52 protein-coding genes, 1 pseudogene and 1 riboswitch (2 of these 54 cut by a window edge) are annotated in these 57671 nt (G+C 50.7%); of the genes and pseudogenes, 46 read left to right on the plus strand and 7 right to left on the minus strand.

Annotation, left to right across the window (positions count from 1 at the left end):
* From JZI27_RS10235 to JZI27_RS10265, 7 genes are all read left to right on the plus strand, one after another.
* Positions 1-76, plus strand: partial view of a sigma-54-dependent transcriptional regulator gene (locus tag JZI27_RS10235; protein WP_280207457.1) — the 3' portion only. 2585 nt of this gene lie to the left of the window's left edge; only the last 76 of its 2661 coding nucleotides appear in the window; its start codon lies beyond the left edge, outside the window; its stop codon occupies positions 74-76.
* A 216-nt stretch (positions 77-292) separates the two neighbouring features.
* Positions 293-595 (plus strand): PTS sugar transporter subunit IIB, encoded by a 303-nt coding sequence (locus JZI27_RS10240; RefSeq protein WP_251242727.1) that lies wholly within the window; start codon positions 293-295, stop codon positions 593-595.
* Between the two features lie 12 nt (positions 596-607).
* Positions 608-1957, plus strand: a complete 1350-nt coding sequence (celB, locus tag JZI27_RS10245; RefSeq protein WP_280207458.1) for a PTS cellobiose transporter subunit IIC — start codon at positions 608-610, stop codon at positions 1955-1957.
* 23 nt (positions 1958-1980) lie between these two features.
* Positions 1981-2721, plus strand: a complete 741-nt coding sequence (chbG, locus tag JZI27_RS10250; RefSeq protein WP_280207459.1) for a chitin disaccharide deacetylase — start codon at positions 1981-1983, stop codon at positions 2719-2721.
* A 12-nt stretch (positions 2722-2733) separates the two neighbouring features.
* Complete coding sequence (locus JZI27_RS10255) at positions 2734-3060, plus strand: PTS lactose/cellobiose transporter subunit IIA (protein ID WP_251242724.1); 327 nt, start codon at positions 2734-2736, stop codon at positions 3058-3060.
* Complete coding sequence (locus JZI27_RS10260; RefSeq protein ID WP_280207460.1) at positions 3057-4379, plus strand: 6-phospho-beta-glucosidase; 1323 nt, start codon at positions 3057-3059, stop codon at positions 4377-4379. Before JZI27_RS10255 ends, JZI27_RS10260 begins: the two co-directional genes overlap by 4 nt.
* Before the next feature lie 41 nt (positions 4380-4420).
* Positions 4421-4684, plus strand: a complete 264-nt coding sequence (locus JZI27_RS10265; RefSeq protein WP_122908047.1) for an HPr family phosphocarrier protein — start codon at positions 4421-4423, stop codon at positions 4682-4684.
* A gap of 82 nt (positions 4685-4766) precedes the next feature.
* Here JZI27_RS10265 and JZI27_RS10270 read toward each other — a convergent pair whose 3' ends face one another.
* Both JZI27_RS10270 and JZI27_RS10275 read right to left on the minus strand, forming a co-directional pair.
* Positions 4767-7013, minus strand: coding sequence for a histidine kinase dimerization/phospho-acceptor domain-containing protein (locus JZI27_RS10270; protein ID WP_280207461.1), 2247 nt, complete (start codon positions 7011-7013; stop codon positions 4767-4769).
* Positions 6991-7683, minus strand: a complete 693-nt coding sequence (locus JZI27_RS10275; RefSeq protein ID WP_122908045.1) for a response regulator transcription factor — start codon at positions 7681-7683, stop codon at positions 6991-6993. Before JZI27_RS10275 ends, JZI27_RS10270 begins: the two co-directional genes overlap by 23 nt.
* Before the next feature lie 164 nt (positions 7684-7847).
* Here JZI27_RS10275 and JZI27_RS10280 point away from each other — a divergent pair, with 164 nt between their 5' ends.
* A complete protein-coding gene (locus JZI27_RS10280) occupies positions 7848-8471 on the plus strand; it encodes a class I SAM-dependent methyltransferase (RefSeq protein WP_251242808.1) in 624 nt (207 codons plus the stop codon).
* A gap of 42 nt (positions 8472-8513) precedes the next feature.
* Positions 8514-9881, plus strand: coding sequence for a DEAD/DEAH box helicase (locus JZI27_RS10285; protein ID WP_481752808.1), 1368 nt, complete (start codon positions 8514-8516; stop codon positions 9879-9881).
* A gap of 77 nt (positions 9882-9958) precedes the next feature.
* Here the strand turns inward: JZI27_RS10285 and JZI27_RS10290 are convergent, their stop codons facing one another.
* Entirely contained in the window at positions 9959-10300 is a 342-nt protein-coding gene (locus tag JZI27_RS10290; RefSeq protein WP_280207463.1) for a DUF779 domain-containing protein, read from the minus strand.
* A gap of 3 nt (positions 10301-10303) precedes the next feature.
* Positions 10304-11825 (minus strand): annotated as a pseudogene (gene adh / locus JZI27_RS10295) (aldehyde dehydrogenase).
* 259 nt (positions 11826-12084) lie between these two features.
* Here adh and JZI27_RS10300 point away from each other — a divergent pair.
* The 17 genes from JZI27_RS10300 to JZI27_RS10380 all read left to right on the plus strand — a co-directional run bounded on the left by JZI27_RS10300 (position 12085) and on the right by JZI27_RS10380 (position 34601).
* A complete protein-coding gene (locus JZI27_RS10300) occupies positions 12085-13815 on the plus strand; it encodes a sigma-54-dependent Fis family transcriptional regulator (protein ID WP_280207464.1) in 1731 nt (576 codons plus the stop codon).
* The gene (locus JZI27_RS10305; RefSeq protein ID WP_280207465.1) at positions 13812-15689 is read left to right on the plus strand and encodes a sigma-54 interaction domain-containing protein; all 1878 of its coding nucleotides are present in this window, start codon (positions 13812-13814) and stop codon (positions 15687-15689) included. The genes JZI27_RS10300 and JZI27_RS10305 overlap by 4 nt, the downstream gene beginning before the upstream one ends.
* Positions 15690-15961: 272 nt before the next feature.
* The gene (locus JZI27_RS10310; RefSeq protein ID WP_122908039.1) at positions 15962-17038 is read left to right on the plus strand and encodes a tartrate dehydrogenase; all 1077 of its coding nucleotides are present in this window, start codon (positions 15962-15964) and stop codon (positions 17036-17038) included.
* 108 nt (positions 17039-17146) lie between these two features.
* Positions 17147-18571 carry an aldehyde dehydrogenase family protein gene (locus JZI27_RS10315; RefSeq protein ID WP_122908038.1) on the plus strand — a complete coding sequence of 475 codons (1425 nt, stop codon included), beginning with the start codon at positions 17147-17149 and terminating at the stop codon, positions 18569-18571.
* The gene (locus JZI27_RS10320) at positions 18568-19338 is read left to right on the plus strand and encodes an SDR family oxidoreductase (RefSeq protein WP_122908037.1); all 771 of its coding nucleotides are present in this window, start codon (positions 18568-18570) and stop codon (positions 19336-19338) included. The genes JZI27_RS10315 and JZI27_RS10320 overlap by 4 nt, the downstream gene beginning before the upstream one ends.
* Before the next feature lie 68 nt (positions 19339-19406).
* Positions 19407-20465, plus strand: coding sequence for a TRAP transporter substrate-binding protein (locus JZI27_RS10325; RefSeq protein ID WP_122908036.1), 1059 nt, complete (start codon positions 19407-19409; stop codon positions 20463-20465).
* A 62-nt stretch (positions 20466-20527) separates the two neighbouring features.
* Complete coding sequence (locus tag JZI27_RS10330) at positions 20528-20995, plus strand: TRAP transporter small permease (protein WP_280207466.1); 468 nt, start codon at positions 20528-20530, stop codon at positions 20993-20995.
* Between the two features lie 7 nt (positions 20996-21002).
* Positions 21003-22277, plus strand: a complete 1275-nt coding sequence (locus tag JZI27_RS10335; protein WP_280207467.1) for a TRAP transporter large permease — start codon at positions 21003-21005, stop codon at positions 22275-22277.
* A gap of 18 nt (positions 22278-22295) precedes the next feature.
* A complete protein-coding gene (locus tag JZI27_RS10340) occupies positions 22296-23657 on the plus strand; it encodes an FAD-binding oxidoreductase (protein WP_122908034.1) in 1362 nt (453 codons plus the stop codon).
* Positions 23658-23810: 153 nt separating this feature from the next.
* A complete protein-coding gene (locus tag JZI27_RS10345; RefSeq protein ID WP_280207468.1) occupies positions 23811-25439 on the plus strand; it encodes a formate--tetrahydrofolate ligase in 1629 nt (542 codons plus the stop codon).
* Between the two features lie 221 nt (positions 25440-25660).
* Entirely contained in the window at positions 25661-27190 is a 1530-nt protein-coding gene (gene cshA, locus JZI27_RS10350) for a degradosome RNA helicase CshA (protein WP_251242713.1), read from the plus strand.
* Positions 27191-27404: 214 nt separating this feature from the next.
* Positions 27405-28826: a PTS mannitol transporter subunit IIBC gene (locus tag JZI27_RS10355; protein WP_280207469.1), complete on the plus strand. Its 1422-nt coding sequence runs from the start codon at positions 27405-27407 to the stop codon at positions 28824-28826.
* A 58-nt stretch (positions 28827-28884) separates the two neighbouring features.
* Entirely contained in the window at positions 28885-30990 is a 2106-nt protein-coding gene (locus JZI27_RS10360) for a BglG family transcription antiterminator (protein ID WP_280207470.1), read from the plus strand.
* Positions 30987-31421, plus strand: coding sequence for a PTS mannitol transporter subunit IIA (locus JZI27_RS10365; protein WP_280207471.1), 435 nt, complete (start codon positions 30987-30989; stop codon positions 31419-31421). Before JZI27_RS10360 ends, JZI27_RS10365 begins: the two co-directional genes overlap by 4 nt.
* A 3-nt stretch (positions 31422-31424) precedes the next feature.
* A complete protein-coding gene (locus JZI27_RS10370; protein WP_280207472.1) occupies positions 31425-32567 on the plus strand; it encodes a mannitol-1-phosphate 5-dehydrogenase in 1143 nt (380 codons plus the stop codon).
* Positions 32568-32603: 36 nt separating this feature from the next.
* On the plus strand, positions 32604-34331 hold the full coding sequence (gene ptsP / locus JZI27_RS10375) for a phosphoenolpyruvate--protein phosphotransferase (RefSeq protein ID WP_280207473.1): 1728 nt from the start codon (positions 32604-32606) through the stop codon (positions 34329-34331).
* A gap of 12 nt (positions 34332-34343) precedes the next feature.
* A complete protein-coding gene (locus tag JZI27_RS10380; RefSeq protein WP_122908026.1) occupies positions 34344-34601 on the plus strand; it encodes an HPr family phosphocarrier protein in 258 nt (85 codons plus the stop codon).
* A 72-nt stretch (positions 34602-34673) separates the two neighbouring features.
* On the opposite strand, the gene JZI27_RS10385 is transcribed toward JZI27_RS10380, so the two are convergent.
* Positions 34674-35642 carry a YeiH family protein gene (locus JZI27_RS10385; protein ID WP_280207493.1) on the minus strand — a complete coding sequence of 323 codons (969 nt, stop codon included), beginning with the start codon at positions 35640-35642 and terminating at the stop codon, positions 34674-34676.
* A gap of 236 nt (positions 35643-35878) precedes the next feature.
* Here JZI27_RS10385 and JZI27_RS10390 point away from each other — a divergent pair, with 236 nt between their 5' ends.
* The 17 genes from JZI27_RS10390 to cls all read left to right on the plus strand — a co-directional run bounded on the left by JZI27_RS10390 (position 35879) and on the right by cls (position 51294).
* A complete protein-coding gene (locus tag JZI27_RS10390; RefSeq protein WP_280207474.1) occupies positions 35879-36775 on the plus strand; it encodes a LysR family transcriptional regulator in 897 nt (298 codons plus the stop codon).
* A gap of 226 nt (positions 36776-37001) precedes the next feature.
* A complete protein-coding gene (gene eutL / locus JZI27_RS10395) occupies positions 37002-37652 on the plus strand; it encodes an ethanolamine utilization microcompartment protein EutL (protein ID WP_280207475.1) in 651 nt (216 codons plus the stop codon).
* A 27-nt stretch (positions 37653-37679) separates the two neighbouring features.
* A complete protein-coding gene (locus tag JZI27_RS10400) occupies positions 37680-38081 on the plus strand; it encodes a BMC domain-containing protein (protein WP_280207476.1) in 402 nt (133 codons plus the stop codon).
* A complete protein-coding gene (locus tag JZI27_RS10405) occupies positions 38078-39565 on the plus strand; it encodes an acetaldehyde dehydrogenase (acetylating) (RefSeq protein WP_280207477.1) in 1488 nt (495 codons plus the stop codon). The genes JZI27_RS10400 and JZI27_RS10405 overlap by 4 nt, the downstream gene beginning before the upstream one ends.
* 54 nt (positions 39566-39619) lie before the next feature.
* The gene (eutM, locus tag JZI27_RS10410) at positions 39620-39907 is read left to right on the plus strand and encodes an ethanolamine utilization microcompartment protein EutM (protein ID WP_005827515.1); all 288 of its coding nucleotides are present in this window, start codon (positions 39620-39622) and stop codon (positions 39905-39907) included.
* Between the two features lie 6 nt (positions 39908-39913).
* Complete coding sequence (gene pduL / locus JZI27_RS10415; protein WP_251242703.1) at positions 39914-40693, plus strand: phosphate propanoyltransferase; 780 nt, start codon at positions 39914-39916, stop codon at positions 40691-40693.
* A gap of 14 nt (positions 40694-40707) precedes the next feature.
* Positions 40708-41526, plus strand: a complete 819-nt coding sequence (locus JZI27_RS10420) for a hypothetical protein (RefSeq protein WP_280207494.1) — start codon at positions 40708-40710, stop codon at positions 41524-41526.
* 4 nt (positions 41527-41530) lie between these two features.
* Positions 41531-41818, plus strand: coding sequence for a EutN/CcmL family microcompartment protein (locus JZI27_RS10425; RefSeq protein ID WP_122908019.1), 288 nt, complete (start codon positions 41531-41533; stop codon positions 41816-41818).
* Between the two features lie 3 nt (positions 41819-41821).
* The gene (gene eutS, locus JZI27_RS10430) at positions 41822-42163 is read left to right on the plus strand and encodes an ethanolamine utilization microcompartment protein EutS (protein ID WP_122908018.1); all 342 of its coding nucleotides are present in this window, start codon (positions 41822-41824) and stop codon (positions 42161-42163) included.
* Positions 42160-42603 (plus strand): EutP/PduV family microcompartment system protein, encoded by a 444-nt coding sequence (locus tag JZI27_RS10435; protein WP_280207478.1) that lies wholly within the window; start codon positions 42160-42162, stop codon positions 42601-42603. The genes eutS and JZI27_RS10435 overlap by 4 nt, the downstream gene beginning before the upstream one ends.
* 75 nt (positions 42604-42678) lie before the next feature.
* Positions 42679-44142, plus strand: coding sequence for a sensor histidine kinase (locus JZI27_RS10440; protein ID WP_280207479.1), 1464 nt, complete (start codon positions 42679-42681; stop codon positions 44140-44142).
* Positions 44105-44701: an ANTAR domain-containing response regulator gene (locus JZI27_RS10445; protein WP_459562682.1), complete on the plus strand. Its 597-nt coding sequence runs from the start codon at positions 44105-44107 to the stop codon at positions 44699-44701. Before JZI27_RS10440 ends, JZI27_RS10445 begins: the two co-directional genes overlap by 38 nt.
* A gap of 134 nt (positions 44702-44835) precedes the next feature.
* Positions 44836-46296, plus strand: coding sequence for an ethanolamine ammonia-lyase reactivating factor EutA (locus JZI27_RS10450; protein ID WP_251242699.1), 1461 nt, complete (start codon positions 44836-44838; stop codon positions 46294-46296).
* An 18-nt stretch (positions 46297-46314) separates the two neighbouring features.
* A complete protein-coding gene (locus JZI27_RS10455) occupies positions 46315-47676 on the plus strand; it encodes an ethanolamine ammonia-lyase subunit EutB (protein ID WP_122908013.1) in 1362 nt (453 codons plus the stop codon).
* 19 nt (positions 47677-47695) lie between these two features.
* On the plus strand, positions 47696-48589 hold the full coding sequence (gene eutC, locus JZI27_RS10460) for an ethanolamine ammonia-lyase subunit EutC (RefSeq protein WP_280207480.1): 894 nt from the start codon (positions 47696-47698) through the stop codon (positions 48587-48589).
* Between the two features lie 136 nt (positions 48590-48725).
* Positions 48726-49673, plus strand: a complete 948-nt coding sequence (locus JZI27_RS10465; RefSeq protein WP_280207481.1) for an aminopeptidase — start codon at positions 48726-48728, stop codon at positions 49671-49673.
* Positions 49674-49845: 172 nt separating this feature from the next.
* On the plus strand, positions 49846-51294 hold the full coding sequence (cls, locus tag JZI27_RS10470) for a cardiolipin synthase (RefSeq protein ID WP_122908010.1): 1449 nt from the start codon (positions 49846-49848) through the stop codon (positions 51292-51294).
* Between the two features lie 32 nt (positions 51295-51326).
* Here the strand turns inward: cls and JZI27_RS10475 are convergent, their stop codons facing one another.
* Positions 51327-52967: a M20/M25/M40 family metallo-hydrolase gene (locus tag JZI27_RS10475; RefSeq protein WP_280207482.1), complete on the minus strand. Its 1641-nt coding sequence runs from the start codon at positions 52965-52967 to the stop codon at positions 51327-51329.
* Between the two features lie 83 nt (positions 52968-53050).
* Positions 53051-53668: a DUF3298 and DUF4163 domain-containing protein gene (locus tag JZI27_RS10480; protein WP_122908008.1), complete on the minus strand. Its 618-nt coding sequence runs from the start codon at positions 53666-53668 to the stop codon at positions 53051-53053.
* 215 nt (positions 53669-53883) lie between these two features.
* Here JZI27_RS10480 and JZI27_RS10485 point away from each other — a divergent pair, with 215 nt between their 5' ends.
* The 3 genes from JZI27_RS10485 to JZI27_RS10495 form a co-directional block, all read left to right on the plus strand.
* Complete coding sequence (locus JZI27_RS10485) at positions 53884-55362, plus strand: methyl-accepting chemotaxis protein (protein WP_280207483.1); 1479 nt, start codon at positions 53884-53886, stop codon at positions 55360-55362.
* An 86-nt stretch (positions 55363-55448) separates the two neighbouring features.
* Positions 55449-55563, plus strand: a riboswitch (SAM riboswitch).
* Between the two features lie 201 nt (positions 55564-55764).
* A complete protein-coding gene (locus JZI27_RS10490; RefSeq protein ID WP_280207484.1) occupies positions 55765-56808 on the plus strand; it encodes a BMP family protein in 1044 nt (347 codons plus the stop codon).
* Positions 56809-56901: 93 nt separating this feature from the next.
* Positions 56902-57671, plus strand: the 5' portion of a protein-coding gene (locus JZI27_RS10495) for an ABC transporter ATP-binding protein (protein ID WP_251242692.1). Its footprint extends 760 nt past the window's final position; 770 of the gene's 1530 nt are visible here — the first part of the coding sequence; its start codon is at positions 56902-56904; the stop codon falls past the right edge of the window.

Consider the following 57671-nt stretch of genomic DNA (forward strand, 5'->3'; position numbering starts at 1 on the left):
TCAGCCGATTATTGATAAATATGAAATAGTCATTCAGGAAGATGATGTTTGTTTTATCATGAACTTTTTTATATAAAACACTAACCAAAATAGTGTTTTATTTTTTTGTAAAACTTAGAAATGATAAAACACTAAAGCGTTTTCAACAAAACACCACTGAAATGGGAAAAGTTAAAAATTATGAATAATGGAATAATATAGCTGATTTTTATGTAAGCGCATACATGTGAAGGTGTTTTGGCATGGCGCTTGCTTTATTTCCCAAGTAATCCATGCGAAAGGAGGAGATGGAGTGAACATTTTGCTTTGTTGTGCAGCTGGAATGTCTACCAGCCTGCTCGTGCAGAGAATGGAGCAGGCAGCAAAGGAGAAAGGGTTGACGGCGAAAATCTGGGCTGTGTCTGTTGGAGAAATCAAGCAGCACATTGAGCAAGCCGACGTACTCCTGCTGGGACCTCAAGTTCGTTATAAATTGGCGGAAATGAAAAAAGAGGCGGATGCGCGAGGAATCCCTGTCGATGTCATTCAAGCAATCGATTACGGAACGCTAAACGGCAAGAATGTACTGGAGTTCGCAATGGGTCTGAAAAAGTAGAGGAGGGTAAGTATGGCGGGATTTATTTCTTTTTTGGAAAAACGCGTCATGCCGGTTGCCGGTCGGATAGCAGAGCAAAAGCATCTGCAAGCCATCCGTGACGGGATTATTTTAACCTTGCCACTGTTGATCATTGGCTCTCTTTTCCTCATTATCGGTTTTCTTCCTTTCCCTGGCTACAGCGACTTCATGAGTGCGACGTTCGGAGAGAATTGGCTGACCAAATTGCTGTACCCCGTTAACGCTACTTTTGACATCATGGCTCTTATTGTATCTTTTGGCGTGGCTTACCGTTTGGCAGAGAAATATAAAGTGGACCCATTGTCGGCAGGAGCGATTTCGGTAGCGGCTTTCCTGCTCGCTACACCGTACAAGACCATGTTTACTCCTGAAGGAGCTTCCGCGGCTGTGGAGGTAGGCGGAGTGATCCCAGTTGCTTTGATGGGCAGCCAAGGACTTTTCGTTGCCATGCTTCTGGCGATCATCTCTACAGAAATCTATCGCAAAATCATTCAAAAAAATATCGTCATTACGATGCCGGACGGGGTTCCTCCAGCTGTATCCCGTTCGTTTGTTGCCTTGATTCCTGCATTCGTCGTATTGCTGGTAGTCTGGCTGCTTCGCATCCTGTTGGAAAATACCTCGTTTGAAAGTATTCACAACATTGTCTCTGATCTTTTGGCAGTGCCACTGAATGCTCTCGGCGGAAGCTTGATCGGAGCGATCATTGCCGTCCTGTTCGTTCATATGCTTTGGGCTGTTGGGCTGCACGGTGCCGCAATCGTCGGGGGTGTCATGAGCCCGATCTGGCTGTCCTTGATGGACCAGAACAGGGCAGCGTTTCAGGCGGACCCGAACGGAACCTTGCCAAACGTCATCACGCAGCAGTTTTTTGATCTGTGGATCTATGCCGGGGGCTCCGGTGCAACGCTGGCCTTGGTCGTACTGATGCTCCTGAGGGCAAAGAGCCAACAGATGAAAAATATAGGAAGACTGTCGATCGCTCCAGGTTTGTTCAACATTAATGAGCCTGTGACATTCGGGATGCCGATCGTCATGAACCCACTTCTGATCATTCCCTTTATTATTGCTCCGGTCGTCCTGGTGATCATCAGCTATTTCGCAATGGCCACCGGATTGGTTGCAAAGCCGAGCGGCGTGGCAGTTCCTTGGACCACACCGTTGATTATCAGCGGATACTTGGCTACCGGCGGTAAAATTTCCGGAATGGTGCTGCAGCTGTTTAACTTCATCGTTTCACTTGTGATCTACTATCCGTTCTTCCGCATGTGGGATAAGAAAAAGTTGGCTGAAGAACAGGGTTCTGCAACGTCAAATACCAACCATTCGCTCAATATGTAATCTGCAGCAGAAAGGGATTTGCGATGAAACTCATTGTAAATGCAGACGATTTTGGGTATTCGAAGGGTGTCAGTTTGGGGATTGTTGAAGCTCATCGCAACGGGGTGGTTTCCTCGGCAACGATGATGGTGAATATGCCTGGCTTTGGGCATGCTGTACAGCTCGCCGAGGAGAATCCAAAGTTAGGCGTGGGTATCCATCTCGTACTGACCTGTGGAAGTGCTGTCCATCCGCAAGTGGCTTCCCTGACGGATGACGCAGGTGCATTCCGTCGCGGACAGCAGCATCTGCATGATGCCATACCAGAGGAAGTGGAACGGGAATTTGTCGCTCAGATTGAGCGGTTCTTGCAGAGTGGTTTGCCTTTGACGCATCTGGACAGTCATCATCATGTCCATGCGCATGAAGCGATTCTGCCGATCGTGCTCCGGCTGGCAGAGCGCTATCAAGTTCCGATCCGCAATCCATGGACGCTTGCCGGGAACAGAAGTAACAAGAGAATCGTCACGACGGAAGGCTTCTCGCATCGCTTTTATAGAGATAACCTCACGCCAGCGACGTTCATGGAGATCATGGAAGAGCTCAAGGGATATGCAACGGCGGAAATCATGAGCCATCCCGCCTATCTTGACGAAGACGTGCTTGTGGGCAGCAGCTATAATCTGGCACGCACACGCGAGCTGCAGATTTTAACCTCAACACAGGTGAAGGATTACGTGAAGCAAAATGGGATACAGCTTGTTACTTTCAAAGATATTGGATAGGTGGAGATAGACATGGACCATACGGAGGCAATATTTCAATTGATCCTGCATGGAGGAAATGCCCGCAGTTTGGCGATGGAAGCCATTGCGCTGGCCAAGAATAAAGACATGGCCGCGGCAAAACAAGCTTTGAACCGTGCAACAGAGGAATTGACGAAAGCGCACCACAACCAGACCACATTGATCCAAAAGGAGATATCCGGAGAAAAAATGGAGCTCAGCATGCTGCTGATCCATGCTCAGGATCACCTGATGAACGCAATGACCATCAAGGATTTGGCCACAGAATTTGTAGAGATGTACGGCCGGGTTCACGAATGTAAGGGGGCAGGAGTGTGAGGGGAATCAAGATCGTAACCATTGGGGGAGGATCCAGTTATACGCCAGAATTGGTAGAGGGCTTCATTAGGCGATACGAGGAGCTACCTGTTCGTGAGTTGTGGCTGGTCGATGTGCCAGCGGGGGAAAAGAAGCTGCAGACGGTAGGGGCACTGGCAAAGCGAATGGTGGAAAAGGCAGGGGTACCGATTGATATCCATCTGACACTGGATAGAAGAAAGGCGTTGAAGGACGCTGACTTTGTCACCACACAGATTCGTGTCGGACAATTGGATGCACGGATCCTGGACGAAAAAATTCCACTCAAATACGGTGTGATCGGTCAAGAGACGAATGGTCCCGGAGGTCTGTTCAAAGGGCTTCGCACGATCCCTGTCATCATGGATATTTGCAAGGACATGGAGGAGCTGTGCCCAGATGCCTGGCTGATCAATTTCACTAACCCGGCAGGCATGGTGACGGAGGCAGTACTGCGCTATACCAACCGGCGCAAGGTCATTGGATTGTGCAATGTTCCGATTGGCATGAGAATGGGCGTTGCAACGATTTTGGGAGTCGATCAATCGCGAGTCAGCATTACGTTCGCGGGACTCAACCATATGGTGTACGGAACAGGTGTCTACCTGGACGGGGAAAATGTAACGGCACAGGTCATCGACAAGCTATGCGGCGAGCAGTCGGGGATTACGATGCAAAACATCCTCGATCTGGGCTGGGATAAGGATTTTATCAAGGCGTTGGGCATTTTGCCTTGCCCCTACCATCGCTACTACTACCAGACGAAAACGATGCTGGAGCATGAGCTGGAAGAAGCGCAAAAAGGCGGGACACGAGCAGAGGTTGTCAAGCAGGTGGAGGCGGAATTGTTCGCACTCTACGAGGATCCGGATCTGGCTATCAAACCGCCGCAATTGGAGAAGCGCGGAGGAGCTTACTACAGCGAAGCCGCCTGCGATCTGATCCACTCCATATACAACGACAAGCGGGACATCCAGCCAGTCAACGTCCGCAACAATGGCGCGATTGCCAGTATTCCGGACGATTCTGCCGTAGAGGTGAACTGCGTAATCACCAAGGAAGGACCGATCCCGATGGCGGTAGGGGATTTGCCTGTCGCGGTTCGCGGACTAGTACAGCAAATCAAATCGTTTGAACGGGTAGCCGCGGAAGCTGCGGTCACAGGTGACTATCATCTGGCGCTCCTTGCGATGACGATCAATCCACTCGTACCATCGGATGCGATAGCCAAACAGTTACTGGATGATATGCTGGAGGCTCACAAGGAGCATCTGCCACAGTTTTTCAAACCTGTCACTTAAGCTTTGACCGTTAATCAACGCGTGGAAAAGGGAGAGATGGGATGATCCGTTTTACAGAGATCGTAAACGTGAGTGGTGGACTACATGCTCGCCCGGCGTCTGTATTGGTAAACAAGCTGAATCAGTACGGTTCCACTGTGAAAATTCTCTACCAGAACAAGCAGGCCAATGGCAAAAGCATCTTAAACGTCATGGCATTGGGTGCCAAGACTGGGGATGAGGTCACTTTTGAAATCGAGGGCTCGGATGAACAGGAAGCTGCTGACGGCATCCGGGAGCTGTTTCAACGAGATTTTGCCGTATAGGCTGGTCGTGAATCGCAATCAGGTAAAAGGAAAAGCCAATCGTCGGGAAGGACTGCCCGGTCGATTGGCTTTCTTTCATTCATCATGCTGGCTTGAATTTGTGGAAGACAACGATCACCTTGAAATAGTCACCGTCAATGTCGATAGAAAGGTTGCCACCCTGTAGCTCGACAATGCTTTTGGCAATCGCTAGACCAAGGCCGGAGCCTTCTGTGTTGCGGGATTCATCAGCTCGTTTGAATCGCTCAAACAGTTCATCGGCATCAAAGTTGATCTCGTAAGCGGATACGTTCTTGATGGTCAGCTGCACTTTATCCGGAAGCTCGATCAAATCGACGTGCACTCTGGTGTTGGGTAAGGAATATTTGAGTGCATTGCTGATCAGGTTTTCAAAGACGCGCCAGGTTTTCTTGCCATCCAGCGGAGCATAAATCTTGTTCTGCTCGATGTTGACGCGGAAGGTAAGCGAGGATTGCTCGATTTTGTCATCGCATTCGGCTAGCGTTTGCCTCAGCAGGGCTGCGACGTTAACCTGTTCAATATTCAGCTCCACGGAGCCGCTTGCCATCTTGGCTGCTTCAAACAAATCGTCAATCAAGACCTTCAATCTGTCTGTTTTTCGCTCCAGCACATTCAGATAATTGCTGCGATCTTCCGTCGATAAGTCTTCACGCTTTAACAAATCGACGTAATTGATGATAGAGGTGAGTGGCGTTTTCAAGTCGTGGGACACATTGGTAATCAACTCGGACTTCAGTCGCTCGCTTTTCATCTGATCATCCAGGGATTGTTTGACACCCTGCTTGAGATTGTTCAGCGCGTGGGCTGTATTCGCCAGTTTGCCCTTGGTCTTCCCTGCATCGATCACCACGTCGAAATTGCCTGCGGACATCTGTTCAACACCGCGCGTAATTCGATTTAACAGAGCTGTACGTCGGAGGATGTAGGGCAGCACGAACATGACGTAGAATACCGAGTACAGAAACGCAAGGAAAAGGAAGATGGGTTCGCTTTTCATAAGCGCAAGCAATCCGACACCGGCACTCACACACATTCCGATGGTCAATCCCAGCAAGATGACCAGTTTGAAAAACATTCCCCGATCTGCAAAGCTATCTCGCAGCAGGGAGAAAACCTTCATATACAGACTGTTTTGCCATTGTTGGGAAAGAGACTCCGGATTTTTATAGATGCTCCAGGCTTCTACCACATATAGCAGGAAATAGGCGGTCAATGGTGTCAGCAGAGCCAGTGTAGAAAAATGATCGAAGCCGATAGGCAACCAGAAAAAATTGGTTTCAAACGTGAAGACCAGATAAATGACTCCTGCAGGCAATAAGGATAGCAACCGGACATCTAATGGGATGCGTCGTAAGAGTGATTGGCTTTTCGCGACGAGAGGATGTTCGAGCGCCTGATTTTGTTTCAAATAACGGAACAGCACAACAGCTCCGATGAGGCATATCATCAGTAGGCCGATTTCCTTCAGCAGTCTTTCGCGAATGGACTGATAGTAAGTAGCGTCATCGATGATTCGATGATAATAGCCATCAATGACAGCTTCACTGGATGCTTCTGAGCGGGCGAAAGCGGGCGAATAGCTTTCAGCTACTCGAGGGATATAGATGATCCCCTCCCACTGATTTTCCTGAAAAAAACGCGACAGTCCCCAGCTTCTTTCTCCTTTGCGCTGCGGAAGCTGTACGGAGATGAGTGCGTTTTGTCTGATTTCGGCTTCTGTGGGCTCGTAATCCAGATTGGTGTAAACCTTGTTGTTCTTCTTATCTTGTATAGCGTATTTAAAAGTGCCATCTCTTAAGAGTAAGTTGAATTTCAGATCTTCGACTTTTTTGTCTTTGGCGGAAGCAATTTCTTTTACCTTTGCGTCATATTCTGCCTGGATCTGTTTCACCGCGTTGGTTCGCTTGTTTTCTCTTTCGGTTGTAAGCAGGGCTGCCTGACTGTCGTTGCCTGCTGCGCGTGCTTCTTCAATTCTTGTGTTGTATTGTGCGCTGAGGTTTTCCTCTAGCTGGTTTAGCTTCTGATCGCGTTCCATCGAGAGATCATCAAGCAGGTCCCCATCGACTTTCTGCTGAGATGTTTTGTCAGCATAGGCAGCGTAATCAACATGTACTTCCTTTAAGAGTTTTGCAAAGATCGCCAGTTCATCGGTGATTTGATAGCTGTTTTGGTTGAGGAAGTAGTCTTTATCCAAATATCGCCGGTCGTCGTAAATATCGGCTACGACAAGCGCAATGATCGTCGTCACCAGGACGAAGGCGAGCAGCGCGTGGGCTATGTAACGCTTACTTTTCGATTTTATATCCAATTCCCCACACCACTTTCAAATATTTTGGTTCTCTCGGGTTGATTTCGATCTTTTCGCGAATCCGTCGAACGTGGACGGCGACCGTATTTTCTGCGTTCATATACGGCTCCTTCCAGACTCGTTCATAGATTTCCTCGATGGAAAATACCCGGCCTGTATGACTCATCAATAGCTCCAGGATCTTGTACTCAGTAGCAGTCAAGCGCACTTCATTGCCATCGACGGAGACGGTTTTGGTGTGTTTGTTCAAGGTCAGTCCCCGGACGTTGACCTCATCCTGATTCTCCTTGTAATGGCCCAGGTTCGTGTAACGACGCAGCTGGGATTTTACCCGCGCTACCAGTTCCAAAGGATGAAAAGGCTTGGTGACATAATCATCGGCTCCGATATTCAATCCGAGGATCTTGTCTGTGTCCTCTGATTTGGCAGAGAGCATGATGATTGGAATATTTTTCTCCTGCCTGATCTTGAATGTCGCAGTAATGCCATCCATTTTCGGCATCATGATGTCGAGAATGATCAAATGGATGTCTTCTTGCTCGAGGATGGAGAGAGCTTCCACACCATCACCTGCCTTGAAGACGGTGAGTGACTCGTTTTTCAGGTAGATCTCAATCGCATCCCGGATATCTGGCTCGTCATCCACGACGAGGACTTGATAGCTTTTCATGGTACCTCCCACCCAATCGATTATGGTTTTATCTTACCGATCAGCTTTTACAAAATAGTGGTGAAAATGATTACAAATTTCTTAAGAATCCTGCCTGTCCATCTCCATAACGATTTTCATCTGTTCGTGGAATAAGGTAAGATGTGATGAGGATACGAATGAAAATGGTGATTCAGATGCTCGAATGGACAGGGGAACGGATTATTCCCAAGCAGCTCAAACCGACAAACGGCATGCTGCTGGAACATATCGCCCGCTATTATTTTGCCACACCCTACATCAAAGGGAGAGTGCTAGATATTGCATGCGGCACAGGCTATGGCAGCCATATGGTAGCTAAGGAGCGAAAGCGCGAACTGACCGAACTAATCGCCGTCGATAACGACGATGATACGATCTATTATGCTAATCGCGAATACAATCATCAGAAAATCATCTATCAAAAAGAGGATGCGCTAGACCCAGATCTGCCGGAAAAGCTGGGCATGTTCGATACAATCCTGAGCTTTGAGACGATCGAACACGTAGCGGATGATCAACGCTTTATGGACAACCTGTACCAGATGCTGAAGCCGGGCGGCATGCTAATCTTGTCCAGCCCCTTTGGAAGAGGGCGTGGAGTGCCGACAAGCGAACCCTTTCACGTGCATCAATTGACACCTGCTGAATTTGAGGAGCTGTTTGTTCGTTTCCGGGAGACGGAGATCTACTACCAGCGTGGTGTTACTTTTGAAAAGCCACGAGATGGCGTACGCTATTTTATCGGTGTGGCTGTATGCACAAAATAACGAAAAAAACGAGAAAAAACTTCCAATAGAGGAGGAGACGTTCTGGCTACTTTTTTGTCACTAGGAATTGGCTTACCCTTACATGATACATTAAAAGCAAATGGGATTACGGATTCAACGCCAGTACAGGAAAAAGCCATTCCGCTGCTTTTGGCGGGAAAGGATGTGGTGGCGCAGGCTCAGACAGGGACTGGAAAGACGCTTGCCTTCCTGCTGCCGATTCTGGAAAAGGCAGATCCGCTGGCAATGCATGTGCAGGCTCTGATCTTGACTCCGACGCGCGAGCTGGCTTTGCAGATCACGACGGAGGCCAAAAAGCTGTTGGCCAAGCTGGACGACATTCACGTGCTGGCGGTCTATGGAGGGCAGGATGTAGAACGGCAAATGAGAAAGCTGGAAGGCAAGAAACAGATCGTGATCGCGACGCCAGGCCGCTTGCTCGATCATATGCGACGAGGGACGATCGAGCTGTCGACGGTGTCGATGCTGGTGCTGGACGAAGCGGATCAGATGCTGCACATGGGTTTCCTGCCAGAGGTGGAGGAGATCATCAAAGCAACCTCTGTGGATCGGCAAACGATGCTATTCTCTGCTACGATGCCGGACCAGGTGCGTTCACTGGCGAAGCGTTTCATGCAGAAGCCGGAAGATGTTCGTGTACAGAGCAAGCAGGTTACGCTGAAGGATATCCGTCAAATCGCAGTAGAGACGACAGACCGGGCCAAGCAGTCCACCCTGCGTGATCTGATCGATCAGCAGCGGCCATTTATGGCAGTCATTTTTTGCAGGACGAAGCGCAGAGCCAATACGTTGAACACCGCCTTGCAGGGGTATGGCTATCTTTCAGACGAGCTCCACGGAGATTTGTCGCAGGCCAAGCGTGAGGACGTGATGAAGCGTTTTCGGGAAGCGAGGATTCAGCTGCTGGTCGCGACTGATGTAGCGGCGCGGGGGCTCGATGTGGAGGGTGTCACTCACGTATTTAACTACGATATTCCGCAAGATGTGGAGAGCTATATTCATCGGATCGGCCGTACGGGCCGGGCAGGAGAACAAGGAGTTGCGATTACGCTGGTCGCGCCTAAAGACCGTATGCACCTGGAAGCGATCGAGGCAGGCATACGCCTATCTCTTGAAAGAAAACGCATGGAAACGGCAGCACCGGCGAAGCCCAAGCAAGAGCAGAAAAGCCGTGACACACGGGAGTATAGGGGAGCCAAAGCAGAGCAGGCTGGAAGAAGCAAAGGCAAGCCGGTGGAACGCGGCAGACGTAGTGATGGGGGTAATGTTAGCAGCTCTGGTCGTAATACCAGCAATTCCGGACGAAATGCCAACAGTTCACGCAATGCCAACAAGCAAGACAGTCGAAATACGAATCAACGCCAAGCGAGGAAACGTACCCGATCTTAAACGGAGTAGAAAAAGACCGCTCGGACCTGTAAACAGGCTGAGACGGTCTTTTCGCTTTTCTTTGCGTTCTAACAGGATCAGGAGTCAGGAAACAAGCGTGAACGGGTAAGAAAACGAAAACCCTCGGGGCCTTCGAGCGAAAACATGCCGCCTCGCCCTTTCACCACGTCGATGATCAATTGGGTGTGCTTCCAGTATTCGTACTGGGCCTTGCCCATGTAAAACGGGCACCCTCCAATTTCGCCTAACAGAACGTCCTGCTCGCCGACGAGAAATTCACCGAGCGGGTAACACATGGGGGAGCTGCCATCACAGCAGCCACCGGATTGGTGGAACATCAGCTTGCCGTGCTTTGCCTGGAGCCGCTCAATCAGTTGCAAGGCTGCATCCGTTGCGAGCACTTTTTCCGCTGCATTCATGATTTAAAAGAATCCAAGTGCCTGGTCGCTGTAGCTGACCAAGAGGGTTTTTGGTTTGTTGATAATGAGAGAGCATCATTTTATGGTTTTCGCGGCCGATCCCTGAGCTCTTGTAGCCGCCGAACGCTGCGTGAGCAGGGTAAGCGTGATAGCAGTTGGTCCATACGCGTCCTGCCTGGATTTCACGACCCATGCGATAGGCTGTATTCATATCGCGGGTCCATACACCCGATCCGAGACCATAGAGAGTGTCGTTCGCGATGGAAAGAGCTTCTTCGGTATCCTTAAAGGTTGTTACTGCCACGACTGGACCAAAGATTTCTTCCTGGAAAATGCGCATTTTGTTGTGCCCTTTGAATACAGTAGGCTGGATGTAGTACCCTCCTTCCAGATCTCCGCCCAATTGCGCGGATGCTCCTCCGATCAGGCAGTCTGCTCCTTCTTGCTTGCCGATGTCGAGGTAGGAAAGGATTTTTTCTATCTGCTCCAGCGATGCCTGCGCTCCAATCATGGTATCCGTATCCAGTGGATTGCCCTGCTTGATGGCCGAAACCCGTTGCAGAGCGCGCTCCATGAATGGTTCGTAGATGCTTTCGTGAATCAGGGCGCGGGATGGGCATGTGCACACTTCGCCTTGGTTGAGAGCGAACAACACAAAGCCTTCCAGTGCTTTGTCCAGAAAAGCATCGTCTTTGGCGAATACATCGGGGAAGAAGATGTTCGGGGACTTGCCGCCCAGCTCCAGCGTGACAGGGATGATGTTTTGAGAAGCGTATTGCATGATGAGGCGACCGGTCGTTGTTTCACCCGTGAAGGCAATTTTGGCGATACGGTTGCTGGAGGCTAGCGGTTTGCCTGCTTCCAGGCCGAAGCCATTGACGACGTTCACTACGCCTGGAGGAAGCAGATCGCCGATCAGCTCCATCAACACGAGAATGGATGCAGGAGTTTGTTCAGCTGGCTTCAGGACGACGCAATTGCCTGCAGCCAGAGCAGGTGCCAGCTTCCAAGTAGCCATCAACAGCGGGAAGTTCCACGGAATGATCTGCCCGACTACGCCAAGCGGCTCATGGAAATGGTACGCGACCGTTCCGTTGTCGATTTCACTGAGGTTTCCTTCTTGTGCGCGAATGCTGCCGGCAAAATAGCGGAAGTGATCGATCGCCAGTGGCAAATCAGCAGCGAGCGTCTCACGGACCGGCTTTCCGTTATCCCATGTTTCGGCAACAGCCAGAGTCTCCAGATTTGCTTCGATCCGATCCGCAATTTTCAGCAGGATATTGGAGCGCTCCGTTACCGAAGTCCTCCCCCAAGCAATCTTGGCTTCATGTGCGGCGTCCAGAGCCAGTTCGATATCGTCGGCTGTGGACCGAGCCACCTCGCAAAATACCTTGCCAGTCACTGGGGTCACATTTTCAAAGTACTCTCCTTTGACAGGTGGAACCCATTTGCCCCCGATGTAATTGTCGTAGCGATTTTTGAAGGTTACTTTGGATCCGGCTTGGCCGGGTTGTGCATAGATCATGCGAACGCCTCCTCACATCTATCTCATGTACGGTACGATCTCTTCATTCAGCAAATCCCATGCCACCTGAAACGAGCAAGGTATGACAACGTTTTCAAAAACACGCACAAAAAATATGTATCATAATGGAACAGTTTGCGTTCTATAGTAGAACAATGCCAGACGAGAGAATCATGGTATACTGGAGGAGAATGATAGTGCAACGAAGGCTCCGCACATAGCTTGACGCAGCCAAGTTTTCTAGTGGGAGGGAAGGGAATTGTCGACGATTGTTTTGCAGTCATGGAAGCGCTGCCAAGAATCGAACCTCAAAGCCACAGAGAATGCACATGATCAAATCATATCCATGAATCGAATCAAAGAAATCATTCAAGAAAATCACCTCCTGATTCGCAGAAGTCTTCCGTTGTTTGAAAGATTGGAACCCTTCTTATTGCACACGGAACACATCGCCCTGCTCGCTGACCGACACGGAAACATTATCCATACAGTGGGTGATCCGACGTTTGCCAATCAGGCGCAAAAAGTACAGCTGCAGATCGGGGCGAATTGGAAAGAGGGGCACAAGGGAACCAATGCGATCGGAACGGCTTTGATCGAAAAGCAGCCCGTTCATGTGCAGGGAGAACAGCATTACTTTTTGGAAAATCAGTTTTTGACATGCTCAGCGTCACCGATTTTTTCTACTGCAGGTGAACTTCTGGGTGTCGTAAATATCAGTACGAGAAAAGAATACAATCATCCACTCGCTCTGACGCTTGTCTGCATGGTTGCCGAAGCGCTGCAAAATCACTTTCTGTCGGCAGAAGCCGATCGCATCGTGACGTTGCCGCAGGCTGACTCTCGGACCCAACGATCGTTGCCGCTGATCGGACTGGATCGCGATGACCGCATCGTAGGAATGAATGAATCGGCGAAAAGGCAGCTGGGTTCTGAAGTAATGGGCCGGGTCATAGAGCAGATGGATGCAGGTATGGAAAACACGATACAGGATAAGCGAAAGCGGATATGGCCTTCCGCTTCACCCGCCCTGCTGAAGCCTTTTCCTCGTCTTGCCGGAACATGCCCGCGATTCTTGCAAGCAAAAATGCTCGGGCAAAAAGCAGCTCGCGTCGATTTTCCGGTGCTGCTTTTGGGGGAGAGTGGAACGGGCAAAGAGCTGTTTGCTCAGATGATCCATGGAACAGGTCCGCGAGCGCAAGAGCCATTTATTGCGGTAAATTGCAGCTCGATTCCGGAAAATTTGATTGAGAGCGAATTATTTGGTTATGAAGGCGGTTCTTTTACCGGAGCGCAACGTGAAGGAAGGATCGGCAAGTTTGAGGCGGCGAAGAGAGGGACGATTTTTCTCGATGAGATCGGGGACATGTCGCTTCGCTCTCAGGCTGCACTATTGCGCGTCTTGCAGGAAAAGGTCGTGACACCAGTCGGAAGCAATCAGTCCAGACCGATCTACGCGAGGGTGATTGCCGCTACACATCGGAATTTGCCTGAGGAAATCAGGGCAGGACGTTTTCGTGCAGACCTGTACTACCGGCTCAAGGGCGTCATGATTCAATTGCCGCCTCTGCGCAGTCGAACCGATATTCCCGAGCTTGCCCGGCACCTCTTGCAGCAGCTTTCTCCTGAGGGTGTCGCTCCGTCCATTTCCAGGGAAGCACAGGCGTTGCTTGTGTCTCATTCCTGGCCAGGCAATGTACGGGAGCTACAAGGTGTGCTGATCCAGGCGGCTTTTTTGGCGGACGGCGAGGATATCGAGGCTGACCACATCCAATTGGAGGGGCTGGACGAAGTCAGGGACGTTTTGGAATCAGAGGATGCGCTGCCCTCGCTAAAGGAAACGGAGAAGGAGGCCATCAGACGAGCTATTCGCACAACGGGAGGCAATGTAAGTCAGGCAGCCAAGCTGCTTCAGATCGGGCGCAATACACTTTATCGAAAAATGGCTGAGTACCGCATTTCTTTGCCTGCTACCTGGGAGGAGCTATGATCGCTTTATATAGACTAGATAAAACGGTGGAGAGTAAAATTGCTGCTCTGCTGGATACGGAAGAACATCCTGTCGTGTACTTTTACTCGATCCGATCGATTCTGGACCATATGATGACGCCATTCGTGGTCATTACCTCTGAGCCGTATGCGGAAGAGATGGCGTCCCTCTCGCTTCCTGTGGTTACTTTGTCCATCGATCTGAATGACATCAAGGATAAAGTCGACAGCTTGCGGGAAGCGGGAAAGACCGTGGAGCAAATCGTCGTGTGCGCTTCGGAAAATGAAAAGAGCTGGCTGGAGAAGGAATTCGAGCTACAACCGGATACGGTAGGCTGCCCATGCCTTTTTCATGCCACAGAGAATGTCAATCTGCGAGGAGCAGAAGAGCCATTTACCTATCTCGCCCCCGTGTGGGATACCAGTATACGCCGATCCAAGCCGCCACACGGGGAATGGCATCTGGTGGAGCCGTCGCTTTCCACGATCAGACGAGCTGTGCAACAGGCTGTTTCTCTGGTTCCATTCACTCGTGATCGGCTGAGAGAAAAATTGCTCATGGGAGCAGTAGTCGATTCCTTGCACGATGCTGTCATTGCGGTAGATCGCCAGAGCCGCATTACACTGGTCAATGAGCAAGCGAAAATGCTGCTGGGACTTTCCGGGGATGTGCTGGGAAGGCCGATCACGGATTACATTCCTCATTCGGATATGCTGCGCGTCCTCAAAACGGGTCGGCAGGAGCTGGGGGACGTGGCGACGGTAATGGATCGCTCGATTGTCATCAACCGCATTCCGGTTATCGTGAAGGATCAGGTCGTGGGTGCGGTCTCCAATTTCAAGGAGATCAGCGATATTCAGAAGATGGAGATGTCTCTGCGTAAAAAATTGCATGAGAGCGGATTGGAAGCAAGATATCGGCTGGAAAATATTATTGGCACCTCTGCGCAGATCCGGGAAACCAAGCAGCACGCAGCTCTTTTTGCCAAAAGCAATGCGACGGTATTAATTACAGGCGAGTCGGGGACGGGGAAGGAATTGTTTGCCCAAGGCATTCATCTGGAAAGCGGACGGGCATTGGGGCCGTTTCTCGCCGTTAACTGTGCAGCATTGCCGAAGAGCCTTTTGGAAAGCGAGCTTTTTGGGTACGAAGAAGGCGCATTTACCGGAGCGAAAAAGGGCGGCAAGCCGGGGTTGTTTGAATTGGCTCACGGCGGAACGCTATTTCTGGATGAAATCGGGGAGATGCCCTTACGGATTCAGGTGCATTTACTCAGGGTGCTGCAGGAACGGCGGGTTCGACGTGTAGGTGGAGAGCGTGTCATTCCGGTAGATGTTCGTATCATCGTAGCTACCAATCGCAATCTGGAAAGGGAAATCGAGAAGGGGCAATTTCGCTCCGACCTCTACTACCGGATCAATATGCTCAAGCTGGAGGTACCTTCGCTGCGCGAGCGTCTGGACGATATACCGGCGCTCATCGACAGCATGATCCAGGAAATGAATGAACAGCATGAGCAAAAAATAGTCACGCTGGATACGGAGATCTACCTGTTGTTCCAGCAACATCATTGGCCGGGAAATGTACGGGAGCTGCGTAATGTGGTCGAACGCATGGTGCTGCTATCAAGGGATGGAATGGTACATGTGGAAGATGTGGCATGGTTATTTCAAGGCAAGAAAAGAATTTCGAGAACCGATGATGAATATTACGGGAGTTTGATTCCGCGGTTTACGGAAGAGATGAACCAGGAGGCTTCGAAGATCAGGGATGCTTTGGAAAAGGCCAAACACAATCGGACAGTGGCAGCCAAAGCATTGGGGATGGATCGCACTACGCTGTGGCGAAAGATGAAACAGTATCAGATCGAATGAATGCTACCGATTTCTCTATAGGAATATGCGTTCCAGAATTCATGAACGCGGCACTTTGCGTTTATAAGATCGTACTATTCGACAAAGTGTTGCAACGATTTGTTGCAACACTTTGTTTCATTTGTTTAGTTTGGCCCTTTTATCCGTTTTTTCATTTAGTTGAATGGAAAGCGTTTTTAGCTTTCGACACGATTCTTTCTTTTTGGCACGGAACATGCAAGATATTTAGGGTGAATTGTCTAAATATTTCGGTGATTATTGGGGGGAGTCGATTGCTACATTATTCAATCGCAGTGATACCAGGAGACGGAATCGGTCCCGAGGTTATGAATGAAGGGCTGAAGGTGCTCAAAGCAATAGAGGAAAGTCACGGAGGTATCCGCTTTGCTTGCGATGAGAAGCCGTGGAACTGCGAGTACTATCTGAAGAACGGCAGAATGATGCCGGAAAATGGTTTGGACGTGCTGAAAGATTACGATCTGATCTTGCTGGGTGCTATCGGTGCTCCGGGCGTACCCGATCATATATCAGTTTGGGAATTGATTCTTCCGATTCGCAGAGCCTTTCAACAGTATGTCAACTTAAGACCAGTCAAACTTCTTCGTGGCCTGGAAAGTCCATTGCGCTACAAGGGTCACGACGATCTTGATTTCGTAGTCGTTCGGGAAAATACAGAGGGTGAGTACTCCAACATGGGCGGTCGGATGCATCAAGGCACTCCGTTCGAGATGGCTGTACAGAACAACGTCTTTACCCGATATGGTACCGAGCGAATCATCAAGTACGCTTACAATCTGGCAGAGAAAAGACCGAAAAAGCGACTGACTGCGGCAACCAAATCCAATGGAATTAACCACTCCATGCCTTTCTGGGATGAAATCGTCAAGGAAGTGGGACGTGAACACGCAGGGATCGAAACAAATCTGTACCATATCGATGCCTTGGCTGCCTATTTTATTACACGCCCAGAAGAGTTTGATGTTGTCGTGGCGAGCAACCTGTTCGGCGACATTTTGACAGACCTGGGAGCAGCCGTTGTGGGTGGACTTGGTCTGGCGCCTTCTGCCAATATCAATCCTGAAAGAGAATTCCCGTCCATGTTCGAGCCGATTCATGGCTCCGCACCAGACATCGCAGGCAAGGGAATTGCCAATCCGATCGCACAAATCTGGAGTCTGAGCATGATGATGGACCACCTGGGCCTTCCGGAGATCGGAAAAGTCATTCTGGATTCCATCGAGCAAGTTCTGATCGACGGCAAGGTACAAACTCCTGACCTTGGAGGAAAAGCAACAACGAAAGAACTGGGAGACGAAATCGTCAGCCAGATCTACAAAGCAACTCGCTAGGAGCATACCATCTACTAGGGATCATGAGTGGGCGACCGCAAACGTCTTGGCGGTCCCCATGATGATACAGGCAGAATCGGCCATGTAAGAACAAGGAGGAGTAGGAGTATGGACGCTAAAATCTATGATTTGTACATCGATGGAGAATGGGTCAAGACAGAAAATTACATTCCCGTTTTTCACAAGTTTACCGGCGAGACCATCGCTCACATCGCAAAGGCGGAACAACATCACGTATCCACAGCAGTAGAAGCGGCGCATAAGCAGTTTAAGCAGGATACGTTGACACCCTTCCAGCGCTACAAAATCTTGTTGAAGGCTTCTGAACTGATGGAAGCGCGTCGAGATGAAATGGAGCTTTCCCTGATTCGCGAAGTCGGCAAAACGCGCAAGGATGCCATGAACGAGCTGGATCGCACGATCAACACCCTGCTCTTGTCCGCTGAGGAAGCGAAGAGAATCCATGGAGAAATGGTGCCGCTGCAATCGACAGAAGGATCTGAAAATAGACTGGGTTTTACCATTCGTGTACCGAAGGGAGTCATTGGCGCTATTACGCCTTTCAACTACCCGCTATTGCTTAGCACCCACAAGATCGCCCCGGCTATCGCTGCAGGAAATACAATCGTGGTGAAGCCTGCCACCGTAACGCCGATCGCGACGTATTTGCTGGTAGCGATTCTGGAAGAGGCAGGATTGCCAAAGGGACATATCAATATCGTCACTGGCGCAGGAAGCCAAGTAGGCGAATGGCTGCTGGACGAACCAAAAATTGCGATGTACACCTTTACTGGTTCGGGTGAAGTGGGCCGTCATATCAAGGAACGCAGCGGCATGCGCCCTGTCGCCCTGGAGCTTGGCAACAACTCTCCAAACATCGTGCATCTGGATGCAGATCTGACACTGGCTGCCCGTCAAACAGCAGCACGCAGCTTCCATAACGCAGGTCAGGCGTGTATCGCGGTTCAACGCATCTACGTCCACGAGTCTGTGGTTCAGGAGTTTACCGATCTGTATGTTTCCGAAGTGAAGCAGTTGAAGGTAGGCAATCCGGAAGATCCGGATACCGATGTAGGACCAATGATCAGCGAAAAAGAAGCAGCGCGTACAGAAGAATGGGTACAAGAGGCGATCAGCCAGGGCGCCAAGTCCCTGATGCCTGTGAAGCGCGAAGGAGCCCTGTTCTACCCAGCAGTCCTGGTAGATACCAAGCCCGAAATGAAGGTGGTGTGCCGGGAGGTATTTGCTCCAGTTGTTACCATCATTCCATACAGCGATCTGGATGAAGCGTTTGAACAAGCCAATGATTCGGAGTATGGTTTGCAAGCAGGAATTTTCACTCGTGATTTAAATATTGCGATGAAGGCAGCACGCGTGTTAGAGTACGGGGGCGTAGTGATTAACGACGTTTCCACCTATCGAAACGATGTCATGCCGTATGGTGGAGTTAAAAATAGTGGTCTTGGCAAGGAAGGACCTCGTTATGCCGTCGAAGAGATGACAGAAGAACGCATGGTGGTGATCAATCTATGAGCAGACATCTATTAGAGGGAAAAACAGCGATTGTTACGGGTGCCGCATCTGGAATGGGGAAAGCAATTGCCAAACTATTTGCACAAGAAGGCGCGAATGTCGTCCTTGCCGATTTGAACAAGGAGGCTGCGAAGGGAGTAGCGCAAGAGCTGCCTGAGGGTAAAGCTCATGCTGTGCAAACCGATGTAGCCAATGATGAGAGCGTTGCCGCGATGGTAGCGGAAACCATGTCCGTTTTTGGATCCGTCGATGTCCTGGTCAATTGCGCAGGTGTGCCACAGGCGTTTACCCCGATTGAAGAATTGACTTTGGATATGTGGGACAAAATCATGTCCGTTAATACCAAATCCATTTTCCTGACTACCAGACATACAGTACCGCATATGAAGGCTGCAAAACGAGGCAGCATAATTAATATCGCTTCGATTGCTTCCATCCGTGCCCGTCCAGGACTGAATGCGTATTGTGCTTCCAAGGGTGCAGCGGTTATGCTCAGTAAAGCACTGGCTCTGGAATTGGCTACAGACCAAATCCGCGTCAACGTGATCAACCCTGGCCCGGCGGAAACGCCTATGCTGGGCAAGTTCATCAGCGGAGATGCTGAGACAGTGGAGGCTGGGAAAAAAGAGATCTTTATCGACAGTGTGCCGTTGGGCAAGCTGATCCAACCGGAAGATATTGCCCAAGCCGCTCTGTATCTGGCTTCTGATCTGTCCAAAATCGTAACGGGCGAAGTCATGAATGTGGATGGCGGAAGAGGTATTTAACGTCGGTTTCAAATTTACAAACCTATATAGAAAAACACAAACAAAACCATTTAGGGGGTAAAGAGAGAATGATGCGTAAAAAGTGGGGGTTCGTATTATCGAGCCTGATGTCCGTATCTTTGTTGTTGACAGCGTGTGGAGGGGGCGGCGGCCAGCAAGCTGCTCAGCCTGCTGGACAAGCTCCGGCGGAGTCGGCAGCACCAAGCGGCGATGGTCAAAGCTTTGTGTTTAAAGCAGGTCACTCTTTGACAGAGGACCATCCTTACCACGTATCCTTGAAAGACATGGCAAAAAGAGTAGAAGAAAAGTCGCAAGGCAAGGTCAAAATCGAAGTTTATCCACTAAGCCAATTGGGTGCTGAACGGGAATTGACAGAAGGACTTACGCTGGGAACTGTAGACATGGTGATCACGTCGACAGCGCCAGTAACCAACTTCTATCCGAAGCTGGGCGTGCTCGACCTTCCATTCCTGTTTGAAAGCCGCGACCATGCGTACAAAGTGCTGGACGGGAAAGTGGGTCAAGATATCCTGAAAGACATCGAAAGCGCGAATATCATAGGTCTGGCCTGGGCTGAAAACGGCTTCCGCCACGTAACCAACGGCTCCAAAGTCGTCAAAACACCAGCTGATCTCCAAGGCATGAAGCTGCGTACACAAGAGAACCAAATTCACTTGGCAGCCTTTGAAGCATTGGGTGCAAAACCAACTCCGATGGCATGGACAGAGGCTCTGACAGCCTTGCAGCAAGGTGTTGTTGATGGACAGGAAAACCCTGCGATCGTTGCAAACACATACAAGCTGTACGATTCGAAGCAAACGCAAATGTCTTTGACAGGTCACGTTTACTCCGCAGCCATGATCCTGTTCAGTAAACCAGTATGGGACAAGCTGCCTGCAGATGTACAAACGCTGCTGGCTGAAGAAGCAAAAGTCGCTGGGAAAGAAGAGCGCGAGCTGATGATCAAAATGGAAGAAGAGTCTTTGCAAGTGTTGAAAGACAATGGCATGACGATCACAGAAGACGTAGACAAGCAAGCGTTCCGCGATGCGATGAAGCCTGTATATGAGAAATTCGCAGGACAAATCGACCAAGATCTGCTCAATGAGATTTTGAATACGAAATAATTGGCGGAGGGGAGAAAGGCAGTCTGCTTTTCTCCCTCTTACCCTGAGAAAGGAGGACTCGTGTGGGCAAGATTGTTTCTATCATTAACAGCATCACTCGCTACTTTGTCAATACCATCATGGGTGTGATGGTTGTCGCTGTCTTCCTTCAAGTACTGTTCCGGTTTTTCCTGGATCAGCCTCTGGCTTGGACGGAGGAGTTGGCCAGGTACTTGCTCGTATGGTTGACGTTTCTCGGCTCCGCCTATGCGATGTCAATTAAAGCGCATATTGGAACCGAATATATTCAGAAATTTTTGTCTCCAATGGCAAACAAAATTGTTTTATCGGTGGCTGCACTGCTCTCCATACTTTTTTTTGCCGTAATGATTTATCAGGGGTATCTGCTGTCAGTCAGAAGCATGACACAGACCTCGCCTAGCTTGCTCGTTCCCATGGGATATATCTACATGGTGATACCGATCAGCGGAGTTTTGCTTATTATGAATGTTCTCCATGTGACATGGAAAGACATCACCGGGAAGGAGTGAAAGCACTGTGGGAACGATACTTTTTTTAACACTGCTGGTTCTCCTGATTATTAATGTGCCAATCGCCATTGCACTCGGTTTGTCTGTAGTTGCAGCTTTTGTCATTGAGGGGAACATCCCTTTACTTGTCGTGATCCAGAAAATGTTTAACGGTACAGATTCATTTCCACTGATGGCTATTCCATTCTTCCTGTTGGCTGGAAAACTGATGGAGACGGGCGGAATTTCAGCCAGATTGATTACTTTTGCCAATACAATCGTGGGTAATCTACCGGGTGGTTTAGCGATTGTTGCCGTCATTGGTTGTACATTTTTTGCAGCTATTTCAGGTTCTTCGGCGGCTACGACAGCAGCTGTCGGCGGAATTCTGATTCCGCATATGGTGAAAAAAGGCTACGATGTGCGTTTTTCGGCTGCTCTGCATGCAGCAGGCGGAACCATTGGTGTCATGATTCCACCGAGTGTGCCACTAGTCTTGTACGGTGTGGCAGCGAGCACATCCATCAATGATTTGTTTATTGCAGGGATTGGTCCGGGAATTCTCGTCGCCATCTCGCTTGTGATTTACGCAATTATTGTAAGCAAGAAGCAAGGCTGGGGCGGAGGAAAAAAATATTCTGCCGGAGAAATTTGGAAAGCGTTTAAGGATGCGATTCTTGCAATCATGATGCCAGTCATCATTCTGGGCGGCATCTATGGAGGAATCTTCACTTCAACGGAAGCGGCTGTAGTTGCGGTCGTATATGGTTTGGTTGTCGGTCTGTTTGTTTATCGGGAGATCAAGTGGAAGGATTTGGGATCCATTTTTACCAGTTCTGCCAGCTTGACTGCTGCTATCATGCTCATTATTGCGACTGCCAACTCGTTTGGATTCCTATTAACCAGGGAAAATATTCCTCAGGAAATCGCTCAATTCATGCTGGGGATTACAGATAGCACAATTATTACCCTGTTGGTCATTAATATCTTCCTGTTGATCATGGGTACTTTTATGGAAACGTCTGTCATCATCATTCTGTTGACGCCGATCCTGCTGCCAATCATTCTGGCATTGGGTATCGATCCAGTCCTTTTCGGGGTCATCATGGTTGTGAACTCCGCGATTGGAATGTTGACGCCACCGGTGGGAATCAACCTCCTGGTAGCAGGGAAAATTTCACAGTTGCCGAATGCGGCGATCGAGCGTGCAGTGATTCCATTCCTAGTTATCATGATCATTGACCTGTTGTTGATCACCTATATACCAGAAATCAGCATGTTCTTGGTTAATCTGAGTAAGTAACGAAGGGGAGTATCTCAAGTGAGCTATATTGAAGAATTGGTAGGGCTACTGGGTAGTGAGCGAGTAACGACCAATCCAACCGTTCTGGAGCATCATAGTCATGATGAATCCTATCACGCACCACGCTTGCCAGAGGTAGTCGTATTTCCGCAAGACGCTGAAGAAGTCAGCCAGATCATGAAGCTAGCCAACGAGAAGAAGATTGCAGTCACACCGTTTGGTTTGGGAACTAGTTTGGAAGGGCATGTCATTCCATACAACGGCGGGATCAGCATGGACTTCTCCCTGATGAATCAGGTGCTGGAAGTTCGCCCCCAAGACTTTTTGGTTCGGGTCCAGCCAGGTGTGACACGTACGCAACTGAACAAGGAATTAAAAAAGCACGGTTTGTTTTTCTCTGTCGATCCGGGTGCAGATGCTACTGTTGGCGGGATGGCAGCGACCAATGCCAGTGGAACGACTTCTGTACGCTACGGTGTGATGCGTGACAACGTACGCGATCTGGAAGTGGTATTGGCAGATGGACGCATCATTCATACGGGAAGCATGGTCGCCAAGTCTTCGTCCGGCTACCATTTGACAGGCTTGTTTGTCGGATCAGAAGGTACATTGGGTGCTTTCACAGAACTGACATTGCGCGTATACGGGATTCCTGAGGCTACAATGGCCGCGCGTGCGAGCTTTCCTACCGTTCAGGATGCCGTGAACACAGTGGTGGACATTCTTTCAGCCGGTATTCCAGTAGCGCGTATCGAACTGGTCGACGAACGTTCTATCCGTCAGGTGAATCTGTTTAAGGAAACGGATTATCCGGAAAGCCCAACGCTGTTTATCGAATTCCACGGAAGCGAGCAAAGCCTGCAGCATGACATCGAATTTGCTCAAGGCATCGCAGGAGAGCATGGCTGCACGCAATTCTTGTTCGAGACGGATTCCAAGGCACGCGCTCAGCTCTGGGATGCGCGTCATAACCTGGCTTACGCGTTCGTGCACAAATCTCCCGGTAAAAAAATGATGGTCACTGATGTATGCGTGCCCTTTTCAGAGCTGGCAGGTGCAGTCGTAGATGCTCGTGAATCCATTGATCGTTCGGGATTGGACGGAGCTGTACTCGGTCACGTTGGGGACGGAAACTACCATGTGATCCTCATGATCGACTTGGACGACAAAGAAGAGGTTGCCCGCGCAGACAAGCTGAACGCACACCTGGTCGAATACGCACTGCAACGCGGCGGCACCTGCACAGGCGAGCATGGAGTTGGTGTAGGGAAAGCCAAATATCAGAGGGCCGAGCATGGAGAGTCTCTGGACGTGATGAAGTCGTTCAAACAAGTATTGGACCCGAATGGCATTTTGAATCCTGGAAAAATCTTTGAATAAACATAGACAGGACAACCTTCCGAGCTGCATGCCAGCAGTGGAAGGTTGTTTTGTTCATTTCCTGATGAAAAGCATGAAATGAAAGGAGTTATCCTATCGTTTGTGGAATGTAGAAGGTTGTATGCCAATTTCACGAAATGCAGGGGGATACTGATGAAACCGATTGTCGAGATTGCCAGGCAGGTAGGGATTTCAGAGGAACATCTGGATCAATACGGTAAATATAAGGCAAAATTGGCGGCTGAGCTATGGGATGACATCAAGGATCGGCCGGATGGCAAATTGATCCTGGTTACGGCGATGAACCCGAATCCGGCAGGTGCAGGGAAGACCTTGACCACGATTGGGTTGTCCCAGTCTCTCAATCTGATTGGGAAAAAGACTGTGGCTGCTTTGAGGGAACCATCTCTTGGACCGTGTATGGGAATAAAAGGCGGAGCTACAGGAAGCGGAAAAGCGCAAATTCTTCCCGCAGACGAAATCAACCTGCATTTTACGGGAGATATTCATGCGATTACATCCGCACACAATCTGTTGGCTGCAATGGTGGACAATCACATTCATCACGGCAACGTGCTGCGCATCAACACGAAAAAAATCGTCTGGAAGCGCGCTATGGATATGAATGACCGGGCACTACGCAATATTGTGGTGGGACTGGGCGATGGAAACGGCATGACACGTGAAGACGGTTTTATGATTACGACCGCATCCGAAATCATGGCTATTTTGTGCCTGAGTGAAAATATAGACGATCTGCGCGAGAGATTGAACCAGATCATTGTCGGCTACGATCAGGATGATCAACCCGTTCGTGCGAATGATATTCAGGCAGTAGAGGCGATGTGCGTGCTGTTGAAGGACGCAATCAAGCCCAACTTGGTACAGACAATTGAGGGGACACCTGTGCTGATTCACGGGGGGCCTTTTGCCAATATCGCACATGGCTGCAGCAGTGTGGTAGCGACCAAAACAGCACTGAAGCTGGCTGATTATGTCGTGACTGAGGCTGGATTTGGAGCCGATCTGGGCGCAGAGAAGTTTTTCAATATCAAATGTCGAAAAGCAGGTCTCACACCGTCAGCGGCGGTTGTCGTCATTTCCGTTCGCGCCTTGAAATTCAACGGTGGAGTCAAAGTGGCGGATCTGCAAGCGGAAGATCTGCAAGCCGTGAAGCGCGGCTTTGAGAACGTGAAGCGTCATATTGAAAACATTCGCAAGTTCGGTGTGCCTGCTGTGGTAGCCGTCAATCACTTTATTACCGATGCTCAGGCAGAGATAGATACGGTATTCGAGCTTTGCCGGGAGCTTGGGGTAGAGGCATCCTTGTCCAGTGTTTGGGAACATGGTGGAGCCGGTGGCGTAGACCTGGCTGAAAAAGTAGCGCGTGCCGCAGAGCAGTCCTCCGAATTCCATTACCTGTATAACGAAGAGCAATCGATCCAAACAAAAGTGGAGACGATCGTCCGGGAAATTTACCGCGGCTCCGATGTGGTGTATGCGCCTGCAGCGTTAAAAACACTGCGAAAAGTAGAGGAAATGGGCCTGTCGCATCTTCCGGTGTGCATGGCCAAAACGCCGTATTCCTTTACGGATCGGGCAGATGTTTTGGGGGCTCCGACCAACTTTACGATCTCGGTCAGTGAGATTCGCCTCTCTGCGGGAGCTAGATTTATTGTTGTGTTGACCGGCAGCTTGATGACCATGCCAGGTTTGCCGAAGAAACCGGCTGCGGAATCGCTGTATGTGGACTCAAAAGGGCAAATTAACGGCCTGTCTTAATAGAAAATAGTGGGAAAAAGCCGCTTTTCATGGAAGAGCGGTTCTTTTTCTTATCATTCATTGCTTTTTACGTAAAGGCATGGTACGATTACGGTTGTGTTCTTTCTAGGGTGCTACGTACAATCAGGGATAAAGGGCATGTTCCGGATCGTAAGGAATAGTGCCCTTTTTTAGTGAGAATTTTATAGAAGAAGGTTTGAAAAAAAGGAGACTGAAAAGCATTGACTACTTTTTATGATTTTGGATTACATCACTCTATCGTACGGGCGCTGGGCAGCATGGGTTTTGAAGAGGCGACCGCGATCCAGGTACAAACCGTACCTGTAGCGTTGCAAGGGAAAGACCTGATCGGTCAAGCGCAAACAGGAACAGGAAAAACGGCTGCCTTTGGTATTCCACTCGTAGAGCGTCTCGACGAGCAAAGCGGAAACATCCAAGGGGTTGTTTTGACCCCGACACGTGAATTGGCTGTGCAGGTTGCCGAAGAGATCAACAAGATTGCGCAGTTCAAAAATATCTCTGCCTTGCCAATCTATGGCGGTCAGGACATTACACGTCAGATCAAGGCGTTGAAAAAACGTCCACAAATTATCGTGGCTACACCAGGTCGTTTTATGGACCATATGAGAAGAAGAACGATTCGTCTCGATGCGATTGAAATCGTCGTGCTGGATGAAGCAGATGAAATGCTGAACATGGGTTTCATTGACGATATCAAGGAAATCCTGCAAGAAGTACCAGATCAGCGTCAAACTCTGCTGTTCTCAGCGACCATGCCGCGCGCGATCCAGGAAATTGCTCAGCAATTCATGAATGATCCAACCATGATCTCGGTAAAGGCAAAAGAAGTGACCGTACCGAATATTGAGCAGCAGTATATGGAAGTGGCAGAGAAGCAGAAGTTTGATGTACTGTGCCGCTTGTTGGATATCCACTCTCCAGAACTGGCTATTATCTTTGGCAGAACCAAGCGCAGAGTAGATGAGTTGTCCGAGGCACTGACCAAGCGCGGCTATGGCGCAGAAGGCATCCACGGAGACCTGAACCAGGCGAAGCGGGACAGTGTACTGCGCAAGTTTAAAGAAGGTACGATTGAAGTCCTGGTAGCGACTGACGTGGCTGCTCGTGGATTGGATATCAGCGGCGTGACGCATGTATTCAACTTCGACATCCCACAGGACTCGGAGAGCTACGTACACCGGATCGGAAGAACGGGGCGTGCAGGGAAAACCGGTCAATCCATTACCTTTGTGACACCGCGTGAAATCGACCATTTGCGTCTGATCGAGCGTGCTACCAATCGCCGAATGGAGCGTCGTTCCGTTCCAAGCATGAACGAGGCGTTGGAAGGACAGCAGCGTATGGCTGTAGAAAAGCTGCTGGAAGCGAGCGGAAGAGACAATCTGGCTGAATACAAAACGCTGGCTGAACAGCTGCTGGAGGATGTGGACTCCGTAACACTGGTATCTGCTGCCCTCAAGATGCTGACGAAAGAGCCGAATACAACCCCTGTTCACCTGACTGAAGAATCGCCTTTGCGTGTGAGCAAGAAAAAATTCCCGCCAAAAGGTAAAGGTGGTCAAGGCAGCGGTTTCGGTGGAAAACGTCCATTCCGTCCTCGTTCCGGCGGAGGGGAGTATCGTGGCGGTGGCGAATATCGCCCGCGCAGTGGCGAGTATCGTCCAAAAAGCGGTGAATCTCGTCCACGCTCTGGGGAGTCCAGCGGCAGAACGTATAATAAACAACGGTAAGAGAAAAAATAGCGATACAAAGCCGATGCAAAGCAGGATGCATCGGCTTTTTGTATTTTCAATTCAATTTTGTCAACATTGCTGGCGACAAAGTAGCGCTTTGAATTTGTTGAGATGCAAATGTAAACGCTTTATATTCTAGGTAGATAAACGAATAGTTTAGTTTTGTCATCAATCAATCAACAGGTAAAGAACAGGTAAAGGAGGGTTCAGTATGGAGATGGTCACAAATAACGAGTCATCAGGAGGAATTCGGGTCAGAGTACAAAAGTTTGGACGTTTTTTAAGCGCGATGGTTATGCCGAATATCGGTGCTTTTATCGCGTGGGGACTCATCACTGCCTTATTTATCCCAACAGGCTGGCTGCCGAACGAAGACCTGGCTAAGCTCGTAGGACCGATGATTACCTATCTGCTTCCGCTTTTGATTGGTTATACAGGAGGTAAAATGATCCATGATGTCCGCGGGGGTGTCGTAGGGGCGGTTGCTACGATGGGTGTAGTCGTAGGGGCTGACATCCCGATGTTCTTAGGCGCGATGATTATGGGGCCACTCGGCGGATGGTGCATGAAAAAGGTCGACCAGATGCTGGATGGGAAAATTCGCACCGGCTTTGAGATGCTGGTCAACAATTTCTCAGCCGGTATTGTAGGCGGTATCCTGACGCTTCTGGCGTTTAGCTCGATTGGTCCAGTGGTGGAGGGATTGAGCAATCTGTTGGCCGCTGGGGTACAAGGAATTGTGAATTTGGGTCTGTTGCCATTGGCAAACATCCTGATCGAACCAGCCAAGATCCTGTTTTTGAACAATGCGATCAACCACGGAATCTTGAGCCCGATCGGTCTGGACGAGGCGGCAAAAGCAGGGCAGTCGATCTTTTTCCTGCTGGAGACCAATCCAGGTCCTGGTTTGGGGATACTATTGGCGTATTGGCTTGTTGGAAGAGGCAACGCCAAGCAATCTGCTCCAGGGGCAGTAATCATTCACTTCTTCGGTGGAATCCATGAGATTTACTTCCCATATATCTTGATGAATCCGCGTCTGATTCTGGCTGTAATCGGTGGCGGTATGGCTGGAGTGTTCATCTTCACTCTTCTGGGAGCAGGTCTGGTGGCACCTCCGTCTCCAGGTAGTATTTTTGCCCTGAGTGCGATGGCACCGCGTGGTGGGCTGCTTCCGGTGCTGGCGGGTGTAGTTGGAGCTACCGTTGTTTCCTTCCTGATCGCGGCAGCATTATTGAAAATGAGCAGTCAATCCAATGATGACGAATTGGAGCAGGCTACAGAAAAAATGAAGGAATTAAAAGGAAATCAAGTAGCTGCTGCGAAAATGGAAGAGAGTACAGTGACCATGGCTTCAGAAGTCAAAAAAGTGGTATTTTCCTGCGATGCAGGCATGGGATCCAGTGCGATGGGTGCGGCAACTCTGCGAAAAAAATTCAAAGAGGCTGGTCTGGATGAAATCACCGTCATCAATACAGCGATCAACGATATTCCAGATGATGCGGATATCATCATTACCCACAAATCGCTCACGAGTCGGGCCCAGGTCAAAGCACCTGCAGCAGAGCATATTTCCATCGAAAACTTCCTGAACAGTCCCGAGTACGACAAATTGGTCAAACGTCTTGTATAAAGGAAATAACGCTAGTGAGAGCTAGCGTTATCCTTCTTTCTACTAGGGGGATGGAAAAGTGAGTGTATCTTCGCGGCAAAGGGCGATTATTGAGCTGTTACTGCAAGAGCCGAAGGGTTGGACTGTAGGTGGCATTGCCGCTCAAATCAAAGTAAGTGCACGAACGATTCTCCGTGAACTGGATAGCTTGGAAGCGTTGTTTCATCAGAATGGGCTGGAATTCGTGCGCAAAGCAGGTTCTGGAGTGGAGCTGCTGGGTACCGACGAGCAAAAACAACAGCTGCGTATCGCGGTCCTGCAGCAGGCAACAACGGAGTTTACGGCGGAGGAACGGCATGTGATGATTCTCTGTTCACTCCTCGAAGCTACAGAGCCCGTCAAGCTGATCTCGCTCGCCATCGATCTCAAGGTGACGAAAGCTACGATCAGTCATGACCTGGATGAGCTGGAAAGCAAGCTGGCTTCGGTGGAGCTTTCCCTGTTGCGCAAAAGAGGGTATGGGGTTGAGCTTTTAGGTTCAGAGTCAGCGAAAAGAAGGGCGATCAGCCGTTTGATTGCCGACCATCTGGACGATCACGAACTGATTGGGATCATCAAGGACAACATTCAGCATAAGTCCATGCGTGATGCCGATTCCTTGACAGAACGACTGTTGGAGCTGATCAACAAGGAAAAGCTGATCAAGGTTGAAAATGCTTTAAAGCTGCTGGAACACGATTTACCTTATCCCCTTGCCGATAGCGCATATATTGGGCTGGTTACTCATCTTGCGCTGACGGTGGAGCGTGTGGAAAAAGGGGAAAACATTCTTTTTGACGAAACGACGCTCATGGAATTGTCGCAAACAATGGAATATCAGGTTGCCCAAAAAATTATGAAACAGATGGAGCAGTTATTTCAAATCGAGATGCCTACTGCAGAGATCGGGTACATCACGATGCATTTGCGAGGGGCCAAGCTGCGGAACTCCCAGGATGAATGGCTCTGGCCAGTGAATGCAGAGCTGATGGATATGACGCAGCGGCTGATTCAGTTTTGTGAAGAGCGGTTGGGTGTATCACTCAGGGATGACAATTCCCTTTTCCACGGGCTGCTCACACACCTAGAGCCTGCGCTCTATCGACTGAAATCCAAATTGGAGATACGCAATCCGATCCTGAATCAGATCAAGAGCAATTACCCGGAGCTGTTTGCGGTAACGCGTGAGGCATGTACCCAATTGTTTCCTGACTTGGTCGTGCCAGATGAGGAAGTGGGTTATCTGGTCATGCATATCGGGGCAGCGGTAGAGCGCTCAAAGCAGGAACAGCAGCGATATCGGGCATTGGTGGTCTGCTCAAGCGGTATCGGGTCCTCCAAAATTTTGGCGACGCGATTAAAAAAGGATTTTCCGGAGATCGTCAGTCTGCAAAATCTGTCTGTATTCGATGTGGGGCGCATCCCCAAGAGCGAGTACGATGTGATTATCTCGACGATCCCGTTACCAATAAATACGCTGGAATATGTTGTCGTCAGCCCCTTGCTGCCACCGGATGATATTCAAAAGATCAAGGTGCATTTGCATCAGAAGGGAAAAATGCTGTCGGTTCAAAAGGAAATGATAACGCCAGCTACCTTTGAACAGCCGTTCAAGCGACTGCGTGATACGCAACGGTACACCAGTTATGCAGTCGAACTGGTGGACGGTCTGCAGATACGAACCTGGACCAATGAAGGCCAGGGCATCAAGGAGCTCATGCTGCAGATATGTACAGAGCTCAGATTCAGTGGAATCATTCGGCAGGAAGAAGCGGTGGTGGAGAAGCTGCTGCAGCGAGAAAAGCTTGGAGGTTTAGGGATTCCCGGCACTTCAATGGCTTTGTTCCACGGCAAGTATGAAGAGGTGAACAAGACCTCCTTTACGATCCACCTTTTGCGTGAGCCGATTCTCTTGAAGTCGATGGATGAGCAGGAGATGTCTGTTCGGAGGATATTACTGCTTCTGGGCCCCCATGACGTGGGCAAGGAAGGGCTGGAAGTATTGAGTGAGATCAGCTCCATGCTGATTGAGGAAGAGATGCAAGCAGTCCTGGAAACAGAGGAACAGCAACGAATTGCAGAGTATCTGGCAGAAGGATTATTTGCCTTTTGCCTGAAAAAGACAGGATTGGAGAGAAAGAGATGACACAAATACTGACGAAAGAAAAAATCATGCTGCAGGCAAAGCCAAAAGATAAGCAAGAAGCGATCCGTCTGGCTGGTGAATTGCTGGTGAAAGCAGGTCACGTAACAGAGGAGTATGTCGCAAAAATGCAGGAACGCGAAGAGCTGGCGACTACCTATATCGGCAGTGGTGTAGCAATTCCACACGGAACCAACGAATCCAAGCAAGAAATCAAGTCCACGGGAATTTCCGTCGTGCAGGTTCCGGATGGGGTTGATTTTGGCGAGGGAAATACAGCATATCTTCTGTTCGGGATCGCAGCAGTCGGGGATGAACACTTGGAGGTCCTGTCGGAGATTGCCATCATTTGCTCGGAGGAAGAAAACGTCAAGCAGGCAGCACAAGCGAAGACTGCGGATGAGATCTTGGCCCTGTTTGAAAAGGGGTTGTAAGTCATGAAAAAGGCCGTACATTTTGGAGCTGGAAATATTGGGCGTGGCTTTATCGGTCTGCTCCTGAATCAGGCAGGCTACGAGGTCGTGTTTGTCGATGTGAATCAGGAATTGGTCGAAGAGCTGCAGTCCAGGCAAGCGTATCAGGTTCAACTGGCGATGGAGGGAGCTCCGTTGACGACCGTTGAGGGTGTTACGGCAATAGATGGTCGCGATGAAAGTGCCGTAGCTGACGCGATCGCAGGCGCTGACCTTGTCACAACAGCAGTGGGGCCACATGTGCTCCCCCACATTGCGGCGGCCATAGCGCAGGGTATTTCCCGGCGAATAAAAGGAAACCAATGTACCTTAAACGTGATTGCCTGTGAAAACATGATTGGCGGAAGCGAGCACTTGAAGCAGCATGTGTTTCGCTTTTTGGACGAAGAGTCTCAGAGCAGGGCAGACCAGCTGATCGGTTTTCCAAATGCTGCCGTGGATCGCATCGTACCCTTGCAGCAGCATGAAGATAAGCTGCTCGTGACAGTAGAGCCTTTTTTTGAATGGGTCGTGGATCAATCTCAAGTGATCGGGGAATTGCCGCAGATCGAAGGCGTTACGTATGTGGATCGCATCTGGCCATATATTGAGAGAAAGCTGTTTACCGTCAATACAGGTCATGCTGTCATCGCTTATCTGGGTTATCAGAAGGGGATTGCCACCATCCATGAGTCGATAAAGGATGATTCCATTTTGAAAGCCGTTCGTGGAGCCTTGGAAGAAACGGGAGCCTTGCTGGAGCAAAAGCATGGCTTTGACAAGGACACGCAAGACAAGTACAGGGAGAAAATTCTGGAGCGATTCACCAACCCCATACTGGCCGACCGGGTGACTCGAGTAGGACGCAGCCCGATCCGCAAGCTTTCCCCGAATGATCGGCTGGTGGGGCCGGCGATGCAATGTGTGGAAAAAGGAATTGTACCCGAATATCTGGGCTTGGCTATTGCTGCAGCTCTGCGGTTCGATGACCGAGAAGATCCGGAAGCTGTGAGCATCCAGCAGGATATTCAACAGTCAGGGTTGAAGCAGGCGTTGCACAAACATACAAACATACCGGAAGGACATCCGCTTGAGGCGATCATACTCAGACACGCAGCGTCTCTATAACGGATGCAAGGTATAGATGGGAAAGGTGGGAGTCAGATGTCTCGAAAAATTACGGGTGTGAAAGCTTCAGCGGGGATTGTAATCGGCAAAGCGCTGCTACTGGACAATTCGGATTTGCACATTCAGTCCGTCTTGGTCGAAGATACCGGCACTGAAATGAGTCGTTTTCGGGAAGCTTTGGAGAAAGCAAAAGAGGATCTGCTGGACATCAGCGAGCGTGTAGAGCAGGAGTTGGGGACGGAGCATGCGGATATTTTCAGAGCGCATCTGATGGTCCTCGAAGACCCGGAATTGGTCGATACGGTACAGGCCAAGATCGAGCAGGAGAAAGTCAATGCAGAGCATGCCATGCATGAGGTGGCACAGAGCTTTATCAGGCTATTCGAGCAGATGGATAATGAATACATGAGAGAGCGTGCGTCGGACATTCGGGATGTGACGAAGCGAGTTCTCTCACACTTGATGGGCGTAGAGCTGTCTGTGCCCAGCCAATTGCAGGATGAAGTGATTATTGTGGCCAAGGATTTGACTCCGTCGGATACAGCTCAATTGGATCGACGCTTTGTAAAAGGCTTTGTCACGGATATCGGCGGACGCACGTCGCACTCTGCCATCATGGCACGGTCGATGGGAATTCCCGCTGTCGTAGGCACGCGTGACATGACGCGTGAGGCACAGGCTGGTGTAACCCTGATTGTGGACGGACACGAGGGAATCGTGATCATTGATCCGAGCGAAGAAGAGATTGCGGCCTATCAGGAGCAGCAAATCCTATACGACAAGCAAAAAGAGGAATGGGCACAACTCGTGGGGACAAAGACGATGAGTAGAGACGGCCATCATGTGGAGCTGGCAGCCAACATCGGAAGTCCGCAGGATTTGACTGACGTACTGGCCAATGGGGCTGAAGGAGTCGGGCTGTTCCGCACGGAGTTCCTGTATATGGGGCGAGACGAATTGCCGACTGAAGAGGAGCAGTTCCAAGCATACAAGCAAGTGCTGGAACTAATGGATGGAAAGCCAGTCGTGATCCGCACACTCGATATCGGTGGCGACAAGCAACTCCCTTACTTGGACTTGCCGGAAGAAATGAATCCATTCCTGGGATTTCGGGCCATCAGGTTGTGTCTGGACAATCAGGATCTGTTCCGAACGCAGCTGCGCGCCCTGCTGCGAGCCAGTGTTCACGGCAACCTGAAGATCATGTTCCCGATGATCGCAACGCTGGAGGAATTCAGACAGGCAAAAGCGATCCTGGAGGAAGAGAAGCAAAGCATGCAGGACAAAGGCTTTGTTTTCACACAGCCATTCGAAGTGGGGATCATGGTTGAAATCCCGGCAGCCGCGATGATGGCGGACGTATTTGCAAATGAAGTGGACTTTTTCAGTATCGGCACCAATGATCTCATCCAGTATACCCTGGCAGCAGATCGCATGAATGAACGGGTTGCGTACCTGTACCAGCCATATCACCCAGCCGTACTGCGCTTGATTCGTCAAGTGATTGAGGCGGCACATGCCAAAGGAAAATGGGTAGGAATGTGCGGAGAAATGGCGGGCGATCTCGTAGCGATCCCGATTTTGTTGGGGATGGGACTGGACGAATTCAGCATGAGTGCCAGCAGCATATTGCCTGCTCGCCAGCTGATCAGCAGAATGAGCCGTGATGAAAAGGCAAAGGATACGGAACAGATCCTGTCGATGAGCACCTCGGAACAGGTCGAGGATTTTGTGAAAATCCAGCTAGCAAAGGCTGACAACTAGGGGGTACTTCAGATGGTAGAAAAGAAAATCGTCATCGGGCTGTCACATGGTCTTCATGCGAGACCTGCTGCCAGCTTCGTGAAAATGGCAACCAGCTTTACCAGCGAGATCAAGCTGGTGAAAAACGATAAAAACGTCAACGGCAAAAGCATTATGGGCGTTATGGCCTCCGCGATTGCCAAAGGCGACGAAATTACGTTGATCGCGGACGGATCAGATGAAGTGGAAGCTTTGGCGGCGTTGGAGAAAATGCTGTTGGAGGACGAGTAGGCACGCATAGAGCAAGATAAAAAAAAGCAGCCCTTGCACGGTGTGATTGATCCGTGCAAGGGCTGTTTTTGGTTATATCAATAAAAACGTCAACATGGATAGCAAAACGGAAGTTACGGTCATGGCGATTAACGGACGAGATGCTTTACGCAGATCGCGCAGATGAATGTTCAGACCCAGTCCTACCATGGCCATTGCCAGAATAAAAGTGGTGACGGCCGCTGTAGTCGAGTGAAAGGCTTCGTTCACAGGGATGTGGGTACCCAGAACGTAGCTGCCGAACAAGCTCATGAAGAGGAAACCGAGCAGGAACCAGGGAAAGGCGATTTTGGTATGGCGATCGCCATCCGTATTTCCTTTTCGCTTCATGATCAATAGCAGCACCAGACAGAGCGGAACCAGCAGCAATACACGTCCCAGCTTGGCTAGCAAAGCCATCGCCAAGGCGTCCTCTCCAGCAGGTGCAGCAGCCAATGCGACATGCGCCAGCTCGTGCAGACTCAACCCGGACCAAATCCCATACTCGACCGCTGTGGCAGGCAAAAACGGCAGGAGGATGGTATACATCACCGCGAACAACGTGCCCATGAGCGCAATCATCCCTACACTGATCGCTGTCTCATCGTCTTTTGCCCGTACGATGGGTGACACGGCAGCGATAGCAGCAGCGCCACATACGCCTGTCCCGACACCGACCAGCAGAGAGAGCTTGGGTTCGGCTTTCAGCCATTTGGCGATCAGCAGCGTGAGGAGAATGGAAAATACGATGACTCCAGCGTCGTATACAAGCAGTCCAAGTCCTTCGGAGAAAATGACCTCAATATTCAGCTTTAATCCATATAGAATAATGGCTGTGCGAAGCAACTGCTTGGCGGAGAATTGAATCCCGGTGCGTAGAGCCTCCGGGTAACCGAAAAGCTGTCGATAGGCGACAGCGATAAAAATCGCGCAAGCCATCGGGCCGACACGGTCAAAGAAAGGAACCTTGGACAATCCGTAGCCCAATAAGGCTACCAGGAATGTAAAAGCAATGCCTCCCATCCACAAAGGAAGAGAAGCCTGATTTCTTGCCGGGGCAGGTACCGTGGTGGTAGATGTTGCCTGGTTATCTACAGCAAGCTTGCTGTTACGATGGGGTTGAATGCCCAAACTATCAGTCCTCCTCAAGTTCTACACTCTCAGCATACGGGATTCACTTGTATAAGGAAAATAAATCATTGCTATAATGATGATAAGTAATTGCGTATAATAGTGAGGAGAAGCGGAGGGATAGACAGATGGAGCAACAATTGCGCGTGCTGATTACGGTAGCAGAGCGTCAAAATTTTTCCCGCGCAGCAGAAGAGCTGCACATGACGCAGCCAGCGGTGAGCCAATATATCAAATCGCTGGAGCAGACGCTTGGCTGCAAGCTGTTGGAGCGCAGCAACAAATTCGTCCGCTTGAACAAGGCTGGTGAAATCGTCTATCACCATGGCAAAGAAATCCTGGGCCTGTACGAACACATGCAGAACCTGGTGCATGATTTGATGCATACGCCGAGCGGCCACTTGACGATTGGGGCCAGTTACACATACGGGGAATACGTACTGCCGCATGTAATTGCCAGGTTGCGCGAGCTGTATCCGCTGATTACACCGACCATCACGATCCACAATTCGCGCGTCATTTCAGCACAGGTAGCTACACGCGAGCTGGATGTCGGGATCGTCGAGAGTGAATATGCAGGGGATAAGTTGGAAATGGAGCCTTTTGCAGATGACCGGATGTACATGATCGTCTCACCGGATCATCGATTGGCTCACCAAAAGGAGGTCAGCAGGGAGGAACTGGCGGAAGAAACCTGGATTGTGCGTGAAGAAGGCTCTGGCACCAGGGAAGCAGCGGAAAAAATGTTCCGTGATTTGCAGATCGTGCCAAGAAAACGCATGGAATTCGGCAGTACCCAGATCATCAAGGAATCGGTGGAAGCTGGACTGGGTATCAGTCTGATTTCCTTTTGGGCGATTCGCAAAGAGCGGAGACTAGGCACGCTGAGCACCTTGAAAATAGCAGGAACGCCTGTGACACGAAAATTTTCGTTGGTCACGCAGTCCCATTCATTTCACACGAAAGCTTTGGAGCTTTTTCTTGATCTGCTGCGCAAGCACAAGACTCTGCCTGAAGAGGGATGATTCTGCGAAAACGCTTGCATTTTCTGCTTCCTTGTCATACAGTAGAGACACGGATAAAGTGACAGAATATACGAACATTTTATCCAACAAGTGAACATGTAAAAGGCAAAGGTGCCAGGAACAAGAGGGTTGCTCCCTGTTGTTTTGGCGCCTTTTTTGTTGTGTCATCATGTAAATTTTGCGCTGAAACACAAAGAAAAGTCGGTTGGAAAGGAGCGTGACAGGCATGGAAAAACCAATTCGCGCAACACCGCTTGCCGTACGACTGATTCCGAACGTGGACCCACAATTTGCAGAAAAGCTCAATCTGCCTTCGCACATACGCAGCTTGGGTCTTTTAACCTCGACGATTGACGATGTCGGGTACACGGCCATCGATGAGGCGACGAAAAAGGCGGTTGTAGAAGTGGTGTATGCCAAATCGTTTTACGCAGGCTCAGGCCATGCTTCCGGTCCGCTGTCAGGCGAGTTTATCGGAATCATTGGAGGAGCGACGCCATCGGAGGTGCAGAGCGGTCTGGATGCAGCGGTTTCGTTTATGGAGGGCGGAGCGTGTTTTTACGCATTAAACGAAGAGGGTACTCATGCTTATTACGCCCACGTCGTCTCGCGTACGGGGAGCTATTTGTCCGGGATGGCGTCCATTCCAGAGGGAGAACCGTTGGCCTATCTGATTGCGCCGCCTTTGGAAGCCATGTACGGCATCGATGCAGCACTGAAGGCAGCAGATGTAAAAATGGTGCAATTCTACGGTCCGCCCACGGAGACCAACTTCGGTGGTGGCTTGCTGACTGGAAGCCAATCGGCCTGCACAGCGGCTGCGGAAGCTTTTGCCGAAGCGGTGAGAAGTGTGGCGCGGCAGCCAGTCAAACGATAGAGAAGAGAGTAGCAGGAGGATAACGATATGAACGTTCAAGCCTACGCACTCGGCATGATCGAAACGCTGGGACTACCTGCTTTGGTCGCTGCCGCTGATGCCGCTGCTAAGGCAGCGGATGTCCGGGTCGTGGCGTATGAGGGAGTAGATGCGGGAATCGTGACCGTTTACGTGATCGGAGATGTGTCTTCCGTGCAAGCAGCGGTAGAGGCTGGATCGGAAGCAGCACGCCGAGTAGGGCGACTGCTTCACTCGCACGTCATTCCCCGGCCAGATGATCAGGTGCCGAAGCTAATCAGGCAGTTGGCAAATCCGCCTTCCAAGGAGGAAAGCCCACCGACCAAAACAAAAGCGACAGGAAAAAAGAGTGACCGGGATCGTCAGGAAACCGCGCAGACACAGGATGAGGGAGGTGAGCTGACATCATGATGCTGGATGCGGATCTTTCTTCCATTCAGGAAGTGCGCACAGCTCTCGCTCAAGCCAGGGACGCGCAAAACAAGCTTGCCACCTACAGTCAGGAGCAGATAGACGCCATCGTAGCGGCGATGTCTGCGGCAGGGATGGAAGCAGCTGAGAGGCTGGCGGCAATGGCCGTAGAGGAAACTGGCTTTGGCAACGTTGCAGATAAAAAGGCAAAGAATCTGTTCGCTGCCAGGGATGTATACGAAGCGATGAAAGCCCAAAGAACGGTCGGCATCATCCGCAAAGATGAGGAAAACAAGGTATGGGAGGTAGCGCATCCTGTAGGCATCATCGCGGGAATCGTCCCGTCTACCAATCCGACGTCCACCGCCATGTTCAAGGCAATGATTGCCGTAAAGGCAGGGAATGCGATCATCATCAGCCCACATCCATCCGCCGCAACGTGTACATGGGAAGCGACCAACTTGATGGTGCAGGCCGCTGTGAAGGCAGGGGCGCCGGAAGGCTTGATCCACTGTATCCGTACCCCCACCTTGCAGGCGACACAGGAACTCATGAAGCACAAGCTGACCGATCTGATTCTGGCAACGGGTGGAACGCAGATGGTCAAGGCAGCCTATAGCTCTGGCAAGCCAGCGTACGGCGTAGGACCGGGTAACGTCCCTGTCTATATCCACCAGAGCGCGGATTTGAGCCAGGCAGCGAAACAATTGGTCCAGAGCAAGACCTTTGATTACGGAACGATCTGCGCGTCGGAGCAGGCTATGATCGTCGACGAGAGCATCAAGCTCCAGTGGGTGGATGCGCTCAAGCGTGAGGGAGCCTATTTTCTCGATGAACGCGAAAAAGAAAAAGTGGCAGCAGTCATCTTGGTCAACGGTTCGCTCAACGCCAGCCTCGTGGGGCGCTCACCGCATAAGATCGCAGAGATGGCAGGCATCACGATCTCTCCCCAGACACGTGTCCTGATCGGTGAGGAAACCAAGGTGGGCAAAGCCTTCCCGTTTTCTGTCGAGAAGCTGGCCCCCATTCTTGCCATGTACACCGCTCAGGACACACAGGCAGGTTTTGGGCTTTGTCGGGAGCTGCTGGAGCTGGGTGGCCTGGGGCACACGGCAGGCATTCATGCACAGGATCAATCGGTGATAGAAGCATATGGCAAAGCCATGCCTGCTTCCAGGATTGCGGTCAATACTGGTACGACGTTCGGAGGAATTGGAGCAACGACAGGCATCCTGCCTTCGCTGACTCTTGGCTGTGGGGCGCTTGGCAACAACATTACCTCCGACAATATCGGCCCCGCACATCTTTTCAACATCAAGCGAGTTGCGTTTGGCATTCGGGAAATGCCGGAATCGCAAAGGGGAAAGGGTGAAGTCGATTCGGCGCAGGAAGCCGTCGTGCAGGCTCTTTCCGGGATGAACATCTCGATCAACCGAGATGAAATCAAAAGCATTATTCAATCGGTTCTCGCCGAGATGAAGTGAAGAACGATGGCAACCAGGTAAGTCTGGTTGGACCACTAAAAGGAGGAAGAGAAAATGGCAGGAGAAATGTCCGCACTTGGAATGGTAGAAACAAAAGGATTGGTTGGGGCCGTAGAAGCGGCAGACGCGATGGTCAAGGCGGCCAATGTCAAATTGATCGGCAAGGTGCACGTAGGCGGAGGTCTGGTCACCGTCATGGTACGTGGTGATGTGGGAGCGGTGAAGGCGTCGACGGATGCAGGAGCGGCTGCTGCGGAAAAGGTGGGCGAATTGGTATCGGTGCACGTGATTCCGCGTCCTCACGGCGATATTGAGCTGATTCTGCCGAAGCTAGAAGGATAAAGCCCGATGTCATTGATCACAGAGTCCGCTTTGCGAGCCATGCACAAATCCGGCATACCCACGCCTTTTCTTTTGGGAAAGGGAGACAGATTGACTCCGGCAGCAGCAGACTTCTTGAAGGGGAGAGGAATCCCAGTGAAAGCGTTCGATGACCAGGCAGCCAGCAATCAGGCAGCCCAGGCAGCACAAGAAATCCCGCTTGGCGTGTCCAATCGCCATGTCCATCTGTCCCCTGAGCACGTGGAAAGACTTTTTGGAAAGAACCATCAGCTGACTCCGATGCGCGAGCTCTCCCAGCCCGGACAGTTTGCTTGCGAGGAGACCGTCACACTGGTGGGACCAAAAGGAAGCATTCACGGTGTACGAATTCTTGGCCCAGCTCGCCACGATACCCAGGTGGAGATTTCGCGCACAGACGGCTTCGTGCTTGGAGTAGCAGCTCCCCTTCGCATGTCGGGGGATATCGAAGGGACACCTGGCTTGGTGCTGGTGACAGGCAGAGGGACCGTTGTGTTGGAGAAAGGCGTCATCGTAGCCAAGCGCCATGTCCACATGTCCCCGCAGGATACCCAGCAATTTCAGGTGCAGGATGGAGACACGCTGATTTTGGAGACTCAAACAGACCGGCCGATTCTTTATCCGGATGTCGTCGTTCGTGTCGACAAGCGCTATGCCTTGGATTTCCACGTCGATCTGGATGAGGGCAACGCAGCCAATGTAAAAACGGGTGACCGGGTGAAGGTGATCGGGAAAAACGGCCAGTTTTACTCCGACTATCGGAGGTGATACACGAGATGCAGATCAACATGAGAGAGATGGTAGAAGCCATTACCAAGGAGATTTTGCAATCCCTCACGCAGGAAGAGCAGCAAAAGGCACCGCGCATCCTGTATGTCTTTTGTGACAGCCAGGCACATGAAGCGTATGCAGATCACTTCATTCAGCTGAAAAAGCACGGGATTTGTCACGATCTGCTCTTTTTGGACGGGGAGACCTCCTCTTGGCTGGGCATGCATAAAATCGAGTGCGGAGGAGCCGGGAAAATCATTGCCGCAGATGAGTATGCCCCAGCCCCCATCGAAGTTCCCGAGCAGTATGCGGGTATTGTCATACCCGAGATCGATCTCGACAATGCGGCACGCATCGCTACAGGGTTGAAAGGCACAATCAAAGCAGAGATCGTATTTGCAGCCCTGGTCACGGGTAAATTCGTCGTGGTCGGCTCCGATTCGCCCGGCTTGAAAAGAGCCGATCGCCGCACACTCCAAACACTTACCCTGCCACCTGCCTACGAAAGGATTTTTCAAGGCCATGTCGAGCAGATGAAGGAACTGGGAGTGGAGTTCATCGAGCAAAAGCGATTGGCCGAACGCGTCATCGTCAAGCTGAAAGGAAAGCAGCCGGATACGCCATCGAGGAATAAAGCTCCCGTTCAGACTTGGGGTGGCGAGCTGGAGGACACGTTTGCAGGAAAGCTGCTGACTGCGGACTGGATCCGGTCCCAGCCTCAGCTTCGAGACACGACCCTGCAGGTGAAGAAAGGAACGATTGTCTCACCGTTGGCACTTGATACCATGCGCGAGCGCGGCGTTACGATCCGCTATCTGGGAAAAGGGTGATCGCATGTTTCTGGGAAAAGTGATCGGCAGTGTCTGGGCCACGCAAAAGGAAGCGGGCATGGAAAATTTGAAGCTGATGGTGGTGCAGCCCGTCGACTGGCGTGGCCGGGAAGGCGGGCAAACGGTTATTGCAGCAGATCGGATCGGTGCCGGGATCGGGGAGCAGGTAATCGTTTCTCGCGGTACCCCAGCGCGCATTCTCTTTTCGAACAACAGTGTTCCCATCGATGCGGTGATCGTCGGAATCGTCGACTCATACGAAGTGCCGGGAGCAGCAGAAGAGGAGGATTAGGGAATGGAACAGGAACGTTCACGGGTAATCCAGGAGTTCGTTCCGGGAAAACAGGTGACACTCGCACACGTCATCGCCAATCCGGATGAGATGCTCTACACCAAGCTGGGCATCAAAGAAGCGGGAGCGATCGGAATCCTTACCTTGACTCCGACAGAGACGGCGATTATTGCCGCTGACATTGCTACCAAGGCAGCAGATGTCGAGCTCGGCTTCCTGGATCGCTTCACAGGCTCGCTGATTGTCGTGGGGGATGTTTCCGCAGTAGAAATGGCCGTAGAAGCCGTGAACCGCGTCTTGCATGAAAAGCTGCGCTTCACCCCCGCCCTGGTCACGAAGTCATGAGCAAGCGTGTGATGATCATCGGTGCGATTGAAGCGGGAAAGTCCTCGCTGATCAAAGCACTCTTTGGCGATGAGCAGCCGGCAAGGAAGACGCAAGCCTTGGAATATTGGGACTGGGCGATCGATACGCCTGGCGAGTACAGTGAGAATCCCATGTTTTACCGCACGCTGATGGCGACCGCGTTGGAAGCGGCGCTGATCGTGATGGTGCAGGATGCCTCACGTGACAGAAACTACTTTCCGCCGGGATTTGCTCAAGGCTTTCCCCAGGAATGTGTAGGGGTGATCACCAAAGTGGACCATCCAGTGGCCGATCAGCAGCGGGCGAAGGAATACTTGCGCCAGTCGATTGGCGAGGCGAGGATCTTTCCTACCTCGGCGTATACGAACGAAGGTATAGAGGAATTACGAGCTTTTTTGCAGGAGCAATTGAAACGGTAAAACCTACCTCTTTTCGGGAAGGGATATTTGTGGGAAAATTACGACAATATCACATTGCGATGAAGAGAGGTACATATGCAATCCTTGCGGGAACTTTGTCTTTCAGCTACCACGCTGTGTGAAGAGGATATTCAAATCTTGGAGGATCTGGCCGCGAAGCTGCAGATCTTTGCTGACTTGTCACAAGCGGATATGTTTATCGATTGCTCGACAACTGACCATAGCTCGGCACTGGTGGTTGCTCAAGCCTCTCCCTCTACCGCGAAGTCCTTGTACAGCGGTTCGGTCGTGGGACAATTGGCGACGGCAGTGAATGAGCCGGCCGTCATGTATTGCCTGACGACGGGAAAACCGGTGATCAGTTCGCGGGGTGTCTCCCAGGAACAGGTCGTAATGCGGCAAAGCGTGGTTCCCATCAAAAATCAAGCGGGCAGCACGATTGGCACGCTGATCACGGAACAGGATATTTCCAAGCAGGTGGAACAGGAAAAGAACGTGGAAATGCTCAAGGAAACGACAGAGCATCTGAGTGAAACCCTGATTCAATTCGCTGTGCCAGACATGCCGATCACATCGCTTCTGCACGAGGGCATGATCTTGTTTGACCAGACGGGAACCATAACGTATGCCAATGAAAGAGCGCATGAATTACTGCATCAGATCGGCTACGGGTCACCGGAGAAGGGAGTGCGCATTGAGGAAATTTTTGCTTGGCGCGTCTCTCCGGAGTATTTTGTCCGACACGGTGGCTTTATTCAGGAGGAGCTGTCCAAAGGTCGGACTTACATCATGATGAAGGCCGTTTCTTCAGCACGAAAGCCTGACATTATCGGGGGTATCATCCTGCTGCGGGATATCTCGGATATCCGTGAAAAAGAGAAGCAGCTGATGATCAAATCAGCGGTGATCAAGGAGATTCATCACCGGGTCAAAAACAATTTGCAGACGATAACCAGCCTTTTGCGCCTGCAAATGAGGCGTTCGACTTCACAGGAAATCGAAAAGGTATATCGGGAAAGCATCAATCGCATAAACAGCATCGCTATCATACATGAGTACTTGGCCCACGATGGGCTGGAAAAAATTGATTTCAAAGAAATTCTGACGAAAATATCGAAAATTATCGTCTCTTCCATGAGGCGTTCGGAGCAAGCGATCCAGGTGGTGGTGACGGGCGAATCGGTCTATTTACCTTCGAACAAGGCCACCTCGTTTGCCTTGATTGTGACGGAGCTGGTGCAAAATTGCATGATCCACGCATTCGCTGAAATGCAAGAGGGTGTGATCGCGCTCGAGCTTGTTCCCAAGGAGGACTTTGTCAGCCTGTCCGTGACGGATAACGGCATTGGCATGGCAGACATGCAGCACGTTTTGGAGAAGGGACATTTAGGGTTGAAGATCGTGGATACGCTCGTCCGAGAAGACCTCGAGGGCACGATCCACTTCCGAAATACAGGCAATGGCACGGAGGTTACCATTCTCTATCCGATTCATAAGGAGGATGCAGATGACACAGCCCAAGATTATCGTAGTGGATGATGAACCCATCATTCGCATGGATTTGCGCGAGATGCTGGAAAACGAGGGATATCTGGTTGTCGCGGAGGCCAAAAATGGCGAAGAGGCAGTTTCGTTGGCTCATCGCCACAAGCCTGACCTGATCATCATGGATGTGAAAATGCCCATACTAAATGGCGTCAAGGCCAGCCAAATCATCCGCTCCTTTTCGGACAGCTCGATTCTCCTGCTGACGGCGTACAGTCAGAAGGAGCTGATCCAGGATGCACGCAAGGCGGGTGTGACCGCTTATCTGGTGAAGCCGATCTCGGAGGAGGACTTGATACCTGCAGTGGAGATCGCGCTCAGCCAGAAGGAAAAGGAAGTGGCGCTCAAACGGGATATTGACGAGCTAAAGCAAAAAATCGAGGATCGCAAAGCCGTAGAAAAGGCAAAAGGAAAGCTGATGGGAAGCCTTTCGCTGGAAGAAGGCGCTGCCTACCGCTGGATGCAGCAAGTAAGCATGCAACGACGCGTGCCGCTGGTGAAGCTTGCCCAGGAAATATTGGCAGGTGAGCACAAGATAGAGCCTCTCGCTTAGAACACAAGGCAAGTGAGAGCGACAAGTGAACAGCGACCCAGGCAAAGGTGCCTGAACGATTCCGAATGCGCGTGTATTCGGTTGTTCAGGCATCTTTTCGTATTTCTGAAGGTCACAGCTTCAAGGAGGGGGCTATGGAGGAGCAATGGATTAAAAGTGTCGGAATTGACGTGGGAACCAGTACGACTAAAATGATCGTCAGCAGGCTGAGGCTGGGACGCATGTCCAGTACCTTTTCGTTGCCGCGCTTTCAGATCGTGGAAAGGCAGCTGCTCTATGCCAGTCCAGTCCATGCCACCCCTCTCCTTGGGGCAGATGAGGTTGATGCAGAGAGGATCGGAGCCATTTTGAGGGATGAGTATAAAAAGGCCGAGATCAGCCTGTCCGAGATCAAGTCGGGAGCAGTGATCATTACGGGTGAAACAGCGAGTAAAAAGAACGCGCAGCATATTTTGCACCTGCTGGCTGAACGATCGGGTGATTTTGTTGTCGCGACAGCGGGAGCTGACCTCGAAGGCGTTTTGGCTGGAAAAGGAGCAGGAGCACAAAAGCGTTCTCAATCCATTCAAGGCAACATCGTCAATGTAGATATCGGTGGAGGGACCGCAAACGCCGCTTTCTTTTACAGGGGAAGGGCGATTGCAACAGTTACGTTTCACGTCGGGGGCCGCTTGATACGGCTCGATGAACAGGGGAGAATTCAGTATGTTTCTCCCCATATCGGCTCGTGGCTTGCAGCGAAAAATTTGTATGTGCAGATAGGTCAGACCGTCACCTTTGAGCAAATCGAGGAAGTAGCCCGACAGATGGGACGGAGCATGCTGGATTATCTCAGCGGCAAAGAGAGGAAAGTATCCGGGTTGCTCGTAACAGGAGGGCATCTGCAAGAGGTACTCCCGATTGAGGAGCTGTCCATCTCAGGCGGGGTTGGCGAGTTGATGCGTACCCAACAGGTAGGAAATATAGCAGAAGTGAGTCGATACGGTGATTTTGGCCCCCTGCTGGGTCAAATGCTGCGGCACGAAAGGGAGCAGGGGAAGGTTGCGTTTCGCTGGACAGAGCCGGAGCAGACAGTGCGGGCGACTGTTATCGGAGCAGGGATGCAGAGCACAGAGATTAGCGGCTCCACGGTGCATATCAAGCCTGAGCTTTTACCGATCAAAAACATCCCGATCTTAAAGCTGGAATTGACCCAAGAGCATATGATTGAGCCGCTGCGACTGCGTCAGGAAGTGAGGAACGTGTACGAGCTGGGACAGCGTCTGTTTGGGGAGTCAGGTGGCATCCCCTTTGCGCTTGCTCTGTCAGGCATCGGCTACTGCTCCTATGCTTGGCTGCAGCTCTTGTCGCAGGAGCTCTCTGAACAATATACAACGATTTTCCCCAGGAGCAGGACGATGGTCGTCGTCTGTGAAACGGATATGGCCAAGGCTTTGGGGCAGGCGCTGTCACTGCGGTGCAAGGGAGTGCCTGAGATTATCTGTATTGATCAAGTACGTGTGGAATATGGTGATTACATTGATTTGGGTGAACCGATATCCGGGACGATCATTCCCGTTGTCGTAAAAACGCTTGCATTCGATGAACAGGCGTAAAAAGGAGGGGTGGATGACATGAACTTGAAAACGACAGTGCTGGGTCAAACCTATCAGTTCCGCGATCTGAAGGAGGTCTTTGCCAAAGCGAATGAAGAGAAGTCTGGCGATCAGCTGGCGGGTATTGCGGCTGCGGACTCCCGCGAACGAGTGGCCGCCAAGCAGGTGCTGGCAGATCTGACTTTGGCCGATATTCGCAACCACCCGCTAGTGCCGGCAGAAGAAGACGAGGTATCTCGGGTGATTGAAGCGGGTATCAACGAAAAGATTTACCAGGAAGTCAAAAACTGGAGTGTAGCCGAGCTGCGTGAATATATTTTGAGTCATCGTGCTGGCGATAGCGAGCTCAAGCGAATTAGCCGCGGGCTGAGCAGTGAGATGATTGCGGCAAGTGCCAAGCTGATGAGCAATCTCGATCTGGTCACAGCTGCTGCGAAGATTCGCAACATCTCGCATTGCAACATCGCAATCGGTCAGGCGGGTGTACTGGCGGCAAGGGTCCAGCCCAACCACCCGGCAGACAATGTCCAGGGCATTAAAGCAGCGATCTACGAGGGGCTGAGCTACGGAAGTGGTGACGCAGTGATCGGCATCAATCCTGTCATCGACACCGCAGATAGCGTGAAGGACATTCTGCTGATGACCAAAGAAGTGATGAACAAATGGGACATCCCTACACAAAATTGTGTACTGGCTCATGTCACGACCCAGATGAGGGCGATTCGGCAGGGGGCTCCAGCCGATCTGATCTTCCAAAGCCTGGCCGGAAGTGAAGAGGGAAATCGCGCATTTGGCATCGATGTCGCCCTGCTGGATGAAGCCGACGAGCTGATTCGCAAGGAAGGGACGGCGACAGGGCCGAACTATTGGTACTTTGAGACCGGGCAAGGCTCGGAGCTTTCAGCAGAGGCGCATTTTGGGGTCGATCAGCTGACGATGGAATCGCGTTGCTATGGATTGGCCAGAAAATACAAGCCGTTCATCGTCAATACGGTAGTCGGCTTTATCGGTCCCGAGTACTTGTACGACAGCAGACAGGTCATCCGCGCTGGCCTGGAAGACCATTACATGGGCAAAATGCACGGCTTGCCGATGGGATGCGATGTTTGCTACACCAACCATATGAAGGTAGACCAAAATGACATGGACAATCTGGGTGTGCTGCTCTCAGCAGCAGGGGTCAATTTCGTCATCGGAGTAGCGATGGCCGATGATGTCATGCTTAACTATCAGTCGACGAGCTTCCACGACATTGCTGCTTTTCGTGAAGTGCTCGGCTTACGTCCGGCCCCTGCCTTTGAAAAGTGGCTGGAGAAGATGGGGATCATGGAAAATGGCAAGCTGACCGCGATCGCAGGCGATCCGACGATCTTCATGTAAGAGGAGGAGGTGAACCAGGATGGAACAGCAACTGGATATGCTGGTAGACAAGGTAGTGGCTGAACTGCAGAAAAAGCTCACTGAAATGGCCCGGCAAACCGGTCATCCAAAAGAGCAGAAGCATGACGAAGCAGTGGCTCACGAGACTGCCGGTGAGGAGCAGCCTGTTGTAGCGGAAGAACCTGTGAGAATGGCCCAAGTTCCCCATCCTAAATGGCAGGAGGGTCTTGTGGAGCTGTTGGACAGCACCCCTGCGCGTATCGGGGTGTGGCGTACGGGTGTCAGGCCGTTGACGAAAACCATGCTTCAGCTAAGGCGTGATCACGCGGCTGCTGTGGACGCCGTGTATGGCGAGGTCAGTCAGCCTTTGCTCGATGAGTTTTCCCTTTTTACGGTGGAGACGCAGTACGACAATACGGAAAATTATTTGAAGCGTCCGGATATGGGGCGCATCCTGAATGATGAAGGCGTGCGCCTGTTGCAGGAACGCTGCCAAAAGAGACCACAGGTGCAGATCGTGGTATCGGATGGGCTGAGCGCCAGTGCTGTCGACGCCAATTTGCGCGACGTTCTCCCATCCTTGATGGATTCCCTGAAAAGCTACGGGCTTACATGCGGAACATCATTCTTTGTAAAAGGTGGCAGGGTAGCCAGCATGGACCATATTGGAGAACTGCTGCAGCCCGAGGTGCTGGTGCTCCTGATCGGTGAGCGACCGGGCCTGGTGACCGCTCATTCGATGAGTGCGTACATGTGCTATCGTCCACGCAAGGGAATGGTAGAGTCAGAACGTACCGTCATCTCCAATATTCATCGACAGGGCACTTCCCCGATCGAGGCAGGTGCTCACATCGGCACGATCCTGAGCAAAATGCTGGAGCAAAAAGCGAGCGGAGTAAAGCTGGTCTTATAATTCAATAGGAAACCGTCCATGCAGGTCTGGGCGGTTTCGTTGTTTTCATTGTCCGTCCTATGTTCCCAGAGTAAAATGAAGGGGAAAGATTGCGGTAGGATTGTTCTGGAAATGACGTGACAAAGGAGAATATCCAATGAACTTGATCGAGACCAGCAAGCGAATCTTGACCCAATGCATGGCATTGCAAGCAGGAGAGACCTTTTTGGTAGTGGCAGACGATGTGAAGCGGGAATTGGGAGAGGCACTGTGGGAAGCGGGCAGACAGCTTGGTGCCGAAGCCGTCTTGATGGTGATGCAGGAGCGGGAAAAATCAGGGCAGGAGCCGCCAAAGGCTGTTGCGGAGGCCATGAAAAGCTCCGCAGTGGTCGTATGTGTGACCGAGCATTCCTTGACCCATACCAAAGCGCGCAAGGAAGCTGCGGCGAATGGAGCCAGATTGGCCACCATGCCGAGCATTACCGCTGATATGTTTCTTGAGGGAGCCATTACGGCAGACTATGTCCAGGTGAGAAGTTTGACAGAAAAGGTGACGGAGCTCCTGAGTGCAGCGAGCAGCGTACGGATCGAGAAAGAGGGCAAGAGCTTGACCTTCTCCATCGCGGATCGAAAAGGAGTACCCAGCACGGGCATGTATGTCAATCCGGGCGAGTCTGGCAACCTTCCTTCCGGTGAAGCGTACATTGCACCCGTGGAAGGGACGGCAGAGGGTCAGATCGTAGTCGATGGCTCCATCTCCGGCATCGGAAAAATAGATACACCCCTTTTATTAACCATACAAAACGGTCGGATTACCGGGACAGAAGGGGAATCGGGTGAACGCTTACTGCACATACTGGGTGAGCTGGATGGCAGGCTTCTCGGTGAATTCGGGATCGGAACCAATGACAAGGCCAGAATCACGGGTGTTGTTCTGGAGGACGAAAAGGTGTACGGGACCATTCATGTGGCGTTTGGCAGCAACAACACATTTGGCGGAACGATTGCAGCAGGCGTACACATCGATCTCGTGGTGAAAGCGCCAGACGTTTATTTGGATGACCGATTGATTATGAAAAAGGGTCAGCTTATCGACCTGCCATAGCAGTAATGGTGTTAAAAGCCTGGTTCACAGACCGGGTTTTTTCGTGAAAACACGGTGGCTCCTGCTTGGATAAGGACTAATTAGACGTTTTCTTAACGTACGTGGAAGAGGTGAGATGATTCCCTCTTGCGTTTCGTGTAAAATAATAGAAACAAAACTCGGATGTGGTGTGATGCATTTGCTGGAGCAAGTCTTTGCTATCATTTCTGTAGTCAATCTGATCTTGGCTGCAGTTTTAATTTTTATGGAGCGACGCAATATCGCGGCTACCTGGGCTTGGCTGATTGTTCTTCTGTTTTTGCCGGGCGTCGGGTTTATTGTGTATTTGATATTGGGACATAAGCTGAGCAAAAAGAAGCTGTATCGGCTGCAGGAAGGCGAGTTTTCCCATTTTCGAGCGGCAGTAGACAAGCAGAAGCTGCTTTTGGAGAGTGGCGATTTTCCGGTTCATGACCCGGCAATGGAACGGCATCGGGACATGATCTATATGAATGTTGTCAGCGACGGGGCTTATTACACTCAGGACAATGCCGTACAGGTTTTTGCTGAAGGGGAGCCTTTGTTTGATACCATGCTCGAGGATATTGAAAAGGCCCGGCACCATGTTCACCTGCTGTACTACATCTTTCGCAATGACGAATTGGGCAAGCGCCTGGTGCAATTGCTTGCTGCCAAGGCGGCTCAAGGGGTAGAAGTGCGCGTCCTGTACGATGCTGTAGGTTCGGCAGCGCTATCCTCGCGCGTCTTTCGTCCCTTGGTTGCGGCAGGAGGAGAAGTAGCCGCTTTTTTCCCGTCGAGCATCCCGTTTGTCAATTTCCGGGTTAATTTTCGCAACCATCGAAAGCTGACCATCATCGACGGCAAGATCGGCTATATTGGCGGTTTCAACATCGGGGATGAATACCTGGGCAAGAGCAAGTATCTCGGGTATTGGCGAGACACGCACTTGCAGATACAAGGAAACGCTGTCTACATGCTGCAAGCTCGCTTTTTCCTGGATTGGAATTTGTCTTCGCCAAAGCGGATGCAGGAATCCCCTGTCTATTTTCCGGTGATCGGCGAGCTGGCGAATGGGGTAGGTGTTCAGATCGTGTCTAGCGGTCCGAATTCCGAGAAGCAGCAGATCAAGCATGCTTATCTGAAAATGATCTACAAGGCACGCAAAAAGATTTACCTACAGACCCCTTACTTCGTGCCTGACGAGAGTATCCTGACAGCGATGAAGATGGCAGCCATGTCTGGGGTAGATGTCCGGTTGATGGTTCCTGGTATTCCCGATTCCAAGATGGTGTTTTGGGCCACGCACTCTTATCTGGGGGAAATGCTGAAGAGCGGTGTACGCTGTTACCTGTATGAAAAAGGCTTTATGCATGCCAAGACACTGGTTGTGGATACGCAGATCGCTTCGGTCGGAACAGCCAATGTAGATATTCGCAGCTTCAAGCTCAATTTTGAGACGAATGCTTTTCTCTACGATACGGGGATGGCCGAGCAGCTGGAGGAGCTTTTCCTTCGAGACCTCGAGAATTCCAAGGAACTGACCATGGCGGAATACATGAACAGACCGATTCACATGCGGATCAAAGAGTCGTTGACCCGCTTGCTTTCCCCGATATTATAATCAGTTGAAAATGGCGTGCAAAAACCAGCAGGTTAAGAAACCTCGCTGGTTTTTGCTTCCTTCAGAAGTGTATGGATACAGTGCTGAAGCATCTCGTGCAATGTTCCAAAGGCGTAGTCCACATCAAGTCTTTCCGTCCATTGATGAGCATCCCGACCGACTGGACCCAGATTCAAGACAGGCACATCAAAAGCTTCCAGAGCCTGCATGGGAATGGAGTAGCCTTTGTCCCACATCGGCATATTGTGAATGAGCGGCTGCATGGAGGATGCCGGATACTGCAAGCCTGCGTAGCTCAGGTCTGAAATGCCGCCGAAGTAGCTTTGCCTGATCAACGCGATCTGGTGGTGAGCTTGTGCATAGGCCTCCATTTCTGCAACCGTTCGCTGAGTCACAGGGTGCTGGCGCGAAGAAACGGCCGGGTAGAATGGGGGAGCGAAAAACAGAATGATCATGGGCGAAAGCTCCTTGCACAAGGCCGCCAGTTGATCCACCAGCTCAATCGTCATGTCGCGGTCATCCATCCTTCCCCGCTCGGCTAAAACGCTGCCCAGTATCTGCTCCACCTTTTCTTCGCCATGTGTACGAAGCGCGTAGGCATGCAGTGCTTCATAGGTCATGACCTGGATAGACAGAGGGCGAGGCGTGAATGGACTGTTCTGTGCAAACAGATCGGCCTGCTTGGCGTATGCCTGCTTGATTTTCTCAGCTGCGTTGGTGGCTGCTTCCAGCAAGCTTTCCACGACATCCTCCATCTTTTTTTCCAGCAAGAAGAGATTGAACAGGGTGACCGCGCGATGGGGAATCTGGACCGAGTATTCTTTTTTGAGATCCTTTTGTATCAGATTGGTAGGCGGAGCAGTAGCTTCACCGTCTACGATCTCACAAAAAGCGGTGTTCAGCTCCAGCTCACACGTCAGCTGAGAGGCCATGAGATTTCCGTTCAGTCCAGCGAATGGCTCGCCAACATGCGTCTCTTTGCCATAGCAGAGAAAGCCGGGGAGAACTTTGCCGATGGAACCGGTGTAGATATACTTGTTCTGATCGCCGGGGAAACGGGGGAACATCGGCTCGGAATTCAGCACGGTCTTGTAATGCAAATCAAATTCCTGCGCCAGCTCCAGCAATACCGGGACAGCCGCGCGCATTCCGACGGAGTTGACTTCTTCGTCGGGGACAGTCAAGAGCAGGATATTGCCATCAAACTCGCCAGCACAAGCCTTTTCCACCATCGACATGTGCAGGGCGAGGCCGCATTTCATATCCATCGTACCGCGTCCGAAAAGCCAGTTTCCCGTCTCCATATCACGCTGTACGGCAGAAGGCAGCTCTTGCTGCTGGGCTTGGAAGAGAGAAGTAAGCTGTTCAGGGTCAAAAGCATGCGTTTTCCAGGAGCCATAGTCCTCTACGTCGACAACATCAAAATGGCTGATGAGAATGACGGTGTCCCGTGCGCCTTCTTTTTTGACCAGTGCGGTGACGAAGAGGCGGCCATCGTCTGTAGGCGTTGCCCGGACGTGACCGGGGTTTCGCTGGAAATAGGGCAGGGTGTTCAACTGCTCGATCAGATAGGTGGGCAGGAGCTTTTCCGCTGTAGAGCCTGTAACGCTGGGAATTTGGACTAGCCCGCACAAGAGATGGATTAGCTGATCCTTGGTCTGCCATTTTTTCATGAGTAGGGCCCCCGTTTTTGTAGGATAGTGGAGTCTAATATTCCCTCTTGAAATCGGATATCCTGCCTGGATTTCACGGATCGTCAGTCTGCTGACAGGATGCTGAGCGGGCTATTGTCCGCGACAATGGCTTCGATGTCGTACACAGAGATGGGGAACATCGGAAAGCCGACATAGTATGGGCTTAATTCATAGAGCTGGAAGTAAATGACCAGCGATTTGTCTGCGACATAAAAGTCTTGTTCGGGCGAGATCGTGGTAAAGGGGTTCAAGGTAGGAATTTGTCTTTGCTGGATCTGCTTCTTGATGTTTTCAGATAAGATTCTCACGTAATCACTGCCGGGCTTGAACAACTCGCGCAAATTGTAGATCTTGCCAGTCTGTACATCGGCTGTCAGCGAGCCGAGAAACGTCATGGGATGAGCCATCGGCGGCGTGTAGGCAAAGTTGCTCATGGTAACGCTGAAAATGCCTCGTTCATTGGTTTTGATCTCGTAGCTTCCCTGCATCTGTGTATTTCCCTGTATCTGAACGCGTTCCTGTTCATGGATCAGTCCATTGACGGTTTGCAGCAATGATTTGTTAATCTGCTGCTCAGCCTGTTGGTTGGACAGACCGGTCAATTGTGGATAGTAAATCCGCGTATGGGGGCGCGTTATGGTTCGCGTCAGGACACTGACAGGCAGTTGATTTCGCTCCATGTTTATCTGTTCCTTCCTTTTGGATTCATTGTGTACGTTCTGCTTCCTATCAGCCTATTCCGCTCTGGAATAAGTGGTCAGTAAAAGCCGTGATTATTTTATTGGAAATATTTCTATTCTTTATCAAATTCTTCACAAGTTCGCATGAATTTTGCGTTTCATACGTTCTATAATGGGGAAGAAAACCACATGTAAGAGGGAAAAGGGGGGGAATCATGATTCAGTTAGTGCGAAACACCCTGACAAACAAAGAAGGATTTATGATTTTTATTTTGTGGAATCATCTCTGGATGGCAGGCTTGATCGCGTATCAAATGGATGTGAACTTCTGGCTCGTTACTTCACTGGGACTGCTGGTGACCCTGATTGTATCGCCGTATTATTTCATTCGTAAGGACAGCCGAATCATTCGTTACCTAGTAGCTATTGGACTTATGTTTTATGCGATTTCATTCGATCACTTTACCCCTTATGAAGAAGTCTCGTTTCTTGCTTTTATTGTATTGGGATTTTTGGCTGCCTATCTGGATTGGAAGCTGGTGGTGTTTGCCGGCATTACGCAAGCCATCGCTACGGGAGTCGGTTTTTACACGAGACAGTACGATCTGTTCAGCGGTGATTTCTCTGAAGTAAATCTGATCGTGCGCGTCGTCGCGATCTTCGTAATGATGATTGCACTCACGTATTTGTGTCTGGCTGGACAAGCTTCTTTGAGGCAAGCGAATGCAGCGAGACAGGAAGCAGAGGAGAAGGAGCAGCGTTTGGTAGAGATGCTGGAGCAAATCCAGCTGATGACGGAACAGTTGGACCGCACTTCGCAATACGTACACGGGCACGCTGAGGGAACCCGACAAAATACAGATGATATGATGATCGCCTTCAAGGAAGTCGCGACTGGCATGGAGGCACAGGCGAACTCCACCGTGAAGATCGAGGAGGAAGTCCAGCAGATCGACCAGGAAATCGTATCGGTGACCGAGAAAGCAAACATGATGAAGACCGAGGCGGATCAAAACAACAGACGTCTGGTCGAAAGCGTAGCGAGAATGAATGAGCTGTCCACCCAGATGGAGCAGATCGTGCAAGCCGTTCATGTAGCTTCTGCGACGATCAACCAGTTGAATCGTCAAGCCAACCGTGTAGAGGAAATCGTCGGGGCCATTAATCAGATCGCATCGCAAACCAACCTGCTGGCACTCAATGCCGCGATCGAGTCGGCTCGTGCTGGTGAGCATGGACGCGGTTTTGCCGTAGTCGCGGACGAGGTACGCAAGCTGGCGGAGGAAAGTGCCACTGCTACACAGGAAATTAACCAAATCCTGCAATCGCTTCATCAGGAAAGTCAGAACGCCGTCTACCATATGAGCAATGGGGAAACCTCGGTTGCAAAAGGAAAAGAGCTAGCGGTACAGACGGTCGCTGCGATCGAAGCGGTACGAGCAGGAATGGAAACGTTCCTGTCTGCCACGGAGCATGTTCGCACGAGTATGGACCTGGTAAAAAGCCGTTCTGGCGAAGTGGCAGCCGAGATGTCTACCATTACCGCCGTAACCGAAGAATCCGTAGCCAATCTGGAAGAGTTGTTCGCAACCGCGGAGAACCAGCAGTACAAGGTTCGCGAGATAACAGATGAGTTGGGCGAGCTGAACAAGCTTTCCCACAGCCTGCAGCAATCCTTCCAAACCAAGGAATAACGCAAACTGTATTCCCAGATGAAAATAATTTACGTTTTTCAAAGAGTCTGTTAAACTAAATCCGTATCAACCGAATAGATTCACCTACCTTATCAAGAGCGGCGGAGGGACTGGCCCGATGAAGCCCGGCAACCACTGTACCATGTACAGCAAGGTGCCAATTCCTGCAAAATCCAAAATGTGGATTTTGACAGATGAGGAAGAGGATAGCGATAGCTGCGAACTCTTCCCAAAAGGAAGAGTTTTTTTGTTTGTTGAAAGGAGAGAGGTGGAATACACGAACGTTTTTAGTATATTTTATGAAAATATACGCATATAATGTTGTTTTTTTGCCAAAAAAAACGTACATTACCTATTAGAGATCAAAAACGCGAAAGAATTTGTGTGAGAGAGGGAGACATCATGAAGAAGTTATGGTTGGCTTTAACGACATTTGCCGTTTTGGCAACAGGTTGCGCTGGTGGCGGAAATGCACCGGTAGACAATGGACAAGCCTCTGGACAAGCTCCAGCGGAACAAAAGGAAGAACCAGCAGTGAAAAAACGCATCGCTTTGGTCCTGCCTGAGAAAATCGGGGTAAACCCATTCTTCCAGCAAATGGACGATGGTGCCAAAAAAGCAGCTGAAGAATTAGGTGCTGAACTGAAAACGATCGAATCGACCGACTACGGCGCGATTGAAGAAAATCTGCGCGTGGCTGTAGCTGAACAATATGACCTGATCATCACATCCTCCTTTGAATCCGAGGATGCCCTGAAAAAAGTGGCAGCTGAAAACCCTGATCGCAACTTCGCGATCATTGATACCGTGATCGACCTGCCAAACGTTCGCAGCGTAACTTTCCGCGAGCAGGAAGCAGCCTATCTGATGGGTGCTGCTGCTGGTCTGGCGACAAAAACAAACAAAGTAGGTATGGTCGTAGCGATGGACATCCCTTTGTTGAAGAAATGGACAGGCGGTTTTTCTGAAGGCTTGAAAGCCACCAATCCAAATGCTGAATTCATCGTCAACTACGTGGGCAGCTTCACCGACCCGGCAAAGGCGAAGGAGCTGGCATTACTGCAAGCTTCTCAAGGTGCTGACTTCATCAACGGCGCTGCTGCTGTTGGTGACCTGGGCGTTTTTGAAGCAGCCAAGGAAAAAGGCTTCTATACCGCAGGTCAAGACGTAGACCGTACTGTGATCGATCCGGAGCACATCGTATTGTCCCAGCTGAAAGGTACAGATGCAGCAGCTTATGAAACCGTGAAATCTTTTGTAGAGGGTACATTCCAGCCTGGAGTAGTTACCTATGGTTTGAAAGAAAAAGGCGTGGGCGTTACCTATATCACACACGACAGTGCAACCCCACTGCATGCCTTCATTGGACAAGAGGTTGTAGACAAAGTAAAGGCAATCAACGAAGAAATCGTGGCGGGTACGCGCAAAGTGCCTGAATCGTTCTAATCGAACAGCTCAGTGAAAATGGCGTGACCGACTACGGTTGTAGTCGGTCTGCTGTTGTATGGGGAGAGGAAATGACAAAAGGAGGGGATCGCGATGGCCCACCGATTAGAAATGAGGGAAATGACCAAGAAGTACGGCGATTTTACTGCCAACGACAAGGTGTCGATCACACTTGGTGCAGGTGAAGTACACGCTATCGTCGGAGAGAACGGGGCGGGAAAGACGACGTTGATGCGGATGCTGTACGGGATGGAACAGCCCACATCTGGGGAAATTGTGCTGAATGGAAAACCGGTTGCCTTTCGCGGTCCGAACGACGCGATCCAGCATGGGATTGGCATGGTTCATCAGCACTTCATGTTGTTTGGCGAGTTCAGTGTGGCAGAAAATATCGTAATTGGCTACGAGCCTAGGAAGAGCGGCTTTTTTCTGCGCAAAGATGCGGCAGCCAAGGTGCGCGAACTGAGTGAGCAGTACCGCATTCCTGTAAACCCGCAGGCTCTTGTCGCGAATTGCTCGATTGGAGAGCAACAGCGGGTGGAGATTCTCAAGGTATTGTACCAGGGCGCAGACATCATCGTTTTGGATGAACCGACAGCAGTTTTGACACCACTTGAGGTAAAAGACTTGCTGCAAACTATCCGTAATCTCGCGGAGAGCGGGAAAAGCGTTATATTGATCACGCACAAGCTCCAGGAAGTGATGGAAGTAGCCGATCGAATCACCGTGCTGCGCGGAGGAAAGGTGACAGGGAGCGTAGCCAAGGATCAGACCAATGTGGACGATCTGGCACGCCTGATGGTCGGACGGGAGCTGCAGCAATTGAGTGAAAGGCTCCCGCTGGATGGCAAGCCTTTGCTGCA

Origin of the sequence: Brevibacillus sp. AY1, from assembly GCF_029870785.1 — a bacterium.
In the GTDB taxonomy this organism is placed as follows: Bacteria; Bacillota; Bacilli; order Brevibacillales; family Brevibacillaceae; genus Brevibacillus; species Brevibacillus invocatus.

Bases quoted from the DNA above. Each gene is read 5' to 3' on its own strand.
- JZI27_RS10450 (WP_251242699.1), top strand. From the start codon at position 44,836: ATGGAGGAGCAATGGATTAAAAGTGTCGGAATTGACGTGGGAACCAGT.
- JZI27_RS10265 (WP_122908047.1), top strand. From the start codon at position 4,421: ATGATCCGTTTTACAGAGATCGTAAACGTGAGTGGTGGACTACATGCT.
- JZI27_RS10325 (WP_122908036.1), top strand. From the start codon at position 19,407: ATGATGCGTAAAAAGTGGGGGTTCGTATTATCGAGCCTGATGTCCGTA.
- JZI27_RS10490 (WP_280207484.1), top strand. From the start codon at position 55,765: ATGAAGAAGTTATGGTTGGCTTTAACGACATTTGCCGTTTTGGCAACA.
- JZI27_RS10425 (WP_122908019.1), top strand. From the start codon at position 41,531: ATGTTTCTGGGAAAAGTGATCGGCAGTGTCTGGGCCACGCAAAAGGAA.
- JZI27_RS10275 (WP_122908045.1), bottom strand. From the start codon at position 7,683: ATGAAAAGCTATCAAGTCCTCGTCGTGGATGACGAGCCAGATATCCGG.
- JZI27_RS10440 (WP_280207479.1), top strand. From the start codon at position 42,679: ATGCAATCCTTGCGGGAACTTTGTCTTTCAGCTACCACGCTGTGTGAA.
- JZI27_RS10280 (WP_251242808.1), top strand. From the start codon at position 7,848: ATGGTGATTCAGATGCTCGAATGGACAGGGGAACGGATTATTCCCAAG.
- ptsP (WP_280207473.1), top strand. From the start codon at position 32,604: ATGTCTCGAAAAATTACGGGTGTGAAAGCTTCAGCGGGGATTGTAATC.
- JZI27_RS10400 (WP_280207476.1), top strand. From the start codon at position 37,680: ATGAACGTTCAAGCCTACGCACTCGGCATGATCGAAACGCTGGGACTA.
- JZI27_RS10405 (WP_280207477.1), top strand. From the start codon at position 38,078: ATGATGCTGGATGCGGATCTTTCTTCCATTCAGGAAGTGCGCACAGCT.
- JZI27_RS10455 (WP_122908013.1), top strand. From the start codon at position 46,315: ATGAACTTGAAAACGACAGTGCTGGGTCAAACCTATCAGTTCCGCGAT.
- JZI27_RS10320 (WP_122908037.1), top strand. From the start codon at position 18,568: ATGAGCAGACATCTATTAGAGGGAAAAACAGCGATTGTTACGGGTGCC.
- JZI27_RS10385 (WP_280207493.1), bottom strand. From the start codon at position 35,642: ATGGGAGGCATTGCTTTTACATTCCTGGTAGCCTTATTGGGCTACGGA.
- JZI27_RS10345 (WP_280207468.1), top strand. From the start codon at position 23,811: ATGAAACCGATTGTCGAGATTGCCAGGCAGGTAGGGATTTCAGAGGAA.
- celB (WP_280207458.1), top strand. From the start codon at position 608: ATGGCGGGATTTATTTCTTTTTTGGAAAAACGCGTCATGCCGGTTGCC.
- JZI27_RS10475 (WP_280207482.1), bottom strand. From the start codon at position 52,967: ATGAAAAAATGGCAGACCAAGGATCAGCTAATCCATCTCTTGTGCGGG.
- JZI27_RS10305 (WP_280207465.1), top strand. From the start codon at position 13,812: ATGATCGCTTTATATAGACTAGATAAAACGGTGGAGAGTAAAATTGCT.
- eutS (WP_122908018.1), top strand. From the start codon at position 41,822: ATGGAACAGGAACGTTCACGGGTAATCCAGGAGTTCGTTCCGGGAAAA.
- pduL (WP_251242703.1), top strand. From the start codon at position 39,914: ATGTCATTGATCACAGAGTCCGCTTTGCGAGCCATGCACAAATCCGGC.
- JZI27_RS10315 (WP_122908038.1), top strand. From the start codon at position 17,147: ATGGACGCTAAAATCTATGATTTGTACATCGATGGAGAATGGGTCAAG.
- cls (WP_122908010.1), top strand. From the start codon at position 49,846: ATGCATTTGCTGGAGCAAGTCTTTGCTATCATTTCTGTAGTCAATCTG.
- JZI27_RS10485 (WP_280207483.1), top strand. From the start codon at position 53,884: ATGATTCAGTTAGTGCGAAACACCCTGACAAACAAAGAAGGATTTATG.
- JZI27_RS10390 (WP_280207474.1), top strand. From the start codon at position 35,879: ATGGAGCAACAATTGCGCGTGCTGATTACGGTAGCAGAGCGTCAAAAT.
- JZI27_RS10445 (WP_459562682.1), top strand. From the start codon at position 44,105: ATGCAGATGACACAGCCCAAGATTATCGTAGTGGATGATGAACCCATC.
- JZI27_RS10370 (WP_280207472.1), top strand. From the start codon at position 31,425: ATGAAAAAGGCCGTACATTTTGGAGCTGGAAATATTGGGCGTGGCTTT.
- JZI27_RS10355 (WP_280207469.1), top strand. From the start codon at position 27,405: ATGGAGATGGTCACAAATAACGAGTCATCAGGAGGAATTCGGGTCAGA.
- JZI27_RS10290 (WP_280207463.1), bottom strand. From the start codon at position 10,300: ATGAATGCAGCGGAAAAAGTGCTCGCAACGGATGCAGCCTTGCAACTG.
- JZI27_RS10255 (WP_251242724.1), top strand. From the start codon at position 2,734: ATGGACCATACGGAGGCAATATTTCAATTGATCCTGCATGGAGGAAAT.
- JZI27_RS10480 (WP_122908008.1), bottom strand. From the start codon at position 53,668: ATGGAGCGAAATCAACTGCCTGTCAGTGTCCTGACGCGAACCATAACG.
- JZI27_RS10365 (WP_280207471.1), top strand. From the start codon at position 30,987: ATGACACAAATACTGACGAAAGAAAAAATCATGCTGCAGGCAAAGCCA.
- chbG (WP_280207459.1), top strand. From the start codon at position 1,981: ATGAAACTCATTGTAAATGCAGACGATTTTGGGTATTCGAAGGGTGTC.
- eutL (WP_280207475.1), top strand. From the start codon at position 37,002: ATGGAAAAACCAATTCGCGCAACACCGCTTGCCGTACGACTGATTCCG.
- JZI27_RS10465 (WP_280207481.1), top strand. From the start codon at position 48,726: ATGAACTTGATCGAGACCAGCAAGCGAATCTTGACCCAATGCATGGCA.
- eutC (WP_280207480.1), top strand. From the start codon at position 47,696: ATGGAACAGCAACTGGATATGCTGGTAGACAAGGTAGTGGCTGAACTG.
- JZI27_RS10380 (WP_122908026.1), top strand. From the start codon at position 34,344: ATGGTAGAAAAGAAAATCGTCATCGGGCTGTCACATGGTCTTCATGCG.
- JZI27_RS10435 (WP_280207478.1), top strand. From the start codon at position 42,160: ATGAGCAAGCGTGTGATGATCATCGGTGCGATTGAAGCGGGAAAGTCC.
- eutM (WP_005827515.1), top strand. From the start codon at position 39,620: ATGGCAGGAGAAATGTCCGCACTTGGAATGGTAGAAACAAAAGGATTG.